Raw genomic sequence first — 57,671 nt, forward strand, 5'->3', positions numbered from 1 at the left:
TGATGAAAAATATTCAAGGCAACCTTGGACCTGTTATTTATTTTCATGTGCCTAATCACTTAATAAAATTTAACTAAGATTAAGGTGTAGCCTATTTTGCTTCCTAATCTTAGTTGAACTTATAATAATATTTGTAATCTTATTTTTCAAGCATTCCCATAGCTATTTTCTCTGCTGTTATTGGTAATGTTCTTATATTCACTTTTGTAGCATTGTAAACTGCATTAGCCAAAGCTGGAGATGGCGTATTTATTACAATTTCACCTATTGACTTTGCTCCAAATGGTCCTGTTGGTTCGTAGCTACTTTCAAATTCTACTCTTATATTACCTACATCAAGACGAGTTGGTATTTTATATTGCAGGAAGGAATCATTTCTCATCCTGCCATTCTTATCATATGTAATATCCTCATATAAAGCCATTCCTACTCCTTGAGCGATTCCACCTTCAGTTTGAATTCTCGCAAGATTTGGATTTATAACAGTTCCACAGTCTACAACTGCAACATAATCTATTATTTCAAGCTTTCCTGTTAATTTATCTATCTCAGTTTCTACGATTCCAACCATAAATGGTGGTGGTGAAATCGGCGAAGAATTTGATTCACTAGCACTTAACATACTGCTTCCAGCAATATATGTCGCATTAGCCAATTCCTTTAAAGTAATACTTTTATTATCTTCAAGTGAAAATATTTTTTCACCATCAAAATCCAAATTTTCTGCTAAGCAGTTAAGTAACTTAGAACTTTCTTCAATTATCTTTTTTCTTAATGTCTCACAGGTTTTCACCACTGCACCACCAGTAATATAAGTAGTACTTGAAGCATAAGAACCTGTATCATAAGGTGATTGGTCTGTATCAACTCCATGGACAATTATGTTGTCAATATCACAATCTAAACAGTCTGCTGCCATCTGAGCAAGTATTGTATCACAGCCCATTCCCATTTCTGATGCACCTATCATTAAGGTGTAAAAACCATCATCGTTTAACTTTATTTCAACCGCTGCAGTATCTACATTAGATATTCCTGATCCCTGCATAGCCATAGCAACACCTACTGATCTCACTTTTCCATTTCCCATATCTCTACATGGATACTTTTTATCCCATTCAATCATTTCTTTTGCTTTTTCTAAGCACTTATCTAACGCACAACTATTAGCTGTTTCATTATAATAAGCAGGCATAACTTGTCCTTCTCTTACCATATTAATTTCTCTTATTTTAATTGGGTCCATATTAAGTTTTGCTGCTAATTCATTAACTGCAGATTCTAATGCAAATATTCCCTGTGTTGCTCCATATCCTCTATAAGCTCCGCCGCCCATTGTATTTGAATAAACAACATCAAAATTAAATCTATATGCATTAGCGGTGCCATAAAGAGGCATTGATTTATGTCCAGACAGTCCAACTGTAGTTGGTCCATGTTCACCGTATGCTCCTGCATTTGATAATGTATAGACATCTATAGCTTTAATTACACCATTTTTATCTGCACCCAGCCTGACCTTTATCTCCATTTCATGTCTTGGACTTCCGTTAGTCATACTTTCTTTTCTGGTAAAAATCATCTTTGCTGGTTTCCCTGTTTTTAAAGTTACTATAGCAGGAAAAACTTCTGCTACAACACTTTGCTTAGCCCCAAAACCTCCACCTATTCTTGGTTTAATTACTCTTATTTTAGATTTTGGTATTTCAAGAGCATTTGATAATATTCTTCTTACATGGAAAGGAATTTGAGTTGAACTTGTTATATTTAATCTTCCATAAGTATCTAACTCAGTAAAGGTTCTAAAAGTCTCCATCATGGCCTGGCTGTTAGCTTTTGTATGATAAGTCTGTTCAATTATATAGTCACATTTGCTTAATTCTTCTTCCACATTTCCTATTTCAAGTTCACCACATGAGCAGAGGTTCCTTTTAGCGTCTACTCCAACATCACATAGCGCCTTAAAATCTTCCTCTGGATGAACTAAAATCTTATTGTCCTTAGCTTCTCTAAAATCCAATATAGCATCTAAAACTTCATATTTTACTTTAATTAGTTTTAATGCTTTATCTACACATTTATTATCAATACCTGCAACTATTGCAACAGGATCTCCAACACATCTAATTCTTTTATCTAAAATCAATCTATCATAGGGGCTTGGCTCTGGATAAGATTGTCCAGCCATAGTAAATCTAGATTTAGGAACATCCTTATAAGTTAAGATACACTCAATTCCTGGTACTTTATTTGCTATTTCTATATTAATATCCTCCACTAAGGCATGAGCATGTGGACTTCTTAGAACTTTTACAATTAAACAGTTACTTGGTGCTATATCATCTGTATACACTGGCTTACCTGTCACAAGCGACATTGCATCTTTTTTTCTTATCCCCTTGTTTACAAAACTCATCTTAATTCTCCTTATTTAAAACAATTATTTAATGAACTTTTCCGTATAATTTCAACTGCGCTCCAGCATTATCAGCTACATATTCAAATATTTTTTTACTGCTCTTAACTGACTCATATATCCTGTGCAGCGGCATAAATTTCCTACAAGATATTGTTTAATCTCTTCTTCAGTTGGATTTTTTAGTTCTTTCTTCATTGCTAAAACATTCATTACAAAACCTGGACTACAGAAGCCACATTGTTCTGCTCCTTGACCCGCCATAAATGCACCAAATTCTTCTGCCTCAGCCTGCATACCTTCAAGGGTTGTTACATGAAATCCATTTGCCTTCATTGCTAAAGTACTACAGGATAAAATTGGTTTTCCTTCTAGATGCACAGTACATAATCCGCAATTTGCAGTTTCACATCCCCTTTTAACACTATAAAAGCCCTTGCTTCTTAAGTAGTCAAGCAGCAGCATATCAACCTGTATATCATCTTCAAATAGCTTATTGTTTATCCATAATTTAATTTGCATAAGTGCCTCCTGTAATTTCCTCTATTGCTCTATTAATAAGTACTTTAGCTAGAACTTGTCTATATTCTTTGCTTCCTCTCATATTGCTTTCAAATTTTACATTTTTAATTATACTGCTCAATAAAGACTCAATTTCTTCTCTACTTGGAATTTCACTTAGCATCTCTTCTGAGTGCTTGACTGCCATTGCTTTCTGAGGTCTAGCACCTAATACTACTCTCCATTTGCCTTCATTTCTTGAAACGGCAACTGCTAGTGTTGGAATATCTGTTGCACTCATTCTATGTGTTATATATGATACTGATCTAGAATCTTTTTTTATTATTATTCTTAATAAAATATCATTATCATATTGCATATCCTTATATACCTCTAAAGGAATTATTCCGCCTTTATAAAGCTCTACATAAGCATCTAAACCCATTAATGCTGTTAAAATATCAGAGAAACCAAATCGTGAATAAATACTTCCACCAATAGTTGCACAATTTCTAAATTGCACTCCCACTATATGAATTAATGATTTAGTTATTGCGCCATTAAAATAAGAATTTAATTCTTTATGTACTTCTAAATCTCTTAATGTACACATGCATCCTATTTTAAATACATCCTCATCTTCTTCAATCTTATCTAGTCCAAGTTTAGACAAATCAATTGCTGTATCAATATTACGATTTCCCATCTTAAGCCAAGCTATCCCGCCTAAAATAGTGTTATTCTTTTTCTGATTTAACTCATAAACCTGTTTCAGATTTTCTGCTACCACATAATTCTTAATCGTAAACAAATTCCTCTTACCTCCATTTTACTCCTATGTAAAAATATTATTTTGACATTCAAGTGTTATTTCCTACATTTTTATGTCCTCTAATTCTTCTCTTGTATCAATATCTGTTACCTCTAATTTATCGTAAATTTTAACTCTCACTAAATCATCTAAGTTTTTATTTATTATATACTTCCCGCCAATATCTCCTTTTAAGTTCATCAAAGCATTCTTATACTTTTTCGAAAAAATAGTTGGATTTCCTAAATTGCTTTCATATTGAACACAAGCTAATCCCTTATTATTTTTCATATATACATCGATTAATGCTTTTATGCTATCCACAGTTATAAATGGTTGATCACATACCATAAACATATAAGCATACGCATCATCAGATTCTTGTATTCCAAGTTTAATTGAATGAGATATTCCAAGTTCACTATTATAATTCATAACTACTTCTACATTTTGCTTTAGCATGGACTCTTTAATTTCTTCATACTGGGTAACTAAAATAATTTTATTAAAATTTATTTTTAAAACCTTCTCGATAATATTCATATACATTGGTTTATTATTAACTGCAGCTAATAATTTATTTCCTTTAAATCTATTACTATTACCAGCCGCCAGTAAAATCAAATTTATTTTCATAATACTCACCTTTTAACTACACCTTGAAATTAATTTGTGTATAATCCATTTCATTATTTATCACAACTTATAGAATAGTTATCTTTTGGATTGCATTTCCATCTTTTTATACCCAATAACTGCTGCACCAATTGCCCCGGCATATTGGCTTAGAGCATTTGTTATTACCCTTTTGTTAAGATATCCTTCAAGTATTTCTCTAAATGTTTCTGAAGCTGCCAAGCCTCCACTAAAAAATACGTCCTGCTCTAAACTAAGTTTTTGTGCAAAATTAGCTGTTCTCTTACAAATGGAATGAATGATTCCAGAAGCAATATCTCCCCTATCCACATCTTTTGCCAAAAGGCTTATAATTTCACTTTCTGCAAAAACAGTACACATGCTAGATATATTTACTGGATTTTTATCCTTAACAAATTCATCAATATTATCAATATCTTCTTCTAAAATTCTCATCATAACCTCAACAAATCTGCCTGTTCCAGCGGCACATTTATCATTCATTACAAAATCTATAACATTCAAAGAGTTATCTAGCAAAATAGCTTTTGAATCTTGTCCACCAATATCTATAACACCTCTAATAGTCGGATTTAAAAAAGCTGCTCCCTGAGCATGGCAGGTTATTTCAGTAACGGTTTTATCAGCCTCCTTTAGCAAATCCCTTCCATAGCCTGTAGCTATAGTATATTTAATATCTTCAGAATAAAGTTCCTTATAAATTTTATAAATACTTTCCTTTGGTTTTGCTGAAGTTTTAATAATAACTTTTTTGATAATACTCCTCCCATCAAATACCACTCCCTTAGTAGTTGTTGATCCCGAGTCAATTCCCAAAGTATATCCCTTCATAACTTCTCCTTATGCTCTTATTCAAAAATTTATACATAAGCTATGTTAAAGCATTTCTATAAATGCAGCCATTCTTGTATTTAGCTGACCTATATCGCTAGTAGAAAAATCAGTTTCAATGCTCATATATGGTCTGTTTTTTTCATTATTTACAAATCTCTTAATTGATAAAGTTTCTACGTTATATGTATGACAGGCTGTTAATATTACATCTACTACAGCATCTACCTTATATTCATCTATCATTTTATTAAGTAGTTTAATCCTATTAGGATTAGGGCTCATACATGAGCATCCTATTGATAAATATTTACGAGAAAGTGCATCATAAACATCTGGATTTTCTTCATCTACTAATTCATCAACAGCTTTTGCAACACTGCAATTTTCAAAGGCAACTACATACGCTCCATTATCTTCAATTGTTTTAATCACTTTTTCAGCTGCACCGCCAATAGGGCATCCAGTGATTAATATACGTGGTTTGGATTCATAGTTCTTTTTAGTCTCGTATTCTGAATTAATTTTTTCAATTAGCTCGTCCATTTGCTTTGGTATCTGCTCTTTGTCAAAACTAAACGTTGTTCCATTTATGACCTTAAATATATCTTGGCCTAACATTGCAACTGGTTCTTTTTTACCAAGTTCATAAAATTTCCTTAAGGCCTTACGCTCATTATTTTTTATTTTAATTGCCTTTCGTATATCATCTTCGCTTATCCTTACATCAAACATTTCTTCTAAAATTGATTTTAATTTGATGATTTCATTTTTCCATAGCTTAAGTCCTGCTTCACTTTGAGAATTTGGAAGTTCCATAACATGCACTGGTTTAAAATCTGAAAGATATTCATACATTTTCTTTTTGCCATCACAAGTTGTTTCTCCTACAACTAAATCTGAAAAGAAAAAGAATGGACATTTATCCGTTTTCGCAAACCCATAACTGGATTTAATTAATGGACATAAATTACGAGGAAGATCCTGCTCAGCATCGGCAATAGTTTCATCAGAGGTTGCACATAGTGAAACAGTAGCAGCCCCCATAGCTAATGCTATTTCCTGTGGGAAATAAGTACAAAATACACCTATTAGCGGTATATCTTTATCTTTTAGTTCCTTGGCTTTAATAAAAGCATTCCTTCTGCTCTCTGCAAATTCTTCAAATATTTCTGGTAAATTCTTTTGTAATTCCATGATTCTTGCCCCCATCTTAAGCACAATCAAATAAATAACAAGTCCATTTGCCACCCTATTTTCATGTGCCTTATAGTGTTTTTACATTACGGTATCTATTTTATAATTATATGTTTATCGCTTTTATCAATAACCTGACCAATAATTCTTGCATCAGAAGTAAATGCTTCAATTCTTGAAATAAACTCTTTAGCAGCCTTTTCTGGAAGTGAAAGCAGTAACCCACCTGAAGTCTGCGGATCTATTAACACATCCTGCAGTTCTTGTGCAATATTTGAAGATAACTTAAACTTATCTTTCAAATAATCAAGATTATTGTACATTCCTTCTGGTATAATCCCCATCTTCGCATAATCTAGTGCCTCATCTATAACAGGCACATACTCACTAAAAATTTCTATTGTTTTATTACTTCCACTTGCCATCTCATAACTATGACCAACTAAACTAAAGCCAGTTATGTCAGTACATGAGTGTACATCAAGCCCTTTTGTACATTCCTTAGCATATTTGTTTAGTGTGGACATTATAGATGTAACTTCTTTGATTTTACTTTCACTTAGTAATTCTGCTTTTGCAGCAGTATTCATTATTCCAATACCTAATGGTTTTGTGAGTACAAGCAAATCTCCAGATTTTGCATTACTATTTGAAAGTATTTCACTTGGATGTGCAAATCCGCTTACACAAAGTCCATATTTAGGAGTAGGATCTGATATTGTATGTCCGCCAGCAATTACTGCTCCTGCTTCTTTAACCTTGTCATATCCACCAGCAAGTATTTCTCTCATAACTGATGTATCTAAACAAGACGGAAAACAAAGTAAATTCATGGCTACTGCAGGATTCCCTCCCATTGCATAAATGTCACTAAGAGCATTAGCAGCTGCAATTTGCCCAAAGGTGTATGGATCATCAACCATTGGTGGGAAGAAATCTACTGTCTGAATTGCTACTGTATTATCATTAATCTTATATACACATGCATCATCATTAGTATCAAATCCTACAAGTAAATTTGGATTTTCAAATTTAGGCAGGTTACTCAAAACATTATGAAGAACACCTGGACCTATTTTAGCAGCACATCCTGAAGTTTTAACCAAGCTGGTAAGTTTTATATCTTTTGTCATATAGCACCCCACTTTGTTAGTTTACAATTTATGGTTCACAGTTCAAATTCACAGTTTGCAGTTATAGTGTAATAACCTTTGACGATTCTTTCATTGCCTTTGTTATATCATACATATTACTTACTTTTCCTGCCTTTAGCTCATTTTCTAACTTGTAAAAATTAAGGCATGCTCCGCAGGTTAAAATTTCAACGCCTTTTGCTTCAAGTTCTTTTAAATGTTCTATTGCCTGTTCATTTAATGTTGGAACCTTTACACCGTCATTCATAAACAAAATTGATTTTGGTAAATCAGTGTCTTCTGCTATTGTGTAGAAGAACATTTTCATTAATGATTTTCCAAGTTCCTCATTTCCAGCACCTATGATTTCTTTTCCTACAAATATAGACCAAGTGCCTGTTTGATTTTTATTGTCTTCTAATTCATTCAACATTTCATTGCATTCTATACATTCATTACCTTTATTTATAAAAGTAATTTTAAATATATTATTTTCTTCCTTTACATCTATTAATAAACCTTGACTATTAGCTAACTTTTGTAAATTTTGCACTGCAATATTATTATCAACTTCAATTGTAAAATTCTTATTTCCATTATCTATTTCTTTCTTTGCCATTATTACTGGAATTGGACATTCCTTTCCTTTAGCATCAATCAATTTATTCATAATTTGGCGCCCTCCTTTTAATCTATCTTTATTAATAATGAATTCTCATATAATATTCCACATATGATATCATTAATGATTACTTTTTTGAGTGTTTATTAGAAATAAAATTGCTTCTAAAACTCCACCTGCAATAGATCTTGCTTTATCTGATATGGTAAAACAATGATTTCTTTCGCATCTTGGATCTATGTCCCCACTTTTCATTCCTTTATGTACTTCTATTCCTTCTTGAAGCATTCCACGGACTATTCCGTTTAACTGAGCAAAAATTGGAGTTTCATTTACGTAGGCTACAATGTCACCTTTTTCTACATAATCGCCTATTTTAGCTACTGGTATTATTTTGCCATCACTTTCAGCTCTTATTATTCGTTCTTTTGTATAGCCTCCAATATTTCCCGGAACTCCAGTATTAGGTATGGCACTTCCCTTATATATGGCCTTTCCTAAATAATGCCCTCTTTGTGTTTCAACGACACAATGGCAGTCAACTCCTGCTTCAAATCCTGGTCCAAGAGCAATTACAATTTTGGCATCATCAATATTAGTTCCTAAATTTATTTTTCCTATTATAGCATCAATAACTACCTCAGGTTTAATGTCTTTCATGATTTCAGCATTTTCATCTACTATTACAGCTATATTTCCCTTGCCTATTACCTCATAAATCTCATCTTTGTCCTGTGCTAAAATTGCTTTTATTCCCTCAACTTCTACTTCCTTATCATATACTGCCTGTGAAAAAGCTACTGTTCTTCTTACTGTTGTTGGCTTTGCAATTTCTGTCATCACTATATCAAATCCGCATTTCTTCAATCTATGTGCGACACCTGTAGCCAAATCTCCAGCCCCTCTTATAAGTATCATATTTATTGTGTATAACTCCTTTCACATCACTGTATTATTTCTAGTACTATTGATCTTTTAAACTTTATATTTTTTCTCTAAAGGTTGTTAATAATAACTCTGTTAATCCTAATTTATAAGATTCACTTGAAATTTTTACAGCTTTCTTTAACAGCTCTTCATTATCTACTTTATTTATAACAGCCTTGTAATCACATTTTACATCTTTTTTTGAGCCTCTGTCACTTAGTAATATTTTAGCAATATCGCTTTCATTAACAACATGCTTAATATCAACCTTTAACAGATCAGCGACTAAACTAGGTCTGTGACACGTTTCGCCTATTTCTTTCCCAATTGCATCAATACCACATACGCCAATAATTAGATTGCTTCCCTCTAGTATTACCGGTTCATGTTCTGCTGGAACCTTAAGTGGAAGCCTCTTTGAGCCATCTGCTTCAACCAAAACAAAATCTGCTAATTCTATGAGATCTTTAGCTATATTAACTGGAAGTCCACTTATCTTTTCCAATTTCTCTTCCTTAGATTTATTCGTTTCATTAAAACTTATACCTTTTTCTATAGCTTTTATTCCAACTGTAATTAAATTCTCACAGTCTAAAAGCTTAACAATATCTTCTTTTTTCCCTGTAAGTACTACATTATTTGGCGGCATAAACATATGCGTAGTCGTAGTTACAATAACTTTTTTTCCTAATTTACTTAATTCTTCTCCTAATTTATAAATTAAGCTTGTTTTGCCGCCTCCACCAACAAATGAAATAACCTGCTTTTTATTAATATCTATTTTTAAAGCTTTCATCAATGACTCTTGTTCTTTTATTTCTCCATCAGCACATTCAAAAACTTTCATTCTTTCTCCTTTAAGGCACAATCACTTCTTATTTTCTATGTAAGTTTCTTTAAAGATTCTATATTGCATATTTTGTGTTTTCATTCATGTAAATAATAGTTAAGTAATGACTTTAAAATTCTTTGCTAATTATAAAAGCAAAAACCCCCAGTTATTGCTATACATTCAGTTGTTATAACATAACAGGAAGTCTTTACTTTGTATCCTTATACTTTAAGCACAATCAAAAAATATCCATCCCAATTTTGGACTCGTTATTTATTTTCATGTGCCTTATGAAATCTACGTATAATATTATTTCAAACTATACTATCATACCTGTAGAATCACCTTCTGTATCTTTTATATCGCTGTCTTTTTCTTTATTACCATGGTTTAAGAATGCATTAAGAATTACAGCAACTACAGATGTTGAAACTATACCACTGCTAAAAATTGACTTAAAAATTTCTGGTGTATTATCTAGCAAATTAGGTACAGTCGTAATTCCAAGTCCTATACCAATGGAACAAGCAACTATAAGCATATTAGAATTTTTATTAAAATCTACACTTGAAAGCATTTGAATTCCTGCAACTGCAACCATTGCAAACATTACCGTTGTAGCCCCACCTATAACAGGTTGAGGTATGATAGTTGCTAAAGCAGCAAATTTAGGAATTAACCCTAAGGCAACAAGAATGATACCAGAAGCTACAACAACAAAACGGCTCTTTACTTTACTTAAAGCTAAAAGTCCTAAATTTTGATTGAATGTTGTGTATGGGAATGAGTTGAAAATCCCACCTAAAACTGTTGCAATTCCTTCTGCTCTAAGTCCACGTACTATATCTTTTTCAGTAATTTCTTTTTCACAAACCTTCCCAATTCCAAGGAATGTACCTGTTGATTCAATCATAACTGTTAACATAACGAAAGTCATCATAATTATTGATCCAAGATCAAATTTTGGTAATCCAAAGTTAAATGGACGTACAAAACTTACCCATTGTGCACTTACTACTGCAGAAAAATCTACTTTACCCATAAACGCAGCAACTATTGTTCCTAAGATAATACCATTTAAAACTGATACTGCTTGGAAAAATCCTTTTAAAAATTTGTTAGATATTAATATAACAATCATTACAAATGCTGCTAATAAAAGATTTTCTATACTACCAAAATCTTTAGCTCCTGAACCTCCACCAATACTTGTAACTCCTACATTTATTAAAGAAAGACCGATCATGGTAACTACTGTACCAGTTACAACAGTTGGGAAAAATCTTAATATCTTTCCATACAATGGTGCTACTAATACGACAATAATTGCAGCTACTATTATTGAACCATAGGCTGTCTCCATTCCTAAGTTCTTACCAACAATGATTAATGGTCCAACTGCAGCAAAAGTACAACCCAAGATTGCTGGAAGCCTAATACCTACATATGGTCCTATACCAATTGCTTGTAATAAAGTAGCAATACCGCAAGTAAATAAGTCTGCTGCTACTAAAAGTGCTAACTGTTCTGGTGTTAACCCAACTGCTCCTCCAATAATTAATGGTACTGCTACTGCACCTGCATACATAGCTAGTACATGCTGTAAACCTAAAATGGCAAGCTTGCTCACTGGTAGCATTTCATTTACTTTACTTTCTTTTTCTAAATTGTTGTTTGACATAATAAGCCCCCTTAATATTATTCTTAAGTACTTTAAATTTAAATAATTTCAATTTTATCTATGTATGTTTAAATATTACATAGATGGAAAATTTGCATACACAAATCACTTATGATAAATTTCTTTCTTAGCAATATTATTCTATCATAAAAAACAAAAAAATCGAATATTTTTTTTTATTTTTTTATTATAATTCGTCAAAATACAAACTTTACAAGAAAATCTTTCTATATAATTAAGTTTTTATGCCTTTTAGCTTCTCCTCCTTATTTTTATTTAATCATAATTATATCTAATTAAATTTTCATCATCTTGTAACATAAATACCATTTTTATCAATACGTATAAAATCTTTAACGTTTCATTTACTCGTTCTTCAATTTTTTGAATACGTTCCTTAAGTCCAGATCCTTAATTAATTGTAAATTTAGATTTTACTTAAAACCTTAGGTTTTCTATAATAAGTGTTTTCTAGAGGATACTTGTACCTAAATACACCGTCTTTTTTGTAGTATGCATTTTGGCATGCCGGAGCGCCCATAACACATACAATTTCTCCAATTCCTTTAGCACCAAAGGCAACACTGTCTGGATCGTTTTTTTCAATTAAGTGCACCTCAACTGCTGGCATTTGATTTGCTCTGAAAACTCCTAAGGTTCCAAGCTTTGCCTGAGGAATTCCATTCTTTAACGGAAAATCTTCTGTTAGTCCATATCCTAGTCCCATTGCTACTCCTCCTTCAACCTGGCCTGTAGCAGAAAGAGGATTAATTATTCTTCCAACATCATGAGCTGCAATCACCTTAACTAATTTTCCTTCGTTATCTATTACAACAAGCTGCGTTGCATAACCATAAGAAATATGACTTACTGGATTAGGTTTATCAGATCCAATTGAATCTGTCTTAAACTCAAATTCTCCAATATACTCTTTGCCTTCTAATTCATCAATGGTATATCCTGCATCTAAATCCATCTTTAATTTCAATGAGGATTGATGAGCGGCTTCCCCTGCGAAAGTAGTTTGACGAGATGCTGTTGTCGTACCTGAGTCAGGTGTATATTTTGTATCTGGATGTTCCACAACAATTTTATCTGGTGTCACACCAGTTGTCTCACAAATTACTTGCAGCAATACGGTTTGTATGCCCTGACCAATTGCACCTGCTGAAGATCTTGCATGAACTTTTCCATTTATTATTTTTAAGTTACAGCGTCCTATATCCTGAACACCTACTCCAACGCCTGCATTTTTCATAGCACAAGCAATTCCAACATAATAGTTTGAATCTGCTTCATATTTTTCAAAATCTTCTTTTACTGCCTCTAAAGTTTCTGCCATAGCAGTTCCTTTATCAGCAATTTGTCCATTTGGTAATGATTCTCCCGGCCTTATAGCATTACGATACCGAAATTCCCAGCCTGAAAGGCCAGCTTTCTCTGCCAGCTGACTTATTAAAGGCTCTACAACTGCACAGGATTGGGTTACGCCAAAACCACGAAAAGCACCAGCCGGCGGATTATTTGTATAATAAGCATTTCCCTCAATATCAACGTTTTGATAATTATAAGGGCCGCCTGCATGTGTGCAGGCTCTTTGTAAAACAGGACCACCTAGAGATGCATAAGCACCAGTATCTGAAGTAAGTCTTGCCTTCATCCCTTGGAGAATACCTTTCTCATCACAGCCTATCTTACAATAAATCTCCATAGCATGGCGTTTTGGATGATAATTTATACTTTCCTGACGACTAAAAGATACCTTTACCGGCCTTTTTGTAAGGTATGCGCAAAGAGCTGCCTGATGCTGCACACTCATATCTTCCTTACCACCAAAGCCTCCTCCAACAACTGCACTTTGTATTCTCACCTTTTCCATTGGAATTCCTAAATAATTGCTTATTTCGTGATATTCATCATAAATACCTTGAGAACCTGTAATTACCATTATCCCCTCATCTCCATCTGGCAGCCCGATAGCAGTTTCAGGCTCCATAAAAGCGTGTTCTGTTGGTGGAAGCTCAAAGGTTCCTTCTACTATAAACTTAGAATTTGCAAGGGCAGCTTCTGCATTTCCTCGCTTTACTTCTTCATGATCAAATACGTTATTTTCAGGGATTCTAAATTTTCCAAAGTGCATAAAGCCTTCTCCATGAACTTGATGAGCTCCTAATGCCGCAGCTTCTTTAGGATTCCTAATTGGTTCCAATTCTTCATATTCTACTTTTACAATTTTAACTGCAGCAACTGCTTCTTCTCTTGTTTCTGCAACAACCATTGCTATAGTATCTCCTATGCATTTAGTCTCTTCTCCAATATCAATCATACCTGGCCAATCTTGTGCAAGATGACCTATATACCTCTTTCCCGGAATATCCTTTGCAGTATATATTGCTACAACTCCTGGCATTTTAAGAGCTTCTCTTATATCAATGGCAACTATTTTTGCACGAGCATACTTGCTAAATACATTTTTCCCATAAAGCATCCCATCAAATTTATAATCATCTGCATATTTTGCTGTCCCTAAAGTCTTTCCCCTTGCATCTACTCTACAAGTTTTTTCTCCAACTTTTCCAGTTTGTTTTAGCTCAGGTATATCTATATTTTCTTTCAACATTTTTGCTGCAATAAGAATACCTTCTTCAATCTTAGCGTATCCTGTGCACCTACAAATATTAGTGCGAATTGCCTGCTTTATATCTTCCCTTGTTGGATTTGGATTTTGATCTATTAAGCATTTACCACATATGACCATCCCTGGAATACAAAAGCCGCATTGTACTGCTCCCGCCGCTGCAAAAGCATATACAAATACTTCTCTTTCCCTTTCAGTGAAGCCCTCAATGGTTTGTATCTTTCTCCCTTCAAGTTTAGAAAGCTTTTGAAGGCACGCACGAGTTGTTTTTCCATCAATAATAACAGTACAGGTTCCGCATGCACCTTCTCTACAACCATCTTTTACAGATGTTATCCTAAGTTTTTCCCGAAGGAAGTCCATTAATACCATATCCGTTTTTGATTCGTAATCTCTACCATTTATATTTACTTTAAACATTTTGAAACTCCTCTCCAAGAAAATTTTACAATTTATAATTATGATTAAAAGCTTCAACAATAAATTCATTTCTCAAAATAATCTGAATATTCTTTAATAAAAAACTTATAAATCAAGTCAATCTGCTTATGCAGTATCATAAAAACCTATATAACAGATTGACTTTTAAATTTGTTTTTATATTATTGTAAGTTTATTAAACATATGTCATTATATATGATAATGACATATATAAACTTTTTTCGTTCATTATTAACTAGAAATCACCAACTGACTTTTACCTATCTTCTCTAAAATATGGTTCCCCAAGAGCCTGTGGTGATGAATTAAGATTGTTTTTCTTTAATCCTCCTAAAACTAATACTACTATTGTAGCTGCATAAGGAAGCATTCCTATAAAATACTGATTTACCTCTATACCTGTACCTTGCAGCCTTATCCCCAATATATCTAGTCCACCTAGGAGGATAGCTCCAAAAATAGCTTTCAATGGGTTCCATCCAACAAAAATTACAAGTGCCACTGCAATCCAGCCTCGTCCTGCAGTTACATTTTCGGCCCATGAAGGTATGTAAACTAAAGATAAGAAACTACCGCCAAGTCCGCATAAAGCTCCTCCGATTAGCAAATTAACATATTTATATAATGAAACATTTATTCCTGCTGCATCAGCTGCATAAGGATTTTCACCGATCATTCTCATATTTAATCCATATTTTGTGAAGTTAAGATAAACAAAAATCACTATTGCACATATATAACCAAGATATACAAATATACTTTGATTAAACAATGCTGATCCTACAAATGGTATGTCACTTATTAATGGTATTTTAAAAGGAGCTAGAGCATTCCTAAAATTATCTGATAGTGTCTGCCCAACATAAGCTTTTCCAATAAAGCTGGAAAACCCTCCTCCAAATAAAGCTAATGCAAGTCCTGTAACAACTTGACTTGCCCTAAGGGACACGGTAAGGATAGCATATATAAGTGCTCCAATAGCACCAAGTAATCCACTGAACAAAAATGCTAAAAATATACTTTGTGTAGTATATCCAACAATAAACCCACCAATTGCACCCATCAGCATCATACCTTCAATTCCTAAATTTAAATTTCCAACTTTTTCACCCAAAACACATCCAAGTGTAGCAAAAAGTAAAGGAGTTCCTGCTATAACCGCTGATGATAGAAATAAACTAATTTCCATATGATTCACCTCCATCAGCTATTTGAGCTTTAGATTTAGAGGAAAACTCAAATATGAATTTATATTCCAAAAAGAATTGACATCCTAAGACGCAGAACAAAATCGTAGCCTGTATAATATCTGCAGCTGCCTGAGGTATTTGAAATACTGTCTGAATATACGAGCCTCCTTGAATTAAAACAGCAAAAGCTACTGAAACAACTAATGTCCATAGTGCATTAAGTCCTGCAAGCCAGGATATTATTATAGCAGTATTACCTACATTAGAGGTTAATTGAATGCTTAGTGTATTTGCAACAGCAGAGGCCTGTATAACTCCTGCAAGACCTACTAATCCGCCACTTATAAAAGTAGTTAAAAGTATTACCTTTTTTACGCTCATTCCAGCATATTTTGCAGTATTTTCACTTTCTCCAAGTACAGATATTTCATAACCCTTTTTTGTGTGATTTAAAAACACATGCACTGCTATGACTAAAACAAGTGCTATTATCCATCCTATGTGAATTCCAAATACCTTAGGCAAAATTGCATTATCACCAAAATTAGCAATCTTGGGAAATCCTAATGATGCTGGGTCTTTCCATTTTTCATATTGAAGATAAGTAATCCATTTTAAAGCAATATAATTCAGCATTAATGTAATTATAGTTTCATTTGTTTTTAGCTTTGCCTTTAAAATTCCTGCAATTAAAGCCCATAAGCCTCCACATAATACTCCTACAATTATCATTAATGTAAGCACTAAAAATTTAGGTGAATCTTTAAAATTTAAAGCTATAAAAGCTGCCCCAAATCCACCCATGAGCATTTGCCCTTCTCCTCCAATATTCCAAAACTTCATTTTAAATGCAATTCCTATCCCTACCCCTGCAATAACAAGAGGTATTGTTTTTACAATTGTCTCATTAATTCTATGACCGCTGCCAAATGATCCACTTATCATTGATCCATAGACACTAATAGGATTTTGACCCATAATCAAAATGAAAATACCTGTCAGTACTAAAGCAAGCAAAACTGCTGATACTTGAAGACATACTTTTTTCTTCCTGCTTAATTTTTTTGCTTTTACTATTTTCACTCTAAGCATGTAAGCCTCCTCCTTCCTCTTTAGCTATTTTTTTTAATTCCTTTTCATTGCTGTCTAAAGTTGCTTCCTCAATATACCCTGCCATCATCATACCTATTTGTTCTTTAGCTGCATCTTGTGCATTTACTATACCAATCAATTTTCCACCACATAAAACCATTATTCTATCACATAATTCTAAAAGTACATCCAAGTCCTCTCCCACAAATAATATAGATACCCCTTTTTCTTTTTCCTTATTTAAAAGATCATATATCTGATATGTAGCCCCAATGTCCAATCCTCTTACTGCATAAGAAGTTATAAGTACATCAGGACTTAAACTTATTTCCCTGCCCAATAATATTTTCTGAATATTTCCACCTGATAACTGTTTTACAGGATGGTCAATTCCTGGTGTTTTTATTTCCAATTGTTCGACCATTTTTAAAGCAGTATCTTTTAATTCATTTCTTTTTAAAAATAACCCTTTTTGCTCGTAATACTTCTTAAGTAGCAAATTATCTACTATTCCCATGCTCCCAACTAAACCCATTCCTAATCTATCTTCTGGTATAAGCCCCATTCTTATTCCCTTATTATGAACTTCTCTTGGAGGCTTATTAGTTATATCTTCTCCCTTAAAAATAAGTTTTCCACTCTCTACCTTTTGCAATCCAAATAAAGCCTCACAAAGCTCTTTTTGACCACTTCCTGCAACTCCAGCTACACCTAAAATTTCTCCTTCATTCATACAAAAACTAACATTATCAATTACTTTTGCTCCTAGACTATTCCTAATTGAGATATTTTTAATTTCATATAATAATTCCTTTTTATTCGAAGTTACTTTATCTATTTTTAAATCACTCTTATGTCCTACCATAAGTTCTGTAAGTTCATTTATATTTGTGTCACATATATTTAAAGTTTTTATATTTTTTCCTTTTCTTAGAACTGATACTTTATCACAGAGTTCCATTACCTCATGAAGCTTATGAGTTATTATTATTACTGCACAGCCTTGTTCCTTCATTCTCCGTACTATATTAAATAATCTCCCAACCTCTTGTGGCATGAGTACTGCTGTAGGTTCATCTAATATTAAAACATTAGCGCCTTTATATAGAACTTTTATTATTTCCAGCATTTGCTTTTCAGCTATAGACATGTCACTTACTCTTTTGTTTAGTTCTATTTTAAGATTATATTTTTCACATAAACTTAAAATATTTTTATCCACTTCTTTATTTTTAGTAAAAAACTTTCCTTTGTTTCCTGCAATTATATTTTCTTTTGCTGTAAATCTCTCAACTAATTTAAAATGCTGGTGAACCATACCTATTCCATATTCAATGGATTCCTTTGGGGATTTAAACTGAACTTTTTTTCCTCCTATAAAAATTGAACCACTATCAGGATTGTAAATTCCTGATAGCATGTTCATTAGAGTACTTTTTCCAGCCCCATTTTCTCCGAGAAGTGCATGAATTTCTCCACTTTGAACCTTTAAATCTACATCTTCATTGGCAATGACAGACCCAAAAGTCTTTGTTATTTTTTTTAGTTCAACACTCACACATTGTTCCATAAGAGACCTTCTTTCCTTTCCTCTTTATTATTTGCTGATTTGTCCGTCTACTCCTTCTACAAGCCAGTCAAAACTTAGTAATTGCTCATCTGTCATCTTTTGTCCTTCAGGTACCTTTACATTTCCACTTTGATCTTTAATAGGTCCTGTAAATACATCCCAAGATTTATCCTTCATCTTAGCTTTAACTTCATCAATTTTTGCTTGTGCTCCTTCTGGTGCATTTTTAGTTAATGGTGCTATATCAGGTACTCCTGTTTCTATACCACCCCAGTAAGCTTCTGATTTATAAGTTCCATCCATAACTGATTTTACAGCTTGTACATAATAATTTCCCCAGTTCCAAACTGCACCTGTCATATTAGTATTTGGTGCTGCTGCTGACATATCTAAATCAGATCCAAGACATGCAACTCCTTTTTCTTCAGCTGCTTGTTGTGCTGCTGTTGTATCCTGATATTGTCCAAGAACATCGACACCTTGGTCAAGTAATGACACAGCTGCTTCCTTTTCTTTTGCTGGATCATACCAAGTATTTGTCCAAGTAACTTTTACTACTGCATTTGGATTTACTGATCTTACACCAAGCGTAAATGCATTTACTGCTCTAACAACTTCTGGAATTGAAAATGCTGCTACATAACCAATCTTACCATTTTTGCTCTTCATTCCTGCTACTATTCCTGTAAGATATCTAGCTTGATAGCCTCTTCCAAAATATGTGCTAACATTATCAGCTGTCTTTACTCCTGAGCAATGGAAGAACTTAACCTCTGGATGATCTTTTGCCACCTTTAAAATATAATCCCCATACCCAAAAGATGTTGCAAAAATAACTTTTGCACCTTGATCAATCATATCATTAGCTACTTTTTCTACTTCCTGACCTTCTGGTACTGATTCTTTAACAATGGTTTCAACATTAGGAAGTTGTTCTTCTAAATATTTACGCCCATTATCATGTGCCTGACTATAGCCTCCATCTGTAGCTGATCCAACATAAATGAAGCCTACTTTTAATTTGTCCCCTGAAGCCTCCGTTTTTGCCTTTCCATCATCCTTAGCACCTTGTGTAGTTGAACCACATCCAACTAGCAGCATAGTAGAGCAAGCTACTGCACTAAGTATTTTAAATAATTTTCTTTTGATACTCTTATTCATAAATATTTCCCCCTTTAGATTTATTTGATTTTGTATTTATGTTAAAAAATATTGAATAAGCCTTAATGCTACTTTCTTTCTATAAGCTGCTGTAGATCTTTGATCACTAATAGGAGTCACTTTTTCTGAGTAAGCTTTTATTATCTCATCCAATTTGCCTTGTATTTCCTTTAAATCATTTCCTAGCATTAATTTTTCTGCATCTTTTACTCTAACTACTGTTGCACTTACTGATCCCAGCGCAATCCTTATATCTCTTATTTTTTTGTCCTCTATTTTTGCAAGTCCTACAAAGGATAATTTTGATATGGCTGAAGCTTTTCTAGCTCCAACCTTTTCATAATAAGTTTTATTAAATTCTAACTTTGGTATTATTATGCTTTCTAAAAGTTCATCTTTATTGAGAGCAATCTTCCTTGGTCCTAATATGAAATCTTCTATATTAACTTCTCTTGAAGAACTTTCACTAGTTAACTTAAGTTTTGCATCCAATGCATATAGGATTGGCAGAGTATCTCCAGCAGGAGATGCATTACATATATTTCCTCCAATAGTTCCCATGTTTCTTATGGCTGGTGATGCTATCTGCCTTATAGCTTCTTTTAATATTTCTGGAACTTCTTCCTCTCTTAAAAGAGAGGATAATGTGCATGCTGTTCCTATTTCTACAGCTGACGCTAATTTTTTAACTTCCTTTAATCTTTCTAAATTTCCTATATAAAGCAGATCTTTATTGAATTTTGGAAGAAGCGACGCAGTGTTTTTGTTTCTAACCATTAGATCAGTTCCACCAGAGTAAATTATCACGTCTTTTTCCTTCAATATTTCTAATGCCTCTTTAAAAGTGCCTGGATAATATCCTTCTACCATAAGCCATCACCTCTCTCGGCTGCCATAAGTATTCCATTTATTATCATGTTATAACCTGTACATCTGCATAGATTTCCTGATATACCTTCTCTTACGTCAGCTTCTGTTGGCTTAGGAAGTTTAGACAATAATGCATGTGCCGCCATTATCATTCCCGGTGTACAAAATCCACATTGTACTGCTCCTGCTTCTGCAAAGCATTTCTCTAATACTTCAAACTGTTTTGTTCCTGCCAGGCCTTCAATAGTTATAATTTCTTTCCCTTGAACAGAACCAATCGTAACTAGACAGGAATTAACTAATTCCTTATCTATGATTACAGCACAAGCCCCACATTCGCCTTCTCCACAGCCTTCTTTAGGTCCTGTTATATCTAAGTCTTCTCTTAAGAAGTCTAAGAGTCTTTTAGTATTAGCTTCCTCTGTAGTAATGGTCTTATTATTTATTTTCAAAGTAATTGCTTTACCCATTTGTTATCGCCTCCATTATCCATTCTGGAGTTACAGGTAATCTATTAACCTTTACTCCTAAGGCATTTTCAATTGCATTTGCATAAGCTGGTGCTGTTCCTACCAATGTCAATTCTCCTGCTCCTTTAGCCCCAAATGGTCCAAGATCACAAGGATTATCTACTAATTCATTTTTAATATTTACAACATCTTTAGCAGTTGGAATAATATAATCCGTTATACTGTGCTGCTTTATCTTTCCTGTTTCGTCACATTCCATGTTTTCACAAGAACCATACCCAAGTCCTTGTATAACTCCGCCTTGTATCTGACCTTCCATTATGGTCTCATCAATTGGAATTCCAACATCAAATACTGTGTATATTCCTATAACCTCTGTAACAGCAGTTATAGTATTAACTTCAACTTCTACCACATTTATTCCCCATGAATAGCTAGGATAGGCATCTCCATTAAATTTCGTAATATTCCAAGGTATTAAATCTGGATGTTTATAATTTTCTTCTATTAACTGTTCTTCTCCTCGAATCCAGCTTTCCTTAAGCCTTATTGCCGCTCTCTCAAGCAATTTTCCAACTACCATAATTGATCTTGAAGCTACTGTTGGGCCTGAATCTGGAACTCTATCTGTATCTGGATTCTCATATATTATTTTCTGGTAATCAAGGTTAAGTACTTTTGCTACAATTTTCTTAAAAGTAGTTTGAAGTCCTTGTCCCATATCTGTATTAGCTACTAAAATTTCTACCTCATCATTCTTGTGCTTTAAAAGCTTAACTTTAGCTTTAATAAAATCTCTTTCACCACTTCCAGTAAAACCGCAGCCATGCAAGAATACTGACATTCCAATTCCTTTTTTCATAATGCTCTGCTCTTTAGAATACTTTTCATACTTTTGGCTAAAGCCGCTTAACCTCTCAGTTTTTTGAAGCATTTCTTCAAGCTTCACGTCATAAGTAAATTTTCCACCTGTACACGTATCATCGCCAGTTTTTACAAAATACTTATGCTTTAATTCTAGTGGTGTACATCCCATTTCTTTTGCTATATGAGCCATATGTGTTTCAATTCCAAAGATACTCTGTGGACCTCCAAAGCCTCTGAAGGCTCCTGTAGGTACAGTATTAGTTCTAACTACACGTCCCTTAACTCTGACATTTGGTATTTTATAAACTCCTATTGCGGCTAACAAAGCCCTTTGCAGCACAACCCCAGATACTGTCGCATAAGCGCCACCATTTAATATGATCTCTACATCCATTCCAATTATTTTATTATCTTTATCAAGAACTGTTTTATAAGTTAATAACGCAGGATGCCTTTTGGTAGTAAATGACATATCTTCAATTCTATCTAAAATTAATCTCACCGGCTTTTTAATTTTATAAGCAGCTACTGCAACTTGTGCTCCTAGTAGAGAAGGATAATCTTCCTTACCTCCAAACCCGCCTCCAGTTGTAGTTTGAACAATTCTAGCCATATCTTCTTCGCAGCCTAATGCTTGTACCACTGCTCCCTTAACATAATATGGACATTGCATAGTTCCATACACAGAAATCTTTCCATCTTCATAAGCTCCTACTAGTCCTTGAGTCTCTAAATAAGCTTGTTCTTGGTATCCTGTATAAAATTCCTCTTCAATGATTTTTGAAGACTTTTTAATTGCTTCTTCTATATCTCCATTTTCATATTCATACTTATCAATTATGTCTTTAGAATTTTTCATATCAAAAACAGGAGTGACTTCTTCATATTCAACCTTAATAGCTTTTAAAACATTAATTATTTCTTCAAGTTCAGGACCTACTACTAAAAGTATAGGCTCCCCTATATAATTCACTTCTTTATCTGAAAAAACCGGCATATCATTTTGAATTATCTTTACCTTATTTACTCCTGGGACGTCTTTTGCCTCAACAATATAATATCCATCCTTTAATTCAGGAATAATGATATTCTTTATGACTGCTTTAGCTTTTTCTGAACGCAATGTTTTGGCATATAAACTGTCTTTAAATTTAATATCTGCTATATACTTAGCACTTCCATCCACCTTAATTTTATGATCAGCTTTTATAACTGACTTTCTTATATCATCCATAAGCCAAATCCTCCAATTAGCAATTGACAATTAACAGTTAGTGATGAAATTTCTTTACGGAATTTCTCACAAAAGTTATCTGCACTCTAATACCTTTATAATTTCTACTTAACCCTTAAAACACATTTTGAATTGCCTTCTTTGGACATCTTGATTCACATAGTCCGCAACCAAAACATTTGCTTGTATCTACCGTTACTTTATTTTCCTGAGTACTGATTGCAAAATATGGACAGGCATTTTCGCATAATTTACAATTAACACATTTATCATAATTAATTGTTGGGTAAATAGGGTCATATTTTACATTACCAGTTTGCAATTCAGTATTTAGTACTTCCTCTACAGAGTTAAATCCAAACTTCTCTAGTGCACTTGGAAGTTCATCAATTATCTTCTTATATAAATCTTTCCCTTTAAGCATTGCAGCAGATAGCATTTGAACTGCACTAGCTCCAGCAAGTAAGAACTCTATTACATCTTCTGCGCTGGCTATTCCTCCAACCCCTATGATTTCACATTGTGGCACCGCTTTCTTAATCTTATGAATCAGCGCTAATGCTATTGGTTTTATTGCTGGTCCTGAAGTCCATACTTCACCTTCCTTGTTCCCTAGCAAAACCTGTCTAGCCGCTGCATCAATCTTCATGCTTGGTCCTAAAGAGTTAATAGCTACAACTCCATTTCCTCCATTTTCTATGACCATTTTTGCAAATCCAACTGGATCTGGTATATGAGGACTCATTTTCATATAAACTGGCTTCTTTGTATGCTTTCTTATAGTCATTAAGGTTTCTTTTATTGTTGTTAAATCCTTACCCACATAATGAGTAGAAATTTCAAAAGCATCTGCAAATTTGTCAAGTTTAGGTATTAGATTATCCATATCCTCTTTTGAATACCCAACGCTTATAAATAACGGCTTCTTTATTTCTGCTTTTATCTCTGGAAGAAACTTATCTATCCATAGTTCTGGATTATATTCTGACCACAATTCAGCATTCATGATGAAGTTTTGTCCTCCAAATATGCATGGTCTAACTACTTCTGCACCTTTGCTGGATATTGTTTTTGTAACAATTCCTCCAACTCCAAAACTTGATATTATCTTCATTTTTTCACTATCACCAACTAATGGTCCTGACGCTGGCATCAGCGGATTTTCAAAATTTATTCCACTTAGGCTTGTATTTAAATTCATATTATTTCTCCTTATCTTCAATAAACATATTGTTTTCTTTTGTATCCCTGGAGCATAATTATCAAAATTGTTATTTAGTACTTTTTTGAGTCTTACTCCAAATTTCTTTAGCTATTTTTCTTGCTTCTCCGTATATCTTTTCTTCGTCTTCCAATAGTTTATAGTCTTTTAATTTAATCTTCCCGTTGCACCAGACATTTTTAGGCTTAAAATTATCCAACATTCCATAGAAAAAATGTCCAAATAGATTATCCTCATTCATTGGTGTAGGCGCATTATATTCTAAAGTTAAAAAATCCGCTTCGTATCCTTGTTCAATTTGTCCAAGCTTACAGTTTAAAAGCTTGCCTGCATATTCATAATTATTTTCTATAACCTTTTTAAGATTATTCAGTGAGTATGCTGTGGGACTTTTATATTTTAAATGCATACCAAACAATAGATTTAGCATTTCTCTAGTTAAATTGAATCCTAATCCATCATTACCTAAAATGCATTTTATATTTCTCTTTTCAAGCTCTAATACATCTGCAAGTCCTACTGCATTATTAAGGTTAGAAGTCGGGTTTAAAGCCACATAGATTTTGTGCTTTGCTAGAATATCCATATCTTTCTCCGTCAAATATATACAATGAGATAAAATTGAATTTTCTCTAAGCAGTCCATATTCTTCTAATCTTTCAATTGGAGTCTTATTATACTTTTTGATGCTGTCTATATTATCTTCATCACTTTCTGCAACATGTATATGAATTGGCATTCCTTCACTTTCTTTTGCTATCTTCTTTAAAGCTTCATTACTTAAGGTTAAACAGGCATGCATTCCAAACAATCCTCTTTCCATGTTTGTACTATTTTTGCCAAACTCTAAATTTTCCTCAATGCATTCATCTATAGGAAATCTTTCACTGCTCTCAAAACAGAATACTCCTCTTATTCCTAGATAATCACATAAAGCTCTTTTTAATAAATTTAAACTTCCTCTGATTTTTCCACTGGCATGATGATCAACTACAGTTGTAACACCATTTTTTATAAATTCCATTCCACTTACAATTCCGCTATAATAAATATCTTTTTCTTCAAGAACTCCATCTAGCTTCCACCACATCTGCTCTAAGAGTTCTACAAAACTTTTAGGATTAAACTCTGTAATCCAGCCTCTAGCAAAAGTTGAATATATATGGCTGTGACAATTCACAAGTCCAGGCATTACAATCTGATTATTACAATCAAAAACTTCATCTGCTCCTTTAAAATTTTCCATGGAACCAATTTCTATTATCTTTTTATTAAACAGCACATATGAATTTTCTTTTAAAGAATCATAATTGAATATCCTAGCATTTATTAACGCCTTAATCATATTTCTAACCTCCTTGCTAGATATTGACCTTTTCCTCCTAAAAATTTTCCTTCTTTAACTATGAATTTTCCTTTAGAAATCGTTGCAGTTATTTCACCCTTTAAAACTTCACCATTATATACAGAGTTATCATCTACTACTTTTGTTATTTTATTTGGATCAAAGATTACTATATCTCCATCACTGCCTGGCATTAATACTCCCTTTTTAGGATATAAGCCATGTATTTTTGAAGGCGCTGCTGTAAACTTAGGGATTATATCTTCTCCAAAAAGAGTAAACATATTTAAGAACGAATACTTCACTCCATCAATGCCCATAGGAATTTCACTTGTATATTTCTTATTTTTTAACCTTTTTGGATATGGACAATGGTCCGTACCTATTACATCAATTGCATCTATGTTATTAATCAGCTTTACTCTCTCTTCTTCACTTCTTAGTGGAGGAGTCATAGTATATAAATATCCATCTTCTTTTTCATATAGTAAGGAATTAAATTTAAAGTAATGAGGTGCACTTTCTAATATTATTGATGAATGTAATTGCTTAGAATAGATTTCTTTTATTCTTTCAAGTGTTGTCCCACAATTAGTATGAACTATATATAGAAGGCCATCCCTATATCGTGCCATTTCAGCAAGTTTTAAGACTTCAGTAATTTCTGAAATTGCAGGCCTTGAACTTTCATGATCTTTTACTAAAACATTTTTCTCTTTTATCATGTCATTGTTTTCCGCATGAACTAATATTCTCACTTTAGCTTGTTTAGAATATTTAAGCAGCTCATCAATATAATAATCTTTTGTCTGCCTATTAGTTGAAGCATAGGTTGTAAATAGTTTTACAGTTGGCATTCCAAGCAGGCAGCTTTTATTTAAAAGATCTCTGACCTCTCCTTCTGGATTTCCAAGAGTCACATGAAATCCATAATCTATTACACTCTTTTTAGCAAGTTCATATCTGTTATTAAAAGCTTCATCCAATTGACTAACATCTTTAATTGGATCTAAAAAATCTATAAATGTTGTTATTCCTCCCATTGCAGCTTTCTTAGATCCACTAAAGAAATCATCTTCCGATACATTGGCTTTAGCTTCTAAATTAAAATGTACATGTGCATCTATAAAACCTGGCAATACCATTTTCCCTTTTGCATCATATTTTTCTGTGCTTTCCAAATCAGATTTTGTTATAGTATCTATCACTCCATTTTTTATATAGAGATTACTTTGAGTAAAACTTCCATTTAAATATAATCGTCCATTTAATATTCCTAAATCAAACAATAATATCTCCTCCTTCCTATATTTAATTTTAATATTTGGTAATATAACTTATTACTTTTAATCTATATTTTCAACTGACTTTAAGCAGCAAAGTTTCGAATATGGTGTAACTTGAAATTTCAAATACCTATGTATATGCAAAAAGAGGCCTCATTTCCAATTTCAGAAATAAGACCTCTTTGTCCGTTTAATCTAAATTAACTTTTTTACTTTTATTAAAAATTATATATCTTTTTTAACACAAAAGTCAATAATATCAAAAAATCTTTTCAATATGGTTTTTTTATTAGAGTTTCTTTTACAGATTCATAATCCTTATCAGTGTCAACATCCATTAAAATTCCTATGTCATCTATATTTAAATATGAGCATTTCTTTTTACTTAAATATATTTTTAAATTAGAACCTTCATCTTCAGCTAATATATCATTTATAAGCGAGCTGCTTAACAAAATTGGATGTCCGCCTTTGTTATTATAACTCGGAATAACTATGTCATTTTTCTCTTTTACTATTTTTTTAACTACCTCTTTACTTATTAACGGATAATCTCCAGGAGTAAGCAAAAATCTATCCTGAGTAACACTTCGTATTCCCTTTTTTACAGAGCTGAACATTCCTTTATGAAATTCTTCATTATATACTACTTTTACCTTAGCATAGCCTTCAACTAACTTGTTTATCTTTTCGTTTTTGTAGCCGCTGACTACTATTATTTTATCGCATTCATCATATAAAGACTCTATGCACCTTTGTAATATCGCCTTTTTATTAATTTCCAGTTCCATTTTAAAGGCATTAGCCCTACTTGAATATCCAGCCGCAAGTATAACTCCATCTACACCCATATAAATTCTTCTTTCCTCATGTTTTGTACCAATTTACTAGTTTTCATTTATTTGCTTTATAAGTGTTCCATAATTTCCTTGTGAGTATTCACCATTTTTTATAACAATATTTCCATTCACAATCACATGAGATATACCTTCTGGATATTGTTCTGGTTCTATGAACGTTCCCTTATCTATTATCTCATCTTTATTAAAAATGACTATATCTGCTTTAAAGCCTGGTGAAATATATCCTCTATCTTTTATTCCCATTGTCTCTGCAGCTTTATAGGTCATTTTATACACTGCTTCTTCTAATGATAGGGCTTTAAGTTCTCTTACATATCTTCCAAGACCTCTTGGAAAAGCACCATATACTCTTGGGTGCGGCTTCCCTCCAAGCAATCCATCTGTACAAAAATTTTGTTCTTTTCTTTTCATGAATTTAATTACAAGTTCCTCAGAACCATAATAATCAATCATACCTACAGCATTTTCTTCCTCAATTAATAAATCTAAAGTTGCTTCTACTGGATCTTTTCCTCTCATTTCACCTAGTTCTTTTAAGTTCTTACCTATCACATTTTTGTTTTTATCAGTTTTTACTGAAGTAATATATATTCCATCAATACCTGCAAATTCAACGAAATTATCCCAATTACAGTTAGTCTCATAGATTTCTGGTATTATCTTAGCTCTCAACTCTTCTGATTTGATTCTCTCAAGCATTTTGTTAGTTCCACCGCTGTGAACCCACGGTGGAATTATGACACTTAACATAGTACTTCCAGCTTCATAAGGATATTGATCAAATGATATCCTAACGCCGTCTTTCTCTGCTTCCTCCATAAGTGAAATTATTTCCTCTGCTTTATCCCAATTATTCTTTCCGCATATCTTAAAATGAGAAAAGTGTATTTTCACCTTACTTTCTCTGCCTATTCTGATTATCTCTTTCATAGACTCTATGATTTCATTTGCTTCACTTCTCTGATGCACCACGAAAATCTTATTATATTCTGCAACCACCTTGCAAAGTTCAATTAATTCTTCTGTATCACCATAAGCACATGGAATATATATGAGACCTGAAGATAATCCTGCTGCCCCTGCTTCAAGCTCTCTTCTTAAAATCCTCTTCATGTTTTCAAGCTCTTCTTTACCTGCTTTATCAGCTGAAAGCCCCATTGCTTCCATTCTGATATTACCATGAGGAACAAGATAACATATATTAGATGTGAGACCTTTAGTTTCAATTTCATGAAAATAATCCGTAACAGTTTCATAATTCCATGAAATATCATCGCTGTCCCCTTCAAGTCCGCTCAAATTTTTTCTCCAGTCCTTAATATATTTCTTAGGTAAAGGTGCCATGGATATACCATCCTGCCCTAAAACCTCAGTGGTTATTCCCTGATATATTTTAGGTCTAATGTCTCTGTCACTTAGTATCTTCAGGTCGGAATGACTGTGAGTATCAATAAAGCCTGGTGCTACAACCTTTCCTTTAGCATCCAGTACATACTCCATTTCTTCTTTTTTATTACTTAATTCTCCGATTTCTTTAATTACAGAATCTTCTATTATAATATCTCCAACATACGCCTGCTTTTTACTTCCATCAACTATAGTTCCATTACTTATCATCCACTGCATTTTTATAACCCTTCCTTTCTCGAAGCACAAAATGTCATGAAATCATTCTCCTAAGGCTTATGCCTCTAATCCTAATAATGTCTCCATTATTTTGTAATAGCCATCACATGCACCTGCAAGCTGCTCTATTTCAATATATTCATCTATAGTATGGGCTATATTTTCTTTTGATGGACCAAAACCTATAGTCTTTATATTAGCTTCTCCTGCGTAGTGGCTTCCATTAGTACAGAAGGAATAGTTAGTTATCTTAGGATCTAATCCTATATTTTTTAAACCTTCAAAAGTTTTTTGTACAAAAGTTTCCTCCTCTTTATAGCACCAGGCTGGGAAAAATCTTTCTCCTTCAATAAATTCTCCTGTATGACATTTTTCAGTTCCTTTAGCATAAGAAACTTTGTAATCTATATTAGGAAATTCCTTTTTTAGCTCTTCAAGCAGTTTTACAATAGGTTCTAAAACACCCTCTTTAGTCTCTCCAACTAATAATCTTCTATCATAAGTCACCTTACAATAGCTTGGAACAACTGATGCTCCTGGATAAGGTGAAGATTTGATATCAGTAAGCTCTAAAATTCCTTTTCCTAAAAATTCATCTTCTTCATATTTGATTTCCTGAAGCTTATTTATCACCTTCGCCATGCTATAAACTGCATTAATTCCCTTTTCCGGATTAGCAGAATGAGCTGGAACTCCAAAGGTCTCTACTACAATTTCAGCACGACCACGTTGTCCTATTTTTAAATTTAACTCAGAAGCTTCACCTATAATTACATAGTCAGGTTTAACAAGCTCACTTATATTCCTTGCTGCAACGCCTTCAAAGCACTCTTCATGAACAACTCCTGAAATATATATTTCCCCTGGAAAGTCTCTATTAGTGTCCTTCGTAAAATATTCTGCTGCAGTTATCATTGCTGCTAAAGAACCCTTCATGTCTGAAGTACCTCTTCCATAAATCTTGTCATCACATATCTCTGCCCCAAATGGATCATGCTTCCATTCTTCTAGATTTCCCACTGGAACTGTATCTATATGAGCATCGAAAAGTACTTTATTACCTGGTCTATTTCCTTTTATTTTTCCAACTATGCTTCCATATTTATCTACAATAACTTCATCAAAACCTGCATTTTTCATGTTTTCTTCGATGCATTTAACCACATTTCCTTCGCTTCCAGAGTAACTTTGTATCTTTATGACATCTTGACAAAGCTTTATTAATTTTTCTTTTTTCTCCTTATCCATATAAAACTACCTCTTTCCTATATTTCTCTTCCACATACATACCTTTTAATTATGTTTCCCTTATTACCTAAATAAACTAACTTTTCTAATCTTTCTTCTATATTTCCTTTATTAACTTTCCATAAGTTATCATCATCTATTATTAATGCATCAAATTCATAACTCTTTTCAAAGCTTCCAACCTTCCCAAAAAAGCTTCCTCCGCCTTTCGTTGCTAAGTAAAAAACTTCTGGAAGTGTTAACGCTTTTTCTTCTTCCTTAAAGCATATGGCTCTCATTTTTGACAAACTAACTGCTGATTTCATTACAGAAAGCAGGCTTAAGCTTTCTCCTCCAGCTATATCTGAACCGAGTCCAATTTTCACTTTTTTCTTTCTAAGCAATGTATTTATAGGTGCTATTCCACTAGATATATTTACATTGGAAGTTGGACAATGTGCTATAGTTACATTATTATCCTCAATTATATTTATCTCATCCTCTGTTAAATATACACAGTGAGCCATTATTGTTTTGGTCTGCCCAAAGAGATTAAACTTATCATAAACCTCACCATAATTTTTGCATTCAGGATGCAATTCTTTTACCCACTCAATCTCTGATAAATTTTCAGATAAATGTGATTGTACCGGCATAGATTTACTTACTGCTATACTTCCTAATTCTTTCATTAAATGGCTTGTACAGCTTGGAACAAATCTAGGAGTAATTATTGGTTTTACATACTTATACTTCTTGCTGGAATTCTCTATCCACTTTATAGTAGTTTCAACAGATTCATCACTCTTTTCCTTTAATGTATCTGGACAATTTCTATCCATATTCACTTTTCCAACATAGGCTTCTATTCCTTTTTCTTCAAGAAGCTTCATCAAAATCTCTGTAGCCTCAGAATGAATAGTTGCAAAAATAACTGCTCTTGTAGTACCTTCTTCATATAATTCATCAACAAATTCTTTATATACCTTTTCAGCATAAACCTTATCTATGAATTTTGCTTCTTCTGGGAAAGTATAGGTTTCAAGCCAAGGCAAAAGCTCCTTATCGTATCCAATTCCTTTTATAGCAAATTGAGAAGCATGGGTATGCAAGTCTATAAATCCAGGGATTATTAATTTATCTCCGTAATCTTCAACTTGCACATCTTTAAATTCCTCAGGCAATTTTTCATAAGTACCATCGACAATGCCATCCTTAACTATAATAAATCCCTTTTCAACTACATTAAACGAATCACTATTTTCAGTATATATAATATTTCCTTTTAATATTTTTACATTCTTCTCCAAGTCTCTCATACTCTCCCGCCCCCTTTTAATCAGCTAATATATAACTTTACTTTTTATTTTTTTGTGTATTGCACTAGAAATTTCATACATTTTTGTAAAAGAGGCATTTGAAATTGAGCTGCTGAAGGTTCTTAATTGGAGCTTGTTCCATTTACGGCTTGTCCTAAACTTGTTTTAGGAACATGCTGAAATGGGTGCATGCTCCAATTTAGAACCCTTCCAGCGAAAATTTCATAAGTCCTCTGGAACAAAAATGTATGAAATTTCGGTTGCCCACCACATAACTCTAAACTCAATGTTATTTATCTATAACTTGGGTACTTTCCATTCCAGACTATGTCTTTATAACTTTCTTTATCTGTATTTCCTTCAGTGCTGAAGCAGAGGATTCTTGAATTTTTATCAAGTTTCAATTTATCTTTTAACCACTGTAAATCTGAATTTTCCATAATTTCAGCTACAAGTCCTAAGGTCACTGCTCCGCTTTCACCTGAAATTACTTTTTTATCATTTCCAACTGGATTTCCCATTGTTCTCATCCCTTTTGCAGTAATAAAATCTGGACATGATACAAAATTATCACTATAATCCCTAAGAACTTTATATCCTATGCTGCAAGGTTCCCCACAGGCAAGCCCTGCCATTATTGTATCCATATCACCTGTTACAAAATGAAGCTCTCCATCATTTTTCTCTGCTGTCTTATAAATGCAATCAGCTTTATTAGGTTCTACTATTGTCGTTATTGGCCTGTTTTCTCCATAAACACTAGCAAAGAATCCTTGAACAGCACCTGCAAAAGCTCCAACACCTGCCTGAAGAAAAATATGTGTTGGCATTTCTGCTTTCATTTCCTGTAGCTGCATATATACTTCGTATGCCATTGTGGTATATCCCTGCATTATCCAAGTTGGAATCTTCTCATATCCTTCCCACGCCGTATCTTGAACCATTACCCAGCCATTTTTCTCTGCTAATTCATTTGAAAATCTTACTGCTTCATCATAATTCATGTCAGTTATTGAGGCTTCTGCACCTTCTGACTTTATGTTATTTAGTCTCTCTAAAGAACTTCCCTTCGGCATATAAACAACAGATTTTTGTTTTAATCGATTTGCCGTCCATGCCACACCTCTACCATGATTTCCGTCTGTCGCAGTAATAAAAGTTATATCTCCAAGTTTGCTTTTCACCTCATTAGAAATCATTTTTTCATATGGAAGTTCATCTATATCTTGTCCTAATTTTTCTGCAATATAATTTCCTATTGCATAACTTCCACCTAATACCTTAAAAGCATTTAACCCAAATCTATATGATTCGTCCTTTACATATATATTGTTTACTCCTATCGTATCTGCCAAATTTTTAAGCTGTGTTAGAGGCGTTATACTATAATTATTAAAACTCTTATGAAATTTCTGTGCCTTTCTAGCTGCATCAATGTTTAAAAATTCCAACGATGTCTTCTTTCCTTTTCTTCTCTCCTGACTAACATTCTTAAATTCTTCACCCATTCTGACTTTCTCCTCTACTTTTAATACATAAATACTTGCACTTAAACTTACAGTTTTCAATGTACAATTTAAGATAATACATTATCCAAAATTCCCTCAGCATATTTAAACTTATTATTTTCTCTCATATACCTCTAAAATTCCTCATTGAATTTCTAAGAATACACTTTAAGAAAAGCTGTAAGCTTTTTTCTCTACACTGTCAATTGTACATTTCTCACTATTAATTTATTCATTCTTTTTTACTTATATTTAATCAACATGACATTAGGCATCATCTAAAAAATAGCAGGTCAATCAGCCTGACTATTTTCTTTCATAGACCTTAAATCTCTAGAAAATTTTATAATTTCCTTTATGCAAAAAAGGTCATCACTAATAAAATAGCGATGACCTCGTTGCCACTTATAAATTTAGTATGACTAAACTTATTTAATATAAGTATAATATCACTAACAAATAATATTGTCAATGAACTCTTAATTGTTATCTATTTTTAAAATTGAGGAGGAGTTATAGTTGAAATAAATATCATTTCTTCATCTCCAGTATTTATTATCTGATGAGGAGTTGTTCCAAAATAGTATATTGTATCACCCTGCTCAAGTGTATATTCGTCTTCACCTATCTTTATCCACATCTTTCCCTTAAGAACATAAGTTACTTCTTCACCTGGATGAGTCAGCGGTTCACTACAAGTCATAGCTCCTGATTCTAATTTAGCCATAAACATCTCCATCTGTCTATCCATATCTGGAGATAATAACTCGTAAGTCATATGAGATTCCGAGAATCTTATTTTCTTTCGTTCATTTCTCTTTACTACAGGATTTTTACCTTTGTCATCTACTAAAAAATAAAATACAGCTACACCTAAAACTTCAGAAATCTTACGCAGTGATGAAATCGAAGGCTCTGATAAATCTCTTTCTATTTGACTTAAAAAACCTGATGTTAAATCTGTCTTTTCTGCTAACTCTTTAAGACTTAATCCAAGTTGTTGTCTTCTTTCTCTGATTTTTTGTCCGATCATGCAACGTCTCCCCCAATACTTAGTACATATTTACAGCCTCTTTATATATTTACCATTATCTATTAGCTTAAAAAAATAGTCAACAATTCAAAATCATATTTTTCCTCTTTCATATTGCTTAGGCCAGATTGTTTCATTATCCAATTCATAATCTGCATTTAGTGGCCAATATGGATTTCTTAATAGCACTCTTCCTAAAAATATCATATCCGCTCTATTATTTTGTAATATTTCCTCTGCCATATCTGCTGTTGTTATAAGGCCTCCAGCAATTACAGGAAGTCCTGTCTTTTCTTTTATTATCTCAGCAAATTTTATTTGATATCCAGGATATGCCTTTATTCTTGCTGGAACAACTGCCCCTGAACTAACATTTATTATATCTATACCTTCATCCTTAACCAAGTTAATTATTTGTGCTAATTCCTCTGGATGATTTCCTTCTTCAACATAATCCTCTGCACTTACTCTGAGTATTATAGCCTTTTCCTTAGGCCATACTTCCCTAACTGCCTTTATAATTTCTTTTAAAAATCTTGCTCTATTTTCTGTATTTCCACCATATTCATCACTTCTCTTGTTTGAAAGCGGTGATAAGAATTGATTAATTAAATACCCATGAGCACCGTGAATCTCTATAATATCATATCCTATTTCCAGGCATCTTTTTGCAGCTATTTTAAAGGCTTCTATTACTACCTTGATATCATCTTTAGTCATTTCTTTTGGAATCTTATACTCATTATTAAATGCTATTGCACTTGGCGCTATTGTTTCTAAGCTTTTAATTTCGCATTTTCTTCCTGCATGTCCTAACTGTATTCCCATGACAGCTCCATAATTTTTACAAGTATTAACTATTTCTTTTAAGTTTTTAATTTGAGAATCATCCCATATTCCCAAATCTTTATCAGTTATTCTCCCTCTGCTCTCAACTCCAGTAGCTTCTTGTATTATAAGGCCGACTCCACCAATTGCCCTTGTAGCATAATGTATCTTATGCCACTCTGTAGCTAAACCATCATCTTTAGCAGTATACATACACATAGGTGCCATTGCAATTCTATTTTTTAATTCTAAATCCTTAAGCTTAAATTTTGAAAAAAGTTTTGACACAATTATTCCACCTTTCGCATAAGTTATTATATTTTATATGTTTATTTTTAACGCATACCTTAGCTTATGTCTTATTTATTATAATATTACATAATTGTGTACCTATATATCAACACTTTATTGCAAATATATTATATATGCTTAATCATTAAATTATAATAGCACGGATAGTTACTACAATATAGTAAGTATCCGTGCTACATTATTTTATATTTATTAATTATCCTAAAAAATAATCTATGACAGTATGTCCATTACAGTTAGACTTGTTTGAATGTATTTTAACTGTAACAGTTGTCTTATGGAGAATACTTGTATTTATAACACAAGTTACTTCTTCATTGGCTTTAACATTATCCCATTTACCGCCGCCGCCATCTGAAGATATAATCTCTGCAGAGTAAATTCCATCTTCTGGAGTTGTAATCTTTCCGCGAATATTTACTTTTTTGCCAAAACCATATTCACTATCTGTATAAATATAGTCTCCATTATTATCAAAAACAAAGTCAATACCTACACTGTCTCTATCCTTATTTTTATCGAATTTATCTTTTATCATGAAAATTACCCCCATATACATTTTTTACTGTCTTTGATCTATTATTTATAATACGTAGTCTAGCATACCTTTGCATATTATCTCTAAAGTAAACACTAAACTTCATATATTAATCATTTCTAATCCATATTTATTATATTCGCTACTCTTTCTAATGTTGCATTAAATATGATTTTTAAGACAATAAAAATGGATATCTGAAGTAAAATCAAAAAAACGTAGTACAACGTACTACTAAAGCTATTTTTCAATAAATCTGACTGATCAACCCTCCTTATAAAAATTTCAAATAATTTTTTACACAAAAAACACATTATTTAATTTAGATAATGTATTCCTTTAATTACTTATTGAAGCTGATTTTCTGTCTTGGACAAAAATATCTGAAGTGCTTCACTTATATCAATATTCATACGATCAGCTAAAACAACTAGCCACCATATACATTCAGCAAGCTTATGTTCAAGTTCAGAAGTTGTATCTCTCCCTTTGGGCCAACGCTCTTGCTGAGACATAGTCAAACGCCCGACCAAACCAGCATCTGTTAAAAAAGCTAATGCATCTTCTTCTACCGTCCATTCCTTTCCATGGTACTGTTTTTCTAATTTTTGATAGAGTTTTCTTATTTTAATAGAGCTTTCAACCACATCACTAAAATTCATATCCTTCATTTTATTCATCTTCTTCCTACAAAAATTTGTGTTTAATACATCTTCATTCTAGCATTCTGAATTTGACAACAGTTTGTCATATTAAAAGTAAACTATTAATATTTTTCATTTATTTAAAACCAAAAAATTTATAAAAATATAATGTCTTTGCTAACTGAGAACAAGAGCATTATATTTTTATTATCCATAAATACTTAGAAATTTATACTATTTGTTAAGTACACATCTTCCCCATTGGCTTGGACTCATGCAGTCATTACATCCAATAGCATCTTGCTTTACTAGTATCATAAGAAACCCAGCAATTTATCAAATCTTGTTCATAGATAAATATATTAATGAACAATAATTTTAATAAGCCATATAATATGACGCTATTATGTCATATTACATGGTTTATACTCTATAAAAGGTAGGTGATATTATGCAAATCAACAGATTGTTTCAAATTATATATATACTTCTCGGAAAAAAATCCATAACCGCTAAAGAATTAGCTGAAAACTTCAAAGTATCAACACGAACTATTTATAGAGATGTTGATGTTCTTTCTTCCGTTGGTGTACCTGTATACATGAGCAAAGGTAATGGAGGCGGAATACATCTTATGGAAAATTATACATTAAGCAAAGCGCTTATTTCTGATTTAGAAAGCAAAAACTTAATGTTATCACTCAAAGCAATGCAAGCAACTCAATATCATGAATTAGACAGCATCCTTGAAAAGATGGGGGCAATATTCAATAATTCTTCCGACTACAATTTCATTGAAGTTGATTTTTCCCATTGGAAAAGCTGTCCTGATGAGAAAAACAAGTTTAATCATATAAAACTAGCTATTCTGCAACAAAATGTCATTGAGTTTGACTATATAAATGCCCAGGGGAATAAAAGTAAGCGTTTGGCGGAGCCTAATAAACTTATTTTTAAGAATGACACCTGGTACTTGCTAGCTTTTTGCCGTCAGCGTAAAGAGCAAAGAATATTTAGAATATCAAGATTGAAAAACTTAAATATTTTGAAAGAGACCTTTGATAAAAAATTGATAGCAGAACCTTCATTGAAAAAATGGGACACTGCTTCTCAGTCTTTTATTAACTTGAAGCTTTATGTTAAATCTCATGTTTTAAATAGGATATATGATTATTTTGATGATTCATTCATCTTTCCAAATGATGACGGTAGCTTTACCCTTGACGTAATACTTCCTGATAATGAATGGCTAACTAGTTATATTTTATCTTTTGGAAGCTCTGTAAGAGTATTGGAACCAGAGCATATACGAAAGGCTATTACAGATGAATTAAAAAATACATTAAATTTTTATAACTTTTAATTCAAATATGACACACTGCTGTTCTATTGCTCTTTATATAATGAAGAAAATCAAGCAGTGTACAAGCAAGTACACTAGATATATAAAGGAGAGATAATAAAATGAACTTAGATTTTATTAAAGTTAATCAAGAGAAATGTGTAAAGTGTGGTGCCTGCGCTTCAGTCTGCATAGGTATTATTGGTATGGGAGAAAATGGGCCTCAGGCAATACGAGATGAAAATCTTTGCATGAGCTGTGGTCAATGTGTAGCTGTTTGTCCTATGGAAGCACTCGATAATGTAAAAACTCCACTGGCTAATCAAGTAGCGAAAAGTACCCAAAAATTTGATGAAGATACAGCAGCCGAATTCATACGTTCGCGTCGTTCTGTCCGCAGCTATAAAGAAAAAACTATTCCAAGAGATGAAGTAAAAAAACTTCTTGACGTTGCACGAATGGCTCCATCAGGTTGTAATACACAAGGAATATCGTATCATGTTGTAGACGATCCAAATTTATTGCATCAAATCTCAGAAGTTGTCATTGACTGGACAGAAAAAGTATTAATAAAAACCCCTGAACTATCTGGCACAAAATATTTTGATAACATAGAAATGACTATTGATATATATCATAATACCCATGAGGATGTTGTTCTACGTTCTGCCCCTTGTTTAATTATAGCAATGGCTGATAAAGATTTTGCTACAGGACGTGAAAATTCTTATATGTCATTAATTTATACACAATTATTTGCTACAACATTAGGCCTTGGGGGTTGTTTCTCAGGTTTAGTTGATGGCTGCGCCGCATCTAATCATGAACCACTTTTAAAATTACTAAATCTTCCTAAAGACAAGCAAGTAACCGGTGCAATGTTCGTAGGCTATCCAAAGTATACATACAAGCGATTGGTAGACAGAGATCCTCTTCAAGTTACATGGCAATAATTTTAACAGATAATCTGTATTTTTAAGAATCAAAAGGTAAAATTAGTTAAATACAAGGAATATACAAAATAAAAATTTTCATTATTTACAATACATCCAAAATATACACCAATATGAAAAGAGGGATAAATTTGCTTTATCTCTCTTTTTATATCTAATATATTTAGGTATGATCCAAAATAACAAGTAGATTTGCCTGCCTATTTTCCATCATATGCCTTACTAAAATTAATAGGATAAATAACCATTTAACTCTTATTCCAAATCTGCTACTAATTTTACAATTTTGCCTTCCTCAATAAAAAACTGATATAATCCGGTAATTTCATTTTCTGGGAAGTTACCTTTAAATAATACTCGCATATCTACAAAATTTTCTTTCACATAGTACTCTATAATTTCCGTATAGGTTTCATAACCTACAAAATATGTACTGAAATAATTTCTCACTTCATTTTTTCCAATAAGATTGCTCCCTATGGATTTCTCTTGAATCTCACAACTATCTGAAAAAGTATTTACATACGCCTCCACATCATGTTTATTTGAAGCATCAATATAACTTTCAATAATTTTAGGCAACGCTTGTTTATTCATAAATTTCACTCCTCATATTTTGATTATAAAAGAAGTATAGCATCTATAACATGACAACATACCGTCATGTTATAGATGCTATTTTCGCATATGTTATATTCAATACTAATTAAGTAGGTATGTTGGTACGTGCGTCTTTAAAAAGAAAGCTGCAAATGTATAACAAAAATTGTAATACTAAAGAATAAACATGTAACAGTATCAAAGCTTAATTGATAAAAGTGAACCCAGCAGAAATATCTATACTCTCTGCTGGGTTCATTTTTATAAGGAAAATAAATAAATCTAACTTTAATATGACATACTGTTTTCAAGTTTGACATGATAATATGATGATAATGACAATATATCAAAAATAAATTTTGGAGGTATTATACATTGAAGAAAATTAGTATTGAACCAAGTTTAATATTCTTTCCACAACCTATATATATTATTGGTACCAAAAATGCTGATGGTTCACCGAACTTCGGTACTATCACATGGCTAGAGGTAACTGTTGACAATACTCCGCATATTGTTATGACCATTGGAGGAAATAAACAGACGAGAATAAATCTCCTAAGAGAAAATAAATTTCCTGCCAACTTAGTCAGCCAGGATATGATTTGGCTTGCAGATTATTTGGGATCAACTACAGGTACTAGTGGAAAAAAAGATAAAGTCAAATATGATTACACATGGAATGAAGATCAAAATATACCTATGCTTGAACAAAGCAGATGGATATACGAATGCAATGTTAGAAAAGTAATTGAGTTAAATGGAAGTCATTTATTCATTTCAGAAATAGAAAATATACAAATAGATGAGGCCCTAGAAAATATTGATTTCAGTAAGGTCGATCTAAACAAATTAGATCCTGCTATTTATGCCCCATTCAATTATTATGCTATTGGGAATAAAATTGGAAACCGTGGAGACTGGATGAAATATTTGAAATCATTCTGATATTTTTCCCAATTATTTTTTTATGTTAATATCAGCATTAAGCGCTTTCAATTAATCTACTCCAATATGTAAATCAATATCAAGCGCTTAATGTATATCCACACCTCAATAATTTATCTGCTACTCTTATGGATATATGACTAGTGCTGTAAAAAGCATTAAATATTAATACTTTTATAAAAAATCACTCTCAGTCCTCATTTTAGGCGCATATTCTTTAGAATATATATTTTAATATGTTTTAGAATATATATTCTCTTATGGTAACATTCTGAAGAATAAGTACCTATAATCGTTTATGTATAAATAATAAGACATATTTAATAAATAGTCGGTACCATTCCTCCATCCATACGAATTGGAGAACCTTTAAATGACCCTGCATAAGGGCTGCACACAAATGTAGTTAATCTACCTATTTCACTTGGTCTAATAAAACGCTGTATTTCAGATTGAGGTAAATTTGCAGCCATAAATTTTTTCTCCTTTTCTTCAAATGTCATATTTTTGTCAGAATATACACCATCAACTATTTCATATACATTTTCAGAAAGTGTTGGCCCTGGCATAATTGTATTAACTGTAACTTCTTTTCCTGTTGTTAATTTAGATAAACTTTTTGATAATGATAATAACATTGATTTTGTCATGCAATATTGTGGCATTTGTCCAGAAGGCATAATTGCTTCTTCACTTGCAATAAAAATAATGCGACCATAATTATTTTCTAACATTTTAGGTAAATAAAATTTACATAATCCATTTGCAGCAAGAACATTAGTTTTGAAGTATTTTTCCCAGATTTCATCTTCAACATCATTGTATTCCATAACTTCATAGATACCCATATTATTAACTAAAATATCAATGTTAGGATATTTCTCAAATAAAGCTTCTCTTTGTTTAATATTCACAATATCTGCTGTAGCATTTTGAGGAGAAGTAGATGGAAATTTTGATTTAATTTCATTTACAATCTGTTCTACTTCTTCATAATTTCGTGCATTAATTAGTACATTAACACCTTCCTTAGCAAGTTCCATAGCAATTGCTTTACCTATACCTTTTGTTGATCCCGTAACTAAAGCTGTTTTATTGTTTAATTCCATATCCATGGTACATTTCTCCTTTTAAATTACTTATTAAGATTTTAAAAAGTTAATTTAAATAAACATTCTTATTCTTTTGTAATTTTTATTATATTAACTTTTTTATTATATTAACTTTTTTATAATATATTGTTAAACATTTTACTTTTAAAACAAAGTCAATTTATCTAATTTTTGCCTAAATGTTCAGCACGCCAATTTGACGGAGTATTACCTTCCCAAAGTCGAAAAGCGCGATAGAATGAATTTTTGTCTTCATATCCAATCATGAAGGCTACTTCTTTAATGTCGAGAGATAAGTCTGTCAAGTACTCTATTGCCTGCTCATGCCTTACTTGTGTCAATACATTCTTAAAGCTCGTACCTTCATCAATAAGACGGCGCTGCAATGTGCGATTACTCATTCCTAGTTCACTCGCGACAGTCTGAATATCTGGACACCCTCCGGTTAGGCTACGCTTTACAATCCACTTGACCATTTCAGTAATTGAATAACTGCGTTGTCGCTCATCCAACGATTGTTCGAGTACTGGAGTCAAAATCTCTAACAACTCTGCATTGTATGAAACAAATGGGCGGTCCAAATCTCCTCGATGTAACGTCAAGCGATTACAATTTGCACCAATCTTAACGTGGCAGCCAAAGTAAGCTTCAAGCACCTCTACATTACCCATAGAATCAGAAAATTCTACTAACTTAGCTATTAAAGGTTGAGCTGTGCCCCTGCGACCTAACTCCAAAAGAAATGCCAGTGTAATACCAACCAAAATCGGTGGACCAGGCTGTTCAACATACAACCATTCCAATTCTATTGTGCACATCACCTTTCTCGGTAATGTGCAAACCTTCAGGAGGGCACAGTTGCTTATATCTAGCCATTCGCTTTAACGCATCACGATAATCGCGAGCGTGATAAGTTGCTAGAACAGTCGGTGGATAATGGGCTACATCAAATGCAGTCGCAAGCTTAATAATACCCTCAGCAGTATCATCAATAATATCTGAATAAGCTTTCCAGATTGCAAAATATTGAGTGGTTGTTACAAAAGGAGCTGTAATAATTGTAAGCGGTAGCCGTGCTTTTCTAACTACATGCTTAGCATCAATTCCTAATTGATATAAACTTTCCCAAAATCCTGCCGTAATTTTAATTCGTGCATGAGATGTCATACATAATACCCTCCTTTAAATATTTACATATTCACTAATTTAGCTATAATTACATTTACCTTGCTAGTTAAACATTTATTACATTATACCTATTAAATATGCCCATGTAACTAGCACAATACGACAAGTTACTTGCAAATTGCGCCAAACATTATTAAATACCTTAAATGCATTAATGCTACTATCTAAATTTAATAATTCCCACTTATCTATATAAAATATGATATAATTAATAAACTTATCTATTCACTAGATTTATCGGACTATGTATAGGAGGATTAAAAGTTGGACACGTATCATGTAGATGAATTATTATATCCAATAGGCAATGGAGCTACTATTCCTATACTTGGAGTTGTTAATAATAAAAATTATATTATAAAAACCTTCAATAATATTGAAGGAAATAAAACTTTAATAAATGAATTGGTTTGTCATTACATAGCTAAAAAATTAAACTTTCCAATTCCTGATGCCAAATTAGGGATTATCGATGCAAATACAGTAATATCTAAAAAAGTATTAGACCTAGAGGACTTTTCTGATTCCTGTTTTGGATTAGCCTTTTGTTCAGAATTTTTAGAACCTGTTACCGTAGTAACCTCAACCAAAATGCTGCAACTTGCAAGTAATTATGAATGGTTATTACCTAAATTAATGTTATTTGATCATTTAATTTATAATAAAGATAGAAATAAGGGGAATCTTCTTATTTCACTTTCAAAATCCAATAGACAACTATACATTATAGATCATAGTCATACTTTTAATCTAGAAGCGTTATGGAATACCCACGCACTTGAATATAAAATTATAGATGAAGATTTTAAAGATTCTGCCATAATGGCTGATAATTGGTACCACTATGCAAAATTCAAATCAATCTTAAATCTTGACCTTAATGTTATGAAAGAAACAGTAGATTATTTCAAAGAAAATTTAACAAAAGACTTTTTGGAAAGCATCGTTGATAAAATCCCTGAAGTATTTGAACATAATAAAAATGAATTAAAGGCATTAATTCAATATTTATTGTATAGAATGGAGCATATTGACTACTATGCAGGTTTAATTCTAAATACTAATTATTAGGAAGTGATTTCATGCTTAATATTGATTATTCTATTTTATGCCATCATCCATCTTTGGTTTCAAAAGACTGCATAACATTAGCTATTTTATTATTTAATAGAGATACAAAAGAAACTGCTTTAATTTCAACCCAAAATTGGGATAGAGTCCATTTATTTAATGAGAACTTAGATATAGATTTAGTCAAATTACAACTTGAAGGCATCGAAGATGAAATTGTCGATATTGCTAAAGCGCCTAAGTTTTCATTAGAGAAATATACTAAGTTTTATATTAATGATTTAAAATTTACTGAAATTATTTCAACTAAGGTAGATAACTTTGAAGACTTTGTAAAAAAATGCTCAAAACAATATTTAATTTCTGATTTTAATGAAGAAATTATTATAAAGTAGCGTATTGATTTAATAGCTTCGCTTCTATTAATAAATGAAATTTTTAATGGAATATTTATTGATTTAATGTTCCCTTTTTTATAAGGAAACTCGACTCGTATTCACTCCTCCAATAATTAACTAATAACAGCTACTTCAATGTATTACTCTTTATATTAGAATATCACAAAATGCAATTTATAATTATGTAAATAGTACTAAAACACTATCACGTTGGTCTCCTTAAAACCTACTTATCCAACATTTTCTTGCTATAAACAAACCTATATATCATGAAATACTCTAATAAAAAGGAGATATTTTAATTATGACAAATGAACACATTTTAGAACATTTGAATTTTGATGAAACCTTAAAATCTTAATCAAAAATAATAAATAATTATTATTTATCATTTTTAGCTAAGAACCCCAATATCTGTGCACCACATTCCTGTGCCTTATCTAACCATGGCAAGTGGCCAGCATTCTGCACTTCATGAAACACTGAATTCTTTACATATCCTGCAATGTGCCTTCCAGTCGCAATGCTTCCAAATGGATCATTTGTTCCCCATAAATACAATACTGGATGTTTAATACTACGTAATTCGTTTTCTCTTATTTTTATACGTGCATTCGATCCCCATGGCCTATTGATACTTTCCATCATAGACAGACTGGATTTTTTATAATTCGGAAGTTGCTGAAAATTATAATAACATTCGGCCATCGCCTCAGGAAGTTTTCTCAGTGTCTCTTCCGAATGTCCCATAAATTTAAGGCCATTTAGTGCCTTCTCTCTTTTTTCTGACACTGCAAATCTATAAAGTACTGAGTTTATCCCGTGAATAGACAACATCCTTAATGCTAGTGGAGGGCATGTATTTATTATATTTCCCGGAACTCCTAGCAAAACCAACGCCTCCACACGTTCTGGTCTATCCATAGCAAACCATTGGCACCAATGGCCTCCTATTGAATGCCCCACAAATGGTGCACTGTCAATCTGAAAAGTATTCATAACTGTCTCAATAGTTTCGATTGTTAATTCTCTGAAATCAACATTTTCATAATCCATACCATCACTTAATCCACCACCCGGACGATTGATTGCTATAATTCTTCTACCTTTTAATTCTGCCATAAGAGGTATCAATGGAAAAGCATCTCCAGTATTACCTGGAACCAAAATAATAGGTTTACCCGTTCCAATTTCTGTAACTCTCATTTTGATATCTGCCTTAACTAAGTGGATATAGTAGTCCTTTGTTTTTAATTCATAATAAGAATATAGTTTCTGCTCCGCTTTTTGTGAAGCCAATACTTTTGGATCCTTCCCGTTCAATATAAGTGATATATTACTTTTCATTTTTGTCTACTCCTAAAATTTAAATATACTTTTTTAATTATTCCTGTCTAAACTCTACTTTTTTTATTCTGCCTTTCCTTAGGAACTTTTAAGTGAAATTTTTTAAACTCAAATTTACTACGACACCTAACTACTTTTAGATCTTCAGCGGTACTTTTCATACATTTTTCTATTTCTCATTTTTTATTCTGTCCCTAGCCTCTCTTTAATAGAATTTAATACGTTCTTGTCGTGATAAGAGCCTGCACGTATCACAGCATCAATCTTATGCAGATTTTGGACACTATCTATAGGGTTTGCATCCAGCAGTACAAGATCAGCATACTTGCCGACATCTACGACGCCCATATCATCAAGGCGTCCTAAGAATTCAGCTCCATTAAGGGTTGTCATCTGAAGAACATGAAGTGGAGAAATACCAGCTTTCTCAAGCTCATCAAATTCCTGATGCAGAGAGTATCCACTGGTGCGCCAGTCTTCTCCTGCACCAGTATCCGTACCGGCCATCATCTTAACACCTTTGGAATCATATGTCTTAACCAGTTTCAAATAAAGATTGTATAGTCCCTGCGCTGAAGACTCACTGCTGTTCGTAAATAGCCCTAAACGTATGCGTACCATAGTCGGACACTGCCATGTGTTGTCTTTTTCATAGATATTCGCAAGATCAGATGCTTTTTCATCACTGTAAGTGTCTATTATATGCTCCAGCTGTGTTTCATCTTTTGCACCTCCAGAGGTCTTTATGGCTAAATTTGTAACTTGTTCATTCAAAAAATCTCTCAGACCTTTTATCCTCATGAATTGTACAAAGATTGGATTTTCAGTAATTGCGGGAATAACTGTATTCTCCCCTCTCAAGACAGTTTCGTCTGTTGAGCAGGATATCAAAGCCCCGTTGTTTATTCCGAAATGTTCGACACTACGGAAACCATTTTCTGCAACCTCCTTCAAGTTCATATCAGGCAACACATGTCCCTCAAAAGGCATATTAATTTTATTTGCCTCCACCTGAGCTGCATTGAACACATCCGGCCTAACGGCACCCACTTTTATAAAGTCGGCTCCTTCCTCTTTTTGCAATCGTACAAGCTCTACAGCAACCTTAGGAGTCGGTGCGTTAATCGGCGTTAGAATATCCCCAGGCATTGTTAACAATGCCGGCTGATCTATCGAACTAGTAAAGGTACCTGAATGCCATTCCTTCAAGAGATCGTAAGATCCGCTCATCTGCCTGAATCCAGTTATGCCATCGGCCAGCATACTATCCAGTGTTTCAGAAGTATGCTCTGCTCCTATTATGTGTGTATGCATGTTCAGATAACCAGGGACCACATATTTTCCGGTAGCATCTACAACCTTCGTGTCATTATTCGCTTGAATTGTGCCAGTTGGTGCGATATCTTTAATTTTTCCATCAGCGCATAGGATACTCATATTAGAGGTCAAATTACCTGTGCGTGTATCCACAATTGTTAAGTTGTTCATCAAAAGCTGATAGGATGCACTGGGCTGATCCAAATTCTTAGCAGTGTATGACTGAATATCAACAACCAAAGGCTGTCCGGCAAACAAGCCTATCCAGGCAATAGCAAGTGCTGTTACCCAACAGAGGAGGGCTTTCCATCCATGCCAAAATCTTGTCATTCTCAGGAACACGAGCGAGCCGATGGATGCTGCAAGAATTAAATAAGCAAACCAGCGTTCTTTGCTACTTATCATCAGTACTAAAACAGTGCCGAAGAAAAGCACTAATAGCAGTGTGAATCCAATAATATTTAGAATCTTTCCTGTTTTGTTTTGTCCCATAATAAAACCCTTTCTTTATCTCTTATTATTCTTTAAGATTAGAAATGTTCTATAAACTTCATTGCAAGCAAACCACATTCATCTGGCAAGTCCAGCAAGAAAGATACCCGATATTCGGTATCTCATCAAGCTCCGATTGCTAAAAGCACGCAACAATCTTACTAACAGTTTCTAATCACTGAACAAATCGTTTCTGTTTTTTCACCATGTGCTTTCATAGCACTATAGTCGCTATCTTTCAGAATAAGAGACCAACTATTCATGAAGCCAATCTTCAGATTCTTTATAAATGCGCTGTACAGATTCCGGTATGTCAATACCCGGAAGATCCATATTTATTTCAAAACCATTCCTCTTAAGAAAATATGAAAGATAGGCATAACTAGTCCTGTACTCAGAGATCTCGTGAGCAGATATTGAAAAATTGCCCCCAGAGCAGGTCTGTAAGGAATCCTTTTCATATATTCCTTCCATAGCGACAATGCTCCATACCCCGCTTGCCTTTTGCAGACGATATAGCAGTTTAAGATCAGATTGAAGTTCCACAATACAGCCATCTATATTTGCACGAATCTGTATGGTTGCCATTGTAGCTGCCACTGCCTTGTTATTGTTAAGCTCAATTATCGTGTTATAAAGCTTATGCGGTGCGTAGGAATCCATTTTGATAGACGCATCCACAAAACTATCTCCAGTTCCCGTAAACCATGATATTCTTACTATAGAGTCAGGTGAAAAGCATTTGCGCATTTCTTCCCACTGTGCATTATCCCTGCAAAAGCGCTCAAATTCAATAAGTTCCTTAATGCTAATCTTATCCTTTACCATTTGCTCCGTGCTATAACTAGGTCTTGTAAATAACATATTTTCTCCTCCTTGATGCAGTGATACTTCCAATTGTAATTTAATTTTTTCTAAGTATTCTGCATTTTTTAATGACTTACTATTTTATCTTGAACCAATTAATTATCATATAACAATTCACACTTGTGAAAAAGCAGAATTTATGATACAACTATATCATAACTCTAATTGGAGTCAATAGAAGTTGAAGAAGTGGAACAGGAGGAATTGTAATGTATCGTATCGGAAATGATAAACGAAAAACACAATCCGCAAAAATAGTTTGTAAAGGTCTAGAAGAATTGATGCGAACACAGGATTATAATGATATCTCTGTCACAAATATAATTAACGTTTCCGGCATTGGCAGAGCCACATTTTATCGTTTGTTTGATGATAAATCAGATGTTATACTATACCGCATGGAATCTGTATTCACTGACCTGATTGAGCGTGTGGGGCCCTATTCCGATTCAAACATAATTGTCAAATCTCTTCTTGAAATCTGGCTTGATCAAAAAGAGCTCTTCTTATCTTTAATAAAAGCAAATTTATATGGAGAGTTTCAAACCAGACTCGCATTTATATTAGGTGAAAAACTGAAGTTTATCAAAGAAAGAATCGCTCTGGATGATAGAAGTTGGCAATACTTTATACAAATCCGTGCGGCAATGCTCTTGACAGCATTACGGGTTGCGATTACTCAGTTTAATGAAGATAATCCGCTAGTGATTTCAGAAACCCTAAACGATCTTTTTGGGAAACAACCGGTGATATTTAATTCATAAATATAAAAAAATTATCAATACTGGTACTTAATATCTATATATTCAATTTTATTATGTCCAATTATCACTTAGCTATCCTTATATTCCCCATGAATTTTTTATCATGCAATCCAAGACAGATTTCCTAGACATTAAAAAAAGCCGTAGTACAACGTACTACGACCTTTGTGGCAGGGGCACTAGGATTTGAACCCAGAACCAATGGTTTTGGAGACCACTACTCTACCGTTGAGCCATACCCCTAAGAGACAAGATTTATTATATAACATATTTATAAATTAATCAATAAGTTTTTTTAACAACTTTTATAAACCCAATTTCAATTTCCTCTTACATATTATGACCATTGAGATTACAAATATGCATGTGATTTCTAGCATAAATAAATGCGCACAAAGATTTAATTGATATAGCTAAAAAAACTCTTATTAAGTTACAGTTCAAGGAATATATATTCTTAATTATACAGTCAGTGTATATATCATCTTTGTAAATCTTTAAATTCAATGCATTTCAATTAAAATGTCCATTTAGATACTATCTCATCACCCTCAGCTAAAGGCATTTCTCCATCACTAACCCAGCATATTACATCATCAGGCTGCAGTTCTTGGTCCGTAATTTCACAGGTGATTCCCTTTTTCCTTTTTTTATTTATCCTTTTGCTTTTTTTAAGCTCTAAATTTATAGGAGACTTATCCCTTGAACTATTACTTAGTGCCTCCTTATTCATATCAGTATTAATTTTCATCGTATATTCATCCGTAAATTCTTTATTTTCCTTACCTGAGCTGTTAGAGTTTGCGGTATCCTTATTATCTTTACTTTCACCCGCTTCTACTAATTTTCCTTCCTCTGCTTTAATTTTATTGTTTATATTATCTCTGCTTAGCTCATCTACCTCAGTTTTATTTTCACTCTTTTCTTTACTGATATTTTCTGACTTTACCTCCTCGCTCTTAGCTTTATTTTTTTCTGCTTTTTTGATATTCTGATGTTTTGCAAAATTTACCACTCTATAAACATTGGCTTCTGTTAATTCAACCATTTCTAATTCTATAAACACTTCTAAAGCTGATCTTACTTGATCAGCCTCCCTGTTAAATTCTATTGCTAAAGTTTCTACTGTATATGGTATATTTCTTGACATATACAAGTCTCCTTCTTGATTAACCTTTCCAGCTAGAGCCACAAGTCTTGTCCAAGCATAGTGAATTAAATCTCTATTAGGTTTTGTATCTATTATTTTAAATTTTGTATCCTCATACATATCAGTTCTAAATTTTATATATTTTCTTTCTCTCATAATTACCATTCTCCCTCATTTTCAATATAGATTTTCCTTGCTTAAAACCTTTCTTTGAATACTAACAATTCATTATCTTTATTTATTCATATAGGATATATGGTTTACTTGGAGAAATTACATCAAAATAAAAATTTTATTTATATTTAAGTTGCAATAATATAGGGCTATTAATTACATACATAAGAATACTATTTTTACGTAATTAATTTTAAACATAGCTAAAAAGACTACTAAAAAGAGCTATCTTATTGTGAAATAACTCTTTTTAGCAGTCTAAACAATCAAATATAGTATTGTCTTTTATGTGTATCAACAATCTAAATAAGTAATATTAAGTAAAAATCAACTTATGACGATGTACTACCAGAAGCTTTATCGGCTTTTTCTGGAGCTAATTTAGCCAATTCTTGTACATTATATAAAATCAAATTATCAAAAGAATAGTCTCCATAATATTTCCATAACTTAACTGTATTATATCCTGATAAATCTAACTTAGTTCCTGCTTCTCCATCAACTATTATAATAACTTTCTTCGGATCTAAATTATTAATTTTTATAAACTCACCCATTTCATGATTATCAAGTTGAATAGTATTTAAATTTAGAGATTTAGTCAAGTAATCAAAATCATTATTTAATGTTATGAATTTATATTCACTAAGAGATTTTAGTTTGTCACTGTATTTCTTTAAATTATCGTCAAATTCTTTTATTGCTTTGTTATAATTGTCTTCATAATAATCTCTATTTTGAGGATCTCTATCTTGAATAGCTGACTTTACATTATATAAAGCTATCTTATACTCTTCTACACCTTCAAAATAATACGGATTTTCTTTAGTATCGCTGCCTTGAGTATAACTTAAAAGCTTTATACCTCTGGCTAAATTTATTATTCCAAGATTACCTTTTTTTAATTCGTTAATAAGTGAATTACTCCATGGCTCAAATGAAGTACCCGAATATATAAATAAATCCATATTAGATATGTTATCTAAAACGTCCTCACTATACTTAAATTCACTAATCTCCTTTTCATCAGTAAGCATATAATTCACACTATTCTTATCTTTTGTTATCTTCTTAACCATATCATATTGTGGTTTACTAACTGTCATTATATTTAAATATTTATCTCTATTTTCTGCTTTATTATTGTCAGTGTTTGCTAACAAAGGATTTGAAAAAAAACTCATACCAAAAGACAATGCAATAGTTATTATTATCATTGCAAAGGTAATCTTCTTCAAAATAAGTCACCTCCAAAATTGACTGACCTCTTATAATTTTCTTTCTAATATACTTATTAATTAATAAATATAGAACAATTTATAATTTATGTATCAAAAATAATTAATTCTTCATTCATTTCTTATATACAGTTTAGCATACATTTTACTTTATTATACCAACATATTCACAAGAAATATATACAAATTTATTACATTTTTTCTGAATATTTAATTTATGTAATATTAAAGTTACTTATAAACAATATTTTTAATTTGCTTTTATATAATTTTGATATAAAATAAAAGGATGAGAATTTATAAGCCTCGTTTTTATTATTTTCACTCAGAATGTATTATAAACTATTTGGATAGAATTTTAAACAAAAAAAATCGCAGATGACTATAGAGCCATAGGTTTCTTTATACATCTGACTTTTTTAGCGTGTGTGAGAAAAATCTAACGTGTGAATATATTCTCACTTGAAGGAGGTATTTCATGGAATTTGAAATTTATAATGTAGCTGATACTACTAAACTTGGAATAGAATTAGGTAAATTATTAAATGCCGGTGATATAATATGCCTAACTGGAGATTTAGGAGTTGGCAAAACTCATATTACTAAGGGAATTGCACAAGGCCTTGGAGTAACTGATACTATTACAAGTCCAACTTTTACAATTGTTAATGAATATGATAGTGGTAGATTGAAACTCAACCATTTTGATGTATATAGAGTAAATGACCCTGATGAAATTTATGCAATTGGCTTTGATGATTATATTTTTTCAGATGCAGTATCTATTATTGAATGGGCAAATTATATAGAAGAAATTCTACCAGATGATTTACTTCATATAAATATAAAAAAAGATCTCACTAAAGGTGAAGATTACAGAAAAATAATTTTAACTCCTTACGGAGGAAGATATGATTATATAAAGGAGTTGAAGATATGATTATACTCTCTATAGATTCATCTTCAAAGGTAGCAACTGCTGCTTTAATGAAGGATAATAAATTACTTGGAGAAATTACTTTAAATGATAAGAAAGAGCACTCTGTCATTCTCATGTCCATAATAGAAAATTTATTAAAAGCTAATAATTTAAGCATAGATGATGTCGATGGATATGTTGTTTCTAAGGGCCCTGGTTCTTTCACTGGCCTTAGGATAGGTATGGCGACAATAAAAGGGCTTAGCTTTGGAAGTAATAAACCTTATGTCAGTGTATCAAGTCTAGATGCTTTAGCACTAAGCGCAGCTAATTTTGATGGAATTATATGTCCTATAATGGATGCCTTAAGAAATAGTGTATATACTGCATTGTATAAGGGGCATTCTGCTGATTCTCTAACTGCTATAAAATCAGCCAATGCAAATTCTGATCTTCCAGTTACACTAGAAAAAGTTTTAGATTATTCTGCTCTAGATCTTAATGAGCTGGTAGAAATTATTAAAGCAAAAGAAGAAAAAGTTATATTTATTGGTGATGGCGTAGATAAATATAAAGATTATTTAATTGAAAATTGTCCAAATTGTTATTTTCCACCTAATCATCTTAATTTAGTTCGTGCTTCTTCTTTAGGCGAAATAGGTAGTGTATTATTAAAAAATGGTGATTTTGATGATCCAAACTCTACTCCATTTTACCTGAAGAAATCACAAGCTGAAAGAGAATATGAGCAAAGGATGAAATAGACATGTGTGTGACTATTGATTTGATGAAAGAAGAAGACATTGATGAAGTTCTAGAAATAAGTTCATTAAGTTTCTCTGTTTCCTGGAGCATGGAATCCTATATACAAGAATTATCTAATCCTGTAGCTAAATACTTTATAGCAAGACTTGATGAGAAAGTTGTTGGTTTTGCAGGAACATGGATCATTTTAGATGAAGCGCATATAACAAATATAGCTGTACACCCAAACTGCAGAAAGCAAGGAATTGCATCTAAGCTCCTTAATGAATTAATTGATTATTGTAAAAATGAGCGGGCTTGCAGAGCCTTTACCCTTGAAGTTAGAAGCAGTAATACAGCCGCAAAAGCATTATATGAAAAATATAATTTTAAGCAGGATGGAATTAGAAGAGGATATTACGAAGATAATAAAGAAGATGCCATTATCATGTGGCTAAGATGATAGTAAAGTTCCTTAGGAACTTTACTATCATTTTTATATCAATTCTATTTCACTATTATCTAATATTTCTGTGATCTGTTCATTAGGCTTTTCATTTGTTATTATTGCATCTATATCATCAATCATAGCGAATTTATAATTACCATCTACATTAAATTTTTTATTTTCCATTACCAAAAATGTTTTTTTACTGGATTGTATTATAGCTGCTTTGGTTATCCCATCCTCAATTTCAAAGGTTGTTATACTCTTATCAAAAGCATCAATTCCGCAGCTACCTATAAAGGCTTTATCAAATTTATATTTTTTAATAAAATCATTAGCCGCTGCTCCAATAAAACCGTTTAATGCTTTATTCAAAACGCCTGCTGCAACTACAACTGTAATATTATTGTCTGACGTAGCTAAAATATTTGCAATCTCAAGCATATTAGTAACAACTATCACTCTTTTTTTGCTTTTTAAGAGAGCTTTTGCTATTAAAATATTAATTGTGGAAATATCTAAAAATATAGTTTCCCTATCTTGAATTAATTCTAAGGCTTTCTCTGCAATTATGCTCTTAGTTGTAATATCTACCTTTTCCCTTTCTGAAATATCATATATTTGAGAAGACTGCCTAACTTGAATTGCCCCTCCATATGTTCTTTTTAGTTTTCCTGTATGTTCTAACTGTTTTAGATCTTTTCTAATACAATCTTCTGTCACATTAAACCTTTGACTTAAATCCTTAACCTTAACTTTCCCCTGCATATTTAATATATTTAATATCTCATCTAATCTTTCTTCCGTAAACATATAACTCATTCTCCTAATTATTTATTATTAAGGCACATGAAAATAATATTCTCGAATATTTTTCTATAACTATAATAATACACAATATATAAGGGACTTTCAAAATTTTTAAAATTATTTTGATCGTCCCTTTTTATTAAAACTTTATATTTGGATTTTAACTATTTTATTAGGCATTATCAAAAAATGCTAAATCAATATGCCCTATTGTTTTTCAAAATCTGACTTTGGAACTCCACATAATGGGCATACCCAATCATCAGGAATATCTTCAAACTTTGTTCCTGGTGCAACTCCATTATCCGGATCACCTAATGCCTCATCATAAATATAACCACATACTGTACAAATATACTTTTCCATAATAAAAACCTCCTCCAAATTTAATTGTTATTTAAATACTAATATTTGTTAATTTATTAAATATATTTAAAGCATTTCTGCAATTGCTTTACCAAATCCCCTGCACCTATTTAGTGCATCTTCATCAGGATCCCATAATTCTCTTATTCCTCAATCACCGTATCATTTATTCTAAAACTTATTGAAACACCCCTTTTCTTATCTCTATATTGATATAATACCAGATAGGGAATTATTAATCAATAGTTATTATTAATTAATTAATTTTGTTAACTAATAAAATTATAATTATTCTATTTAATTTCTCCTTATTGATTTCTTATAATTACTTTTCCCAAAAGCATAAAATCAATTCGTAAGCCTTTATTTAGTAAAAAAGCTGTGACAAAATGTTTTTAACCGTTTTTGTCACAGCTTTTTCTATATTTCTATATAGTTTTTGTTGTATCTTCTATACTTCCGAAATTAGCTTCTGCTTTGAATATTGAAACCGAAATCCTTTTGTATAATACATAAGTTAATATTGATGTTATAAGTGCCTTTATAGCATTAATTGGTAATAATCCTGCAGTAATATACCATATAAGATAAGCATTATCCACATGCATTCCATAAGCAGGTAATAATAGATATACATTTCCTATAATTCCTACTATCTGCATAACAACTGCTCCTAATATCATTCCAAGTATAGCATTTTTTTTGCTTTTCTTTTTATGGTATACAAGTCCAGCTGGCAATATTAATGCAACTCCAAATAAAAAGTTTGCAACCTCTCCAACGAAACCTGTGCTTGTTCCTTTTATCGCTAATATTACAACATTTTTTAATAACTCTATTATTATTCCTGCCATTGGTCCAAAACCAAATACCCCAAGCATTGCTGGAACATCGCTTAAATCAAATTGTAACCATGGAAATGGCGGTATTATTGGAAATTCTATATACCTAAGTATAAGTGCTATTGCTGCTAATAAGGAAATTTTTACCATTCTACTTGTTTTTTCGTTCATCTTTCTACCTCCCAAAAGATTATCTTCCTGGTATAGCTTATTAGTTATCCTATTTTCAATTAACTTCATTTGAACGTTTGTTTTTAAACATAAAAAAAGCCCTGATGTTAAACATCAGGGCTTAAACTCAAAGAGTTAAATTACAAAAATCAAAATCTCTAATAGGTTACCTTCTTTCATCCAGACTATACTGTCGGCTTCGGAATTACACCGAATCTGCTTATTTTAAGCTCGCGGGCTGTACCGCCGGTAGGGATTCACACCCTGCCCTGAAGATATTATATTTTTTATTTTCTTAATTATATAACTTTATTATATAATTTTCAATATGTTTTTATTTCTAGTAAAAATATTAATTTCTAATTATAAAAACAAATATTAATTATACAATCTGTTTTATTGTCCTATAAGCTTGTCATTTTTTAATATATGTTCAGTCAACCAATCGTTTAGAAAATTCAGTACTTCCATTAAGCTCTCATCTTGATTTTCATCAACATTTTTTAAATCAATTGCTTCAAGCTTTTTAATAAATGCATCATGTTCTACCTTTTGAGTGAACATTCTCTTATAGTTTATACTTTCCATATATTCTTCTTCTGATTTAAAATGAAAAACAGTGTAATCCTTTAATTCCTGTAGTATTTCTACTATTTTGTCATACTTATCAATTGTAAATTCGTCCTTTAGTAACATGTAAGCTTTATCTGCTAGTTCAAACAGCTTCTTATGTTGCTTATCAATTAGTTCTACCCCAATTTTATACTCTTCTTTCATTTCATACATAAATAAAACATTCCTCCTATCATAGTTTAAGTTTCATCCATCCTATTATTTTCTAATATATCACCTTTTTCTGACAAAGTCACTATGAAATACATGTTTCTTTAATAAAAATTTCAAATTCGATAATTTTTACAGCTAAAAAATTGAAAATGTTTATCTATGACTTATTACTAAACAAATATTACATTTTTAGCTTTCTATACCTATTATAAGCTGCCATTATTTCTTGCTTTCTCGGCATAGCTAAGCTTCCATTTCCGCCTTTCACCCTTTCAATAAACAATAACCCATTTTTATCTATTTCATTAATTATTTTATCCACAAATTTTTCTAAACTTAGATTTTTATCCACAATATTATCCTCTGCCCATTTCATAATAGAACCTATTGCATTTAGCTGCTCATTATCTACTATTTGTTCTACAGCTCTCAAATTTATCTCTTCCTTATTTATACTTATTACATCTAACCCCATTGTTTTTACTTTTACGCCCTTTTCACCAGCTTGAACAGTTCCTTTTTTAACTACTCTATTAAATGAAATATTTATTTTTAAATTTCTATCATTAATTCTTTTTATTATATGCCCGCTGCTTAGCTCTTTAGCCTCTTTTGTAACATCCTTAGTTTCATAATTATCCATTTGAATCACACAGTCTGCTACATCAAAAAAATCTCCACAGCTTCCAACTACCATTATTGTTGAGATTCCTTTTTGTTCATATAAAGGCT

General features: G+C 32.3%; 54 protein-coding genes, 1 tRNA gene and 1 riboswitch (1 of these 56 running past the window's edge). Of the genes, 9 read left to right on the forward strand and 46 right to left on the reverse strand.

What is annotated here, in order from left to right:
• Positions 1 to 139: 139 nt before the first annotated feature.
• From CLOBL_RS01835 to CLOBL_RS01985, 31 genes are all read right to left on the reverse strand, one after another.
• The gene (locus CLOBL_RS01835) at positions 140 to 2,416 is read right to left on the reverse strand and encodes a molybdopterin cofactor-binding domain-containing protein (RefSeq protein ID WP_077857435.1); all 2,277 of its coding nucleotides are present in this window, start codon (positions 2,414 to 2,416) and stop codon (positions 140 to 142) included.
• A gap of 75 nt (positions 2,417 to 2,491) precedes the next feature.
• The gene (locus CLOBL_RS01840; protein WP_077857436.1) at positions 2,492 to 2,938 is read right to left on the reverse strand and encodes a 2Fe-2S iron-sulfur cluster-binding protein; all 447 of its coding nucleotides are present in this window, start codon (positions 2,936 to 2,938) and stop codon (positions 2,492 to 2,494) included.
• Positions 2,928 to 3,728, reverse strand: coding sequence for an FAD binding domain-containing protein (locus CLOBL_RS01845; RefSeq protein ID WP_077857437.1), 801 nt, complete (start codon positions 3,726 to 3,728; stop codon positions 2,928 to 2,930). The genes CLOBL_RS01840 and CLOBL_RS01845 overlap by 11 nt, the downstream gene beginning before the upstream one ends.
• Positions 3,729 to 3,791: 63 nt before the next feature.
• Positions 3,792 to 4,364: a nucleotidyltransferase family protein gene (locus CLOBL_RS01850; RefSeq protein ID WP_179117663.1), complete on the reverse strand. Its 573-nt coding sequence runs from the start codon at positions 4,362 to 4,364 to the stop codon at positions 3,792 to 3,794.
• Positions 4,365 to 4,442: 78 nt separating this feature from the next.
• Complete coding sequence (locus CLOBL_RS01855) at positions 4,443 to 5,216, reverse strand: acyl-CoA dehydratase activase (protein WP_077857438.1); 774 nt, start codon at positions 5,214 to 5,216, stop codon at positions 4,443 to 4,445.
• A 45-nt stretch (positions 5,217 to 5,261) separates the two neighbouring features.
• Positions 5,262 to 6,413 (reverse strand): double-cubane-cluster-containing anaerobic reductase, encoded by a 1,152-nt coding sequence (locus tag CLOBL_RS01860; protein ID WP_077857439.1) that lies wholly within the window; start codon positions 6,411 to 6,413, stop codon positions 5,262 to 5,264.
• A 95-nt stretch (positions 6,414 to 6,508) separates the two neighbouring features.
• Positions 6,509 to 7,546 carry a selenide, water dikinase SelD gene (gene selD, locus CLOBL_RS01865; RefSeq protein ID WP_077857440.1) on the reverse strand — a complete coding sequence of 346 codons (1,038 nt, stop codon included), beginning with the start codon at positions 7,544 to 7,546 and terminating at the stop codon, positions 6,509 to 6,511.
• Between the two features lie 61 nt (positions 7,547 to 7,607).
• Positions 7,608 to 8,216 carry a sulfurtransferase-like selenium metabolism protein YedF gene (gene yedF / locus CLOBL_RS01870; protein ID WP_077857441.1) on the reverse strand — a complete coding sequence of 203 codons (609 nt, stop codon included), beginning with the start codon at positions 8,214 to 8,216 and terminating at the stop codon, positions 7,608 to 7,610.
• Positions 8,217 to 8,288: 72 nt separating this feature from the next.
• A complete protein-coding gene (gene yqeB, locus CLOBL_RS01875) occupies positions 8,289 to 9,086 on the reverse strand; it encodes a selenium-dependent molybdenum cofactor biosynthesis protein YqeB (protein ID WP_077857442.1) in 798 nt (265 codons plus the stop codon).
• 64 nt (positions 9,087 to 9,150) lie between these two features.
• Positions 9,151 to 9,942, reverse strand: coding sequence for a selenium cofactor biosynthesis protein YqeC (gene yqeC / locus CLOBL_RS01880; protein ID WP_077857443.1), 792 nt, complete (start codon positions 9,940 to 9,942; stop codon positions 9,151 to 9,153).
• A gap of 304 nt (positions 9,943 to 10,246) precedes the next feature.
• On the reverse strand, positions 10,247 to 11,608 hold the full coding sequence (locus CLOBL_RS01885) for a nucleobase:cation symporter-2 family protein (RefSeq protein WP_077857444.1): 1,362 nt from the start codon (positions 11,606 to 11,608) through the stop codon (positions 10,247 to 10,249).
• A 427-nt stretch (positions 11,609 to 12,035) separates the two neighbouring features.
• On the reverse strand, positions 12,036 to 14,666 hold the full coding sequence (gene xdh, locus CLOBL_RS01890) for a selenium-dependent xanthine dehydrogenase (protein WP_077857445.1): 2,631 nt from the start codon (positions 14,664 to 14,666) through the stop codon (positions 12,036 to 12,038).
• Between the two features lie 277 nt (positions 14,667 to 14,943).
• Positions 14,944 to 15,876, reverse strand: a complete 933-nt coding sequence (locus tag CLOBL_RS01895; protein WP_077857446.1) for an ABC transporter permease — start codon at positions 15,874 to 15,876, stop codon at positions 14,944 to 14,946.
• Entirely contained in the window at positions 15,866 to 16,969 is a 1,104-nt protein-coding gene (locus CLOBL_RS01900; RefSeq protein WP_077857447.1) for an ABC transporter permease, read from the reverse strand. The genes CLOBL_RS01895 and CLOBL_RS01900 overlap by 11 nt, the downstream gene beginning before the upstream one ends.
• Positions 16,962 to 18,539 carry an ABC transporter ATP-binding protein gene (locus tag CLOBL_RS01905; RefSeq protein WP_077857448.1) on the reverse strand — a complete coding sequence of 526 codons (1,578 nt, stop codon included), beginning with the start codon at positions 18,537 to 18,539 and terminating at the stop codon, positions 16,962 to 16,964. The genes CLOBL_RS01900 and CLOBL_RS01905 overlap by 8 nt, the downstream gene beginning before the upstream one ends.
• Before the next feature lie 27 nt (positions 18,540 to 18,566).
• Positions 18,567 to 19,700 carry a BMP family ABC transporter substrate-binding protein gene (locus CLOBL_RS01910; RefSeq protein ID WP_077857449.1) on the reverse strand — a complete coding sequence of 378 codons (1,134 nt, stop codon included), beginning with the start codon at positions 19,698 to 19,700 and terminating at the stop codon, positions 18,567 to 18,569.
• 36 nt (positions 19,701 to 19,736) lie between these two features.
• Positions 19,737 to 20,570 carry a xanthine dehydrogenase family protein subunit M gene (locus tag CLOBL_RS01915; protein WP_077857450.1) on the reverse strand — a complete coding sequence of 278 codons (834 nt, stop codon included), beginning with the start codon at positions 20,568 to 20,570 and terminating at the stop codon, positions 19,737 to 19,739.
• Entirely contained in the window at positions 20,564 to 21,040 is a 477-nt protein-coding gene (locus CLOBL_RS01920; RefSeq protein ID WP_009168382.1) for a (2Fe-2S)-binding protein, read from the reverse strand. The genes CLOBL_RS01915 and CLOBL_RS01920 overlap by 7 nt, the downstream gene beginning before the upstream one ends.
• Entirely contained in the window at positions 21,033 to 23,141 is a 2,109-nt protein-coding gene (locus tag CLOBL_RS01925; protein WP_077857451.1) for a xanthine dehydrogenase family protein molybdopterin-binding subunit, read from the reverse strand. Before CLOBL_RS01925 ends, CLOBL_RS01920 begins: the two co-directional genes overlap by 8 nt.
• Positions 23,142 to 23,256: 115 nt before the next feature.
• On the reverse strand, positions 23,257 to 24,342 hold the full coding sequence (locus tag CLOBL_RS01930) for a 4Fe-4S binding protein (RefSeq protein WP_077857452.1): 1,086 nt from the start codon (positions 24,340 to 24,342) through the stop codon (positions 23,257 to 23,259).
• A 70-nt stretch (positions 24,343 to 24,412) separates the two neighbouring features.
• Complete coding sequence (locus CLOBL_RS01935; RefSeq protein ID WP_077857453.1) at positions 24,413 to 25,708, reverse strand: amidohydrolase family protein; 1,296 nt, start codon at positions 25,706 to 25,708, stop codon at positions 24,413 to 24,415.
• Positions 25,705 to 26,997, reverse strand: a complete 1,293-nt coding sequence (locus CLOBL_RS01940) for an amidohydrolase family protein (RefSeq protein WP_077857454.1) — start codon at positions 26,995 to 26,997, stop codon at positions 25,705 to 25,707. Before CLOBL_RS01940 ends, CLOBL_RS01935 begins: the two co-directional genes overlap by 4 nt.
• Positions 26,998 to 27,266: 269 nt before the next feature.
• Positions 27,267 to 27,845, reverse strand: coding sequence for a nucleotidyltransferase family protein (locus CLOBL_RS01945; protein WP_077857455.1), 579 nt, complete (start codon positions 27,843 to 27,845; stop codon positions 27,267 to 27,269).
• A gap of 36 nt (positions 27,846 to 27,881) precedes the next feature.
• Positions 27,882 to 29,483 (reverse strand): D-aminoacylase, encoded by a 1,602-nt coding sequence (locus CLOBL_RS01950; RefSeq protein WP_077857456.1) that lies wholly within the window; start codon positions 29,481 to 29,483, stop codon positions 27,882 to 27,884.
• A gap of 57 nt (positions 29,484 to 29,540) precedes the next feature.
• Positions 29,541 to 30,731, reverse strand: coding sequence for a YgeY family selenium metabolism-linked hydrolase (locus CLOBL_RS01955; RefSeq protein WP_077857457.1), 1,191 nt, complete (start codon positions 30,729 to 30,731; stop codon positions 29,541 to 29,543).
• Between the two features lie 17 nt (positions 30,732 to 30,748).
• Positions 30,749 to 32,029: a guanine deaminase gene (guaD, locus tag CLOBL_RS01960; protein ID WP_077857458.1), complete on the reverse strand. Its 1,281-nt coding sequence runs from the start codon at positions 32,027 to 32,029 to the stop codon at positions 30,749 to 30,751.
• Between the two features lie 293 nt (positions 32,030 to 32,322).
• A complete protein-coding gene (gene dpaL / locus CLOBL_RS01965) occupies positions 32,323 to 33,537 on the reverse strand; it encodes a diaminopropionate ammonia-lyase (RefSeq protein WP_077857459.1) in 1,215 nt (404 codons plus the stop codon).
• Positions 33,538 to 34,033: 496 nt separating this feature from the next.
• Positions 34,034 to 34,570: an XRE family transcriptional regulator gene (locus tag CLOBL_RS01970; protein ID WP_077857460.1), complete on the reverse strand. Its 537-nt coding sequence runs from the start codon at positions 34,568 to 34,570 to the stop codon at positions 34,034 to 34,036.
• Positions 34,571 to 34,663: 93 nt separating this feature from the next.
• On the reverse strand, positions 34,664 to 35,686 hold the full coding sequence (namA, locus tag CLOBL_RS01975) for an NADPH dehydrogenase NamA (RefSeq protein WP_077857461.1): 1,023 nt from the start codon (positions 35,684 to 35,686) through the stop codon (positions 34,664 to 34,666).
• 220 nt (positions 35,687 to 35,906) lie between these two features.
• Complete coding sequence (locus CLOBL_RS01980; RefSeq protein ID WP_077857462.1) at positions 35,907 to 36,248, reverse strand: hypothetical protein; 342 nt, start codon at positions 36,246 to 36,248, stop codon at positions 35,907 to 35,909.
• Between the two features lie 347 nt (positions 36,249 to 36,595).
• Positions 36,596 to 36,928 (reverse strand): MazG-like protein, encoded by a 333-nt coding sequence (locus tag CLOBL_RS01985; protein ID WP_242953770.1) that lies wholly within the window; start codon positions 36,926 to 36,928, stop codon positions 36,596 to 36,598.
• A gap of 415 nt (positions 36,929 to 37,343) precedes the next feature.
• Here CLOBL_RS01985 and CLOBL_RS01990 point away from each other — a divergent pair, with 415 nt between their 5' ends.
• Together CLOBL_RS01990 and CLOBL_RS01995 are read left to right on the forward strand one after the other, a co-directional pair.
• On the forward strand, positions 37,344 to 38,255 hold the full coding sequence (locus CLOBL_RS01990; protein ID WP_077857463.1) for a YafY family protein: 912 nt from the start codon (positions 37,344 to 37,346) through the stop codon (positions 38,253 to 38,255).
• Positions 38,256 to 38,356: 101 nt separating this feature from the next.
• Positions 38,357 to 39,187, forward strand: a complete 831-nt coding sequence (locus CLOBL_RS01995) for a nitroreductase family protein (protein WP_077857464.1) — start codon at positions 38,357 to 38,359, stop codon at positions 39,185 to 39,187.
• A 255-nt stretch (positions 39,188 to 39,442) separates the two neighbouring features.
• On the opposite strand, the gene CLOBL_RS02000 is transcribed toward CLOBL_RS01995, so the two are convergent.
• Positions 39,443 to 39,784 carry a nuclear transport factor 2 family protein gene (locus tag CLOBL_RS02000; RefSeq protein WP_077857465.1) on the reverse strand — a complete coding sequence of 114 codons (342 nt, stop codon included), beginning with the start codon at positions 39,782 to 39,784 and terminating at the stop codon, positions 39,443 to 39,445.
• A 378-nt stretch (positions 39,785 to 40,162) separates the two neighbouring features.
• Between CLOBL_RS02000 and CLOBL_RS02005 the strand changes: the two genes are divergently transcribed.
• On the forward strand, positions 40,163 to 40,735 hold the full coding sequence (locus CLOBL_RS02005; protein ID WP_077857466.1) for a flavin reductase: 573 nt from the start codon (positions 40,163 to 40,165) through the stop codon (positions 40,733 to 40,735).
• 320 nt (positions 40,736 to 41,055) lie between these two features.
• Here CLOBL_RS02005 and CLOBL_RS02010 read toward each other — a convergent pair whose 3' ends face one another.
• From CLOBL_RS02010 to CLOBL_RS28360, 3 genes are all read right to left on the reverse strand, one after another.
• Positions 41,056 to 41,850 (reverse strand): SDR family NAD(P)-dependent oxidoreductase, encoded by a 795-nt coding sequence (locus tag CLOBL_RS02010; protein ID WP_077857467.1) that lies wholly within the window; start codon positions 41,848 to 41,850, stop codon positions 41,056 to 41,058.
• A gap of 161 nt (positions 41,851 to 42,011) precedes the next feature.
• Positions 42,012 to 42,650, reverse strand: a complete 639-nt coding sequence (locus tag CLOBL_RS28890) for an AraC family transcriptional regulator (RefSeq protein ID WP_207652346.1) — start codon at positions 42,648 to 42,650, stop codon at positions 42,012 to 42,014.
• Positions 42,631 to 43,014: an AraC family transcriptional regulator ligand-binding domain-containing protein gene (locus tag CLOBL_RS28360; protein WP_207652347.1), complete on the reverse strand. Its 384-nt coding sequence runs from the start codon at positions 43,012 to 43,014 to the stop codon at positions 42,631 to 42,633. The genes CLOBL_RS28890 and CLOBL_RS28360 overlap by 20 nt, the downstream gene beginning before the upstream one ends.
• 285 nt (positions 43,015 to 43,299) lie before the next feature.
• Here CLOBL_RS28360 and CLOBL_RS02020 point away from each other — a divergent pair, with 285 nt between their 5' ends.
• Positions 43,300 to 44,106, forward strand: a complete 807-nt coding sequence (locus CLOBL_RS02020; RefSeq protein ID WP_077857468.1) for a HipA family kinase — start codon at positions 43,300 to 43,302, stop codon at positions 44,104 to 44,106.
• Between the two features lie 11 nt (positions 44,107 to 44,117).
• On the forward strand, positions 44,118 to 44,501 hold the full coding sequence (locus CLOBL_RS02025) for a DUF3037 domain-containing protein (protein WP_077857469.1): 384 nt from the start codon (positions 44,118 to 44,120) through the stop codon (positions 44,499 to 44,501).
• Between the two features lie 384 nt (positions 44,502 to 44,885).
• Here the strand turns inward: CLOBL_RS02025 and CLOBL_RS02030 are convergent, their stop codons facing one another.
• From CLOBL_RS02030 to CLOBL_RS02040, 3 genes are all read right to left on the reverse strand, one after another.
• A complete protein-coding gene (locus CLOBL_RS02030) occupies positions 44,886 to 45,851 on the reverse strand; it encodes an alpha/beta hydrolase (RefSeq protein WP_077857470.1) in 966 nt (321 codons plus the stop codon).
• A gap of 183 nt (positions 45,852 to 46,034) precedes the next feature.
• Complete coding sequence (locus CLOBL_RS02035) at positions 46,035 to 47,660, reverse strand: amidohydrolase family protein (RefSeq protein WP_077857471.1); 1,626 nt, start codon at positions 47,658 to 47,660, stop codon at positions 46,035 to 46,037.
• A 255-nt stretch (positions 47,661 to 47,915) separates the two neighbouring features.
• Positions 47,916 to 48,524 carry a nuclear transport factor 2 family protein gene (locus CLOBL_RS02040; protein ID WP_077857472.1) on the reverse strand — a complete coding sequence of 203 codons (609 nt, stop codon included), beginning with the start codon at positions 48,522 to 48,524 and terminating at the stop codon, positions 47,916 to 47,918.
• Positions 48,525 to 48,736: 212 nt separating this feature from the next.
• Here CLOBL_RS02040 and CLOBL_RS02045 point away from each other — a divergent pair, with 212 nt between their 5' ends.
• On the forward strand, positions 48,737 to 49,291 hold the full coding sequence (locus CLOBL_RS02045; RefSeq protein ID WP_077857473.1) for a TetR/AcrR family transcriptional regulator: 555 nt from the start codon (positions 48,737 to 48,739) through the stop codon (positions 49,289 to 49,291).
• Positions 49,292 to 49,459: 168 nt separating this feature from the next.
• Here CLOBL_RS02045 and CLOBL_RS02050 read toward each other — a convergent pair.
• The 3 genes from CLOBL_RS02050 to CLOBL_RS02060 form a co-directional block, all read right to left on the reverse strand.
• Positions 49,460 to 49,534: transfer RNA gene (locus tag CLOBL_RS02050), tRNA-Trp, on the reverse strand.
• 274 nt (positions 49,535 to 49,808) lie between these two features.
• Positions 49,809 to 50,597 carry a phage replisome organizer N-terminal domain-containing protein gene (locus tag CLOBL_RS02055; RefSeq protein WP_077857474.1) on the reverse strand — a complete coding sequence of 263 codons (789 nt, stop codon included), beginning with the start codon at positions 50,595 to 50,597 and terminating at the stop codon, positions 49,809 to 49,811.
• Between the two features lie 350 nt (positions 50,598 to 50,947).
• Positions 50,948 to 51,853 carry a zinc ABC transporter substrate-binding protein gene (locus tag CLOBL_RS02060; protein WP_077857475.1) on the reverse strand — a complete coding sequence of 302 codons (906 nt, stop codon included), beginning with the start codon at positions 51,851 to 51,853 and terminating at the stop codon, positions 50,948 to 50,950.
• Between the two features lie 478 nt (positions 51,854 to 52,331).
• Here CLOBL_RS02060 and tsaE point away from each other — a divergent pair, with 478 nt between their 5' ends.
• Genes tsaE through rimI form a run of 3 tightly spaced genes read left to right on the forward strand, consistent with a single transcriptional unit; the run spans position 52,332 to position 53,979 of the window.
• Positions 52,332 to 52,793, forward strand: a complete 462-nt coding sequence (gene tsaE / locus CLOBL_RS02065) for a tRNA (adenosine(37)-N6)-threonylcarbamoyltransferase complex ATPase subunit type 1 TsaE (protein WP_009168228.1) — start codon at positions 52,332 to 52,334, stop codon at positions 52,791 to 52,793.
• Positions 52,790 to 53,536, forward strand: coding sequence for a tRNA (adenosine(37)-N6)-threonylcarbamoyltransferase complex dimerization subunit type 1 TsaB (gene tsaB, locus CLOBL_RS02070; RefSeq protein ID WP_077857476.1), 747 nt, complete (start codon positions 52,790 to 52,792; stop codon positions 53,534 to 53,536). The genes tsaE and tsaB overlap by 4 nt, the downstream gene beginning before the upstream one ends.
• A gap of 2 nt (positions 53,537 to 53,538) precedes the next feature.
• Positions 53,539 to 53,979 carry a ribosomal protein S18-alanine N-acetyltransferase gene (gene rimI / locus CLOBL_RS02075; protein WP_077857477.1) on the forward strand — a complete coding sequence of 147 codons (441 nt, stop codon included), beginning with the start codon at positions 53,539 to 53,541 and terminating at the stop codon, positions 53,977 to 53,979.
• Positions 53,980 to 54,012: 33 nt separating this feature from the next.
• Here the strand turns inward: rimI and CLOBL_RS02080 are convergent, their stop codons facing one another.
• From CLOBL_RS02080 to CLOBL_RS02100, 5 genes are all read right to left on the reverse strand, one after another.
• Positions 54,013 to 54,777, reverse strand: coding sequence for a DeoR/GlpR family DNA-binding transcription regulator (locus CLOBL_RS02080; protein ID WP_077857478.1), 765 nt, complete (start codon positions 54,775 to 54,777; stop codon positions 54,013 to 54,015).
• A 204-nt stretch (positions 54,778 to 54,981) separates the two neighbouring features.
• The gene (gene rd, locus CLOBL_RS02085) at positions 54,982 to 55,140 is read right to left on the reverse strand and encodes a rubredoxin (protein ID WP_009168224.1); all 159 of its coding nucleotides are present in this window, start codon (positions 55,138 to 55,140) and stop codon (positions 54,982 to 54,984) included.
• 428 nt (positions 55,141 to 55,568) lie between these two features.
• Positions 55,569 to 56,153, reverse strand: coding sequence for an ECF transporter S component (locus tag CLOBL_RS02090; RefSeq protein ID WP_077857479.1), 585 nt, complete (start codon positions 56,151 to 56,153; stop codon positions 55,569 to 55,571).
• Between the two features lie 164 nt (positions 56,154 to 56,317).
• Positions 56,318 to 56,434, reverse strand: a riboswitch (FMN riboswitch).
• Between the two features lie 115 nt (positions 56,435 to 56,549).
• The gene (locus tag CLOBL_RS02095) at positions 56,550 to 56,939 is read right to left on the reverse strand and encodes a hemerythrin family protein (RefSeq protein ID WP_009168222.1); all 390 of its coding nucleotides are present in this window, start codon (positions 56,937 to 56,939) and stop codon (positions 56,550 to 56,552) included.
• Between the two features lie 181 nt (positions 56,940 to 57,120).
• Positions 57,121 to 57,671 carry the 3' portion of an ABC-ATPase domain-containing protein gene (locus CLOBL_RS02100; protein WP_077857480.1) on the reverse strand. It continues 1,150 nt past the right edge of the window, so only the last 551 of its 1,701 coding nucleotides appear in the window; its start codon lies beyond the right edge, outside the window; it ends in the stop codon at positions 57,121 to 57,123.

It is taken from the genome of Clostridium sp. BL-8, assembly GCF_002006495.1.
GTDB lineage: Bacteria > Bacillota > Clostridia > Clostridiales > Clostridiaceae > Clostridium.

Coding starts and splice junctions, on each gene's coding strand:
- CLOBL_RS01835 (WP_077857435.1), bottom strand. CDS start 2,416: ATGAGTTTTGTAAACAAGGGGATAAGAAAAAAAGATGCAATGTCGCTT.
- CLOBL_RS01840 (WP_077857436.1), bottom strand. CDS start 2,938: ATGCAAATTAAATTATGGATAAACAATAAGCTATTTGAAGATGATATA.
- CLOBL_RS01850 (WP_179117663.1), bottom strand. CDS start 4,364: ATGAAAATAAATTTGATTTTACTGGCGGCTGGTAATAGTAATAGATTT.
- CLOBL_RS01855 (WP_077857438.1), bottom strand. CDS start 5,216: ATGAAGGGATATACTTTGGGAATTGACTCGGGATCAACAACTACTAAG.
- CLOBL_RS01860 (WP_077857439.1), bottom strand. CDS start 6,413: ATGGAATTACAAAAGAATTTACCAGAAATATTTGAAGAATTTGCAGAG.
- selD (WP_077857440.1), bottom strand. CDS start 7,546: ATGACAAAAGATATAAAACTTACCAGCTTGGTTAAAACTTCAGGATGT.
- yedF (WP_077857441.1), bottom strand. CDS start 8,216: ATGAATAAATTGATTGATGCTAAAGGAAAGGAATGTCCAATTCCAGTA.
- yqeB (WP_077857442.1), bottom strand. CDS start 9,086: ATGATACTTATAAGAGGGGCTGGAGATTTGGCTACAGGTGTCGCACAT.
- yqeC (WP_077857443.1), bottom strand. CDS start 9,942: ATGAAAGTTTTTGAATGTGCTGATGGAGAAATAAAAGAACAAGAGTCA.
- CLOBL_RS01885 (WP_077857444.1), bottom strand. CDS start 11,608: ATGTCAAACAACAATTTAGAAAAAGAAAGTAAAGTAAATGAAATGCTA.
- xdh (WP_077857445.1), bottom strand. CDS start 14,666: ATGTTTAAAGTAAATATAAATGGTAGAGATTACGAATCAAAAACGGAT.
- CLOBL_RS01895 (WP_077857446.1), bottom strand. CDS start 15,876: ATGGAAATTAGTTTATTTCTATCATCAGCGGTTATAGCAGGAACTCCT.
- CLOBL_RS01900 (WP_077857447.1), bottom strand. CDS start 16,969: ATGCTTAGAGTGAAAATAGTAAAAGCAAAAAAATTAAGCAGGAAGAAA.
- CLOBL_RS01905 (WP_077857448.1), bottom strand. CDS start 18,539: ATGGAACAATGTGTGAGTGTTGAACTAAAAAAAATAACAAAGACTTTT.
- CLOBL_RS01910 (WP_077857449.1), bottom strand. CDS start 19,700: ATGAATAAGAGTATCAAAAGAAAATTATTTAAAATACTTAGTGCAGTA.
- CLOBL_RS01915 (WP_077857450.1), bottom strand. CDS start 20,570: ATGGTAGAAGGATATTATCCAGGCACTTTTAAAGAGGCATTAGAAATA.
- CLOBL_RS01920 (WP_009168382.1), bottom strand. CDS start 21,040: ATGGGTAAAGCAATTACTTTGAAAATAAATAATAAGACCATTACTACA.
- CLOBL_RS01925 (WP_077857451.1), bottom strand. CDS start 23,141: ATGGATGATATAAGAAAGTCAGTTATAAAAGCTGATCATAAAATTAAG.
- CLOBL_RS01930 (WP_077857452.1), bottom strand. CDS start 24,342: ATGAATTTAAATACAAGCCTAAGTGGAATAAATTTTGAAAATCCGCTG.
- CLOBL_RS01935 (WP_077857453.1), bottom strand. CDS start 25,708: ATGATTAAGGCGTTAATAAATGCTAGGATATTCAATTATGATTCTTTA.
- CLOBL_RS01945 (WP_077857455.1), bottom strand. CDS start 27,845: ATGGGTGTAGATGGAGTTATACTTGCGGCTGGATATTCAAGTAGGGCT.
- CLOBL_RS01950 (WP_077857456.1), bottom strand. CDS start 29,483: ATGCAGTGGATGATAAGTAATGGAACTATAGTTGATGGAAGTAAAAAG.
- CLOBL_RS01955 (WP_077857457.1), bottom strand. CDS start 30,731: ATGGATAAGGAGAAAAAAGAAAAATTAATAAAGCTTTGTCAAGATGTC.
- guaD (WP_077857458.1), bottom strand. CDS start 32,029: ATGAGAGACTTGGAGAAGAATGTAAAAATATTAAAAGGAAATATTATA.
- dpaL (WP_077857459.1), bottom strand. CDS start 33,537: ATGGGTGAAGAATTTAAGAATGTTAGTCAGGAGAGAAGAAAAGGAAAG.
- CLOBL_RS01970 (WP_077857460.1), bottom strand. CDS start 34,570: ATGATCGGACAAAAAATCAGAGAAAGAAGACAACAACTTGGATTAAGT.
- CLOBL_RS01980 (WP_077857462.1), bottom strand. CDS start 36,248: ATGATAAAAGATAAATTCGATAAAAATAAGGATAGAGACAGTGTAGGT.
- CLOBL_RS01985 (WP_242953770.1), bottom strand. CDS start 36,928: ATGAATAAAATGAAGGATATGAATTTTAGTGATGTGGTTGAAAGCTCT.
- CLOBL_RS01990 (WP_077857463.1), top strand. CDS start 37,344: ATGCAAATCAACAGATTGTTTCAAATTATATATATACTTCTCGGAAAA.
- CLOBL_RS01995 (WP_077857464.1), top strand. CDS start 38,357: ATGAACTTAGATTTTATTAAAGTTAATCAAGAGAAATGTGTAAAGTGT.
- CLOBL_RS02000 (WP_077857465.1), bottom strand. CDS start 39,784: ATGAATAAACAAGCGTTGCCTAAAATTATTGAAAGTTATATTGATGCT.
- CLOBL_RS02010 (WP_077857467.1), bottom strand. CDS start 41,850: ATGGATATGGAATTAAACAATAAAACAGCTTTAGTTACGGGATCAACA.
- CLOBL_RS28360 (WP_207652347.1), bottom strand. CDS start 43,014: ATGACATCTCATGCACGAATTAAAATTACGGCAGGATTTTGGGAAAGT.
- CLOBL_RS02025 (WP_077857469.1), top strand. CDS start 44,118: ATGCTTAATATTGATTATTCTATTTTATGCCATCATCCATCTTTGGTT.
- CLOBL_RS02030 (WP_077857470.1), bottom strand. CDS start 45,851: ATGAAAAGTAATATATCACTTATATTGAACGGGAAGGATCCAAAAGTA.
- CLOBL_RS02035 (WP_077857471.1), bottom strand. CDS start 47,660: ATGGGACAAAACAAAACAGGAAAGATTCTAAATATTATTGGATTCACA.
- CLOBL_RS02040 (WP_077857472.1), bottom strand. CDS start 48,524: ATGTTATTTACAAGACCTAGTTATAGCACGGAGCAAATGGTAAAGGAT.
- CLOBL_RS02045 (WP_077857473.1), top strand. CDS start 48,737: ATGTATCGTATCGGAAATGATAAACGAAAAACACAATCCGCAAAAATA.
- CLOBL_RS02055 (WP_077857474.1), bottom strand. CDS start 50,597: ATGAGAGAAAGAAAATATATAAAATTTAGAACTGATATGTATGAGGAT.
- tsaE (WP_009168228.1), top strand. CDS start 52,332: ATGGAATTTGAAATTTATAATGTAGCTGATACTACTAAACTTGGAATA.
- tsaB (WP_077857476.1), top strand. CDS start 52,790: ATGATTATACTCTCTATAGATTCATCTTCAAAGGTAGCAACTGCTGCT.
- rimI (WP_077857477.1), top strand. CDS start 53,539: ATGTGTGTGACTATTGATTTGATGAAAGAAGAAGACATTGATGAAGTT.
- CLOBL_RS02080 (WP_077857478.1), bottom strand. CDS start 54,777: ATGTTTACGGAAGAAAGATTAGATGAGATATTAAATATATTAAATATG.
- rd (WP_009168224.1), bottom strand. CDS start 55,140: ATGGAAAAGTATATTTGTACAGTATGTGGTTATATTTATGATGAGGCA.
- CLOBL_RS02090 (WP_077857479.1), bottom strand. CDS start 56,153: ATGAACGAAAAAACAAGTAGAATGGTAAAAATTTCCTTATTAGCAGCA.
- CLOBL_RS02095 (WP_009168222.1), bottom strand. CDS start 56,939: ATGTATGAAATGAAAGAAGAGTATAAAATTGGGGTAGAACTAATTGAT.